This window comes from Flavobacterium sp. C3NV (assembly GCF_046825355.2).
Classification (GTDB): domain Bacteria; phylum Bacteroidota; class Bacteroidia; order Flavobacteriales; family Flavobacteriaceae; genus Flavobacterium.
Genome location: NZ_JBKQBJ020000023.1, coordinates 1 through 57,671, shown reverse-complemented (window position 1 = coordinate 57,671; position 57,671 = coordinate 1). Strand labels below are relative to the sequence as shown.

Annotated in this window: 52 protein-coding genes, 1 rRNA gene and 1 pseudogene (1 of these 54 running past the window's edge); 21 read left to right on the top strand and 33 right to left on the bottom strand. The window is 33.1% G+C overall.

The annotated features are described in order from the left end of the window. A protein-coding gene (locus ACIDC4_RS23525; RefSeq protein WP_412045420.1) for an FUSC family protein crosses the window boundary here: on the bottom strand, window positions 1–1,704 show its 5' portion. The gene continues 519 nt to the left of window position 1, outside the view; 1,704 of the gene's 2,223 nt are visible here — the first part of the coding sequence; its start codon is at window positions 1,702–1,704; the stop codon falls past the left edge of the window. 201 nt (window positions 1,705–1,905) lie between these two features. Between ACIDC4_RS23525 and def the strand changes: the two genes are divergently transcribed. From def to mazG, 3 genes are all read left to right on the top strand, one after another. Next, window positions 1,906–2,496, top strand: a complete 591-nt coding sequence (def, locus tag ACIDC4_RS23520; RefSeq protein WP_412045419.1) for a peptide deformylase — start codon at window positions 1,906–1,908, stop codon at window positions 2,494–2,496. A 66-nt stretch (window positions 2,497–2,562) separates the two neighbouring features. Beyond that, window positions 2,563–3,048, top strand: coding sequence for a DUF5606 family protein (locus ACIDC4_RS23515; protein WP_412045418.1), 486 nt, complete (start codon window positions 2,563–2,565; stop codon window positions 3,046–3,048). Between the two features lie 102 nt (window positions 3,049–3,150). Then, entirely contained in the window at window positions 3,151–3,921 is a 771-nt protein-coding gene (mazG, locus tag ACIDC4_RS23510; RefSeq protein WP_065447987.1) for a nucleoside triphosphate pyrophosphohydrolase, read from the top strand. Here the strand turns inward: mazG and ACIDC4_RS23505 are convergent, their stop codons facing one another. Then, the gene (locus tag ACIDC4_RS23505; RefSeq protein WP_065447903.1) at window positions 3,922–4,602 is read right to left on the bottom strand and encodes a Crp/Fnr family transcriptional regulator; all 681 of its coding nucleotides are present in this window, start codon (window positions 4,600–4,602) and stop codon (window positions 3,922–3,924) included. It lies immediately after the preceding gene. A gap of 205 nt (window positions 4,603–4,807) precedes the next feature. Here ACIDC4_RS23505 and ACIDC4_RS23500 point away from each other — a divergent pair, with 205 nt between their 5' ends. The 8 genes from ACIDC4_RS23500 (at window position 4,808) to ACIDC4_RS23465 (ending at window position 13,504) form a co-directional block, all read left to right on the top strand. Beyond that, window positions 4,808–7,195 carry a heavy metal translocating P-type ATPase gene (locus ACIDC4_RS23500; RefSeq protein WP_412045417.1) on the top strand — a complete coding sequence of 796 codons (2,388 nt, stop codon included), beginning with the start codon at window positions 4,808–4,810 and terminating at the stop codon, window positions 7,193–7,195. 114 nt (window positions 7,196–7,309) lie between these two features. After that, window positions 7,310–7,501 (top strand): cbb3-type cytochrome oxidase assembly protein CcoS, encoded by a 192-nt coding sequence (gene ccoS / locus ACIDC4_RS23495; protein ID WP_173972738.1) that lies wholly within the window; start codon window positions 7,310–7,312, stop codon window positions 7,499–7,501. Between the two features lie 2 nt (window positions 7,502–7,503). Further along, the gene (gene ccoN, locus ACIDC4_RS23490; RefSeq protein WP_412045416.1) at window positions 7,504–9,690 is read left to right on the top strand and encodes a cytochrome-c oxidase, cbb3-type subunit I; all 2,187 of its coding nucleotides are present in this window, start codon (window positions 7,504–7,506) and stop codon (window positions 9,688–9,690) included. Window positions 9,691–9,697: 7 nt separating this feature from the next. Further along, complete coding sequence (locus ACIDC4_RS23485; protein WP_065447907.1) at window positions 9,698–9,892, top strand: cytochrome C oxidase subunit IV; 195 nt, start codon at window positions 9,698–9,700, stop codon at window positions 9,890–9,892. Between the two features lies 1 nt (window position 9,893). Continuing rightward, window positions 9,894–10,832 (top strand): cbb3-type cytochrome c oxidase N-terminal domain-containing protein, encoded by a 939-nt coding sequence (locus tag ACIDC4_RS23480; protein ID WP_412045415.1) that lies wholly within the window; start codon window positions 9,894–9,896, stop codon window positions 10,830–10,832. An 11-nt stretch (window positions 10,833–10,843) separates the two neighbouring features. Beyond that, window positions 10,844–12,262 (top strand): cytochrome c oxidase accessory protein CcoG, encoded by a 1,419-nt coding sequence (ccoG, locus tag ACIDC4_RS23475; RefSeq protein ID WP_412045414.1) that lies wholly within the window; start codon window positions 10,844–10,846, stop codon window positions 12,260–12,262. 12 nt (window positions 12,263–12,274) lie between these two features. Further along, on the top strand, window positions 12,275–12,724 hold the full coding sequence (locus ACIDC4_RS23470) for a FixH family protein (RefSeq protein WP_412045413.1): 450 nt from the start codon (window positions 12,275–12,277) through the stop codon (window positions 12,722–12,724). A 78-nt stretch (window positions 12,725–12,802) separates the two neighbouring features. After that, window positions 12,803–13,504, top strand: a complete 702-nt coding sequence (locus ACIDC4_RS23465) for a sulfite exporter TauE/SafE family protein (RefSeq protein ID WP_412045412.1) — start codon at window positions 12,803–12,805, stop codon at window positions 13,502–13,504. Here ACIDC4_RS23465 and hemN read toward each other — a convergent pair. From hemN to prfB, 9 genes are all read right to left on the bottom strand, one after another. Continuing rightward, window positions 13,501–14,865: an oxygen-independent coproporphyrinogen III oxidase gene (gene hemN, locus ACIDC4_RS23460; RefSeq protein WP_412045411.1), complete on the bottom strand. Its 1,365-nt coding sequence runs from the start codon at window positions 14,863–14,865 to the stop codon at window positions 13,501–13,503. The two genes, ACIDC4_RS23465 and hemN, sit on opposite strands and share 4 nt — an antisense overlap. A 118-nt stretch (window positions 14,866–14,983) precedes the next feature. After that, window positions 14,984–15,460 carry a hypothetical protein gene (locus tag ACIDC4_RS23455; RefSeq protein ID WP_412045410.1) on the bottom strand — a complete coding sequence of 159 codons (477 nt, stop codon included), beginning with the start codon at window positions 15,458–15,460 and terminating at the stop codon, window positions 14,984–14,986. Between the two features lie 112 nt (window positions 15,461–15,572). Then, window positions 15,573–15,920 (bottom strand): hypothetical protein, encoded by a 348-nt coding sequence (locus tag ACIDC4_RS23450; protein ID WP_412045409.1) that lies wholly within the window; start codon window positions 15,918–15,920, stop codon window positions 15,573–15,575. A gap of 117 nt (window positions 15,921–16,037) precedes the next feature. Beyond that, window positions 16,038–16,460 (bottom strand): DoxX family protein, encoded by a 423-nt coding sequence (locus ACIDC4_RS23445; protein WP_194615519.1) that lies wholly within the window; start codon window positions 16,458–16,460, stop codon window positions 16,038–16,040. Between the two features lie 122 nt (window positions 16,461–16,582). Continuing rightward, window positions 16,583–18,211 carry an acyl-CoA carboxylase subunit beta gene (locus tag ACIDC4_RS23440; protein ID WP_412045408.1) on the bottom strand — a complete coding sequence of 543 codons (1,629 nt, stop codon included), beginning with the start codon at window positions 18,209–18,211 and terminating at the stop codon, window positions 16,583–16,585. 220 nt (window positions 18,212–18,431) lie between these two features. After that, window positions 18,432–19,430 carry a UDP-3-O-(3-hydroxymyristoyl)glucosamine N-acyltransferase gene (gene lpxD, locus ACIDC4_RS23435; protein ID WP_412045407.1) on the bottom strand — a complete coding sequence of 333 codons (999 nt, stop codon included), beginning with the start codon at window positions 19,428–19,430 and terminating at the stop codon, window positions 18,432–18,434. Window positions 19,431–20,050: 620 nt separating this feature from the next. Further along, complete coding sequence (gene msrB / locus ACIDC4_RS23430; protein WP_230037052.1) at window positions 20,051–20,497, bottom strand: peptide-methionine (R)-S-oxide reductase MsrB; 447 nt, start codon at window positions 20,495–20,497, stop codon at window positions 20,051–20,053. Window positions 20,498–20,595: 98 nt separating this feature from the next. Then, window positions 20,596–21,450: a hypothetical protein gene (locus ACIDC4_RS23425; RefSeq protein WP_412045406.1), complete on the bottom strand. Its 855-nt coding sequence runs from the start codon at window positions 21,448–21,450 to the stop codon at window positions 20,596–20,598. After that, window positions 21,451–22,549, bottom strand: a protein-coding gene (gene prfB / locus ACIDC4_RS23420) for a peptide chain release factor 2 (protein ID WP_412045405.1) whose coding sequence is annotated in 2 segments (ribosomal slippage) — window positions 21,451–22,485 and window positions 22,487–22,549 — 1,098 coding nt in all. Because the reading frame shifts where the segments join, the coding sequence is not laid out codon by codon here. It abuts the gene before it with no gap. Window positions 22,550–23,275: 726 nt separating this feature from the next. Between prfB and ACIDC4_RS23415 the strand changes: the two genes are divergently transcribed. Further along, window positions 23,276–24,295: a threonine aldolase family protein gene (locus ACIDC4_RS23415; protein ID WP_412045404.1), complete on the top strand. Its 1,020-nt coding sequence runs from the start codon at window positions 23,276–23,278 to the stop codon at window positions 24,293–24,295. A 72-nt stretch (window positions 24,296–24,367) separates the two neighbouring features. On the opposite strand, the gene adhE is transcribed toward ACIDC4_RS23415, so the two are convergent. Continuing rightward, window positions 24,368–27,067, bottom strand: a complete 2,700-nt coding sequence (gene adhE / locus ACIDC4_RS23410; RefSeq protein ID WP_412045403.1) for a bifunctional acetaldehyde-CoA/alcohol dehydrogenase — start codon at window positions 27,065–27,067, stop codon at window positions 24,368–24,370. A 551-nt stretch (window positions 27,068–27,618) separates the two neighbouring features. Continuing rightward, a pseudogene (locus tag ACIDC4_RS23405) lies at window positions 27,619–27,945 on the bottom strand (YbaB/EbfC family nucleoid-associated protein); the annotation flags it as partial. 138 nt (window positions 27,946–28,083) lie between these two features. Between ACIDC4_RS23405 and ACIDC4_RS23400 the strand changes: the two are divergent. The 4 genes from ACIDC4_RS23400 (at window position 28,084) to ACIDC4_RS23385 (ending at window position 33,876) form a co-directional block, all read left to right on the top strand. Then, a complete protein-coding gene (locus ACIDC4_RS23400; RefSeq protein ID WP_412045402.1) occupies window positions 28,084–30,144 on the top strand; it encodes a S9 family peptidase in 2,061 nt (686 codons plus the stop codon). Window positions 30,145–30,214: 70 nt separating this feature from the next. After that, entirely contained in the window at window positions 30,215–31,255 is a 1,041-nt protein-coding gene (capA, locus tag ACIDC4_RS23395; RefSeq protein WP_065447924.1) for a cysteate synthase, read from the top strand. 376 nt (window positions 31,256–31,631) lie between these two features. Continuing rightward, window positions 31,632–32,555, top strand: coding sequence for a LamG domain-containing protein (locus tag ACIDC4_RS23390; RefSeq protein WP_412045401.1), 924 nt, complete (start codon window positions 31,632–31,634; stop codon window positions 32,553–32,555). Between the two features lie 412 nt (window positions 32,556–32,967). Beyond that, entirely contained in the window at window positions 32,968–33,876 is a 909-nt protein-coding gene (locus ACIDC4_RS23385) for a LamG domain-containing protein (RefSeq protein ID WP_412045400.1), read from the top strand. Between the two features lie 108 nt (window positions 33,877–33,984). Here ACIDC4_RS23385 and ACIDC4_RS23380 read toward each other — a convergent pair whose 3' ends face one another. From ACIDC4_RS23380 to gcvT, 11 genes are all read right to left on the bottom strand, one after another. Beyond that, window positions 33,985–34,173, bottom strand: a complete 189-nt coding sequence (locus ACIDC4_RS23380) for a hypothetical protein (protein WP_412045399.1) — start codon at window positions 34,171–34,173, stop codon at window positions 33,985–33,987. Between the two features lie 448 nt (window positions 34,174–34,621). Beyond that, window positions 34,622–35,284 (bottom strand): hypothetical protein, encoded by a 663-nt coding sequence (locus ACIDC4_RS23375; protein ID WP_412045398.1) that lies wholly within the window; start codon window positions 35,282–35,284, stop codon window positions 34,622–34,624. A gap of 568 nt (window positions 35,285–35,852) precedes the next feature. Continuing rightward, the gene (locus ACIDC4_RS23370; RefSeq protein WP_412045397.1) at window positions 35,853–37,211 is read right to left on the bottom strand and encodes a T9SS type A sorting domain-containing protein; all 1,359 of its coding nucleotides are present in this window, start codon (window positions 37,209–37,211) and stop codon (window positions 35,853–35,855) included. 589 nt (window positions 37,212–37,800) lie between these two features. Beyond that, window positions 37,801–37,910: ribosomal RNA gene (gene rrf, locus ACIDC4_RS23365) — 5S ribosomal RNA — on the bottom strand. Between the two features lie 289 nt (window positions 37,911–38,199). Next, window positions 38,200–38,682, bottom strand: coding sequence for a hypothetical protein (locus ACIDC4_RS23360; RefSeq protein ID WP_412045396.1), 483 nt, complete (start codon window positions 38,680–38,682; stop codon window positions 38,200–38,202). An 86-nt stretch (window positions 38,683–38,768) separates the two neighbouring features. Continuing rightward, window positions 38,769–39,323 carry an HD domain-containing protein gene (locus tag ACIDC4_RS23355; protein ID WP_412045395.1) on the bottom strand — a complete coding sequence of 185 codons (555 nt, stop codon included), beginning with the start codon at window positions 39,321–39,323 and terminating at the stop codon, window positions 38,769–38,771. Between the two features lie 35 nt (window positions 39,324–39,358). Beyond that, window positions 39,359–39,754, bottom strand: coding sequence for a hypothetical protein (locus ACIDC4_RS23350; RefSeq protein WP_412045394.1), 396 nt, complete (start codon window positions 39,752–39,754; stop codon window positions 39,359–39,361). Window positions 39,755–39,817: 63 nt separating this feature from the next. Continuing rightward, the gene (locus tag ACIDC4_RS23345; protein WP_412045393.1) at window positions 39,818–40,324 is read right to left on the bottom strand and encodes a hypothetical protein; all 507 of its coding nucleotides are present in this window, start codon (window positions 40,322–40,324) and stop codon (window positions 39,818–39,820) included. A 356-nt stretch (window positions 40,325–40,680) separates the two neighbouring features. Beyond that, window positions 40,681–41,394: a YebC/PmpR family DNA-binding transcriptional regulator gene (locus ACIDC4_RS23340; RefSeq protein WP_029269334.1), complete on the bottom strand. Its 714-nt coding sequence runs from the start codon at window positions 41,392–41,394 to the stop codon at window positions 40,681–40,683. Window positions 41,395–41,666: 272 nt separating this feature from the next. Then, window positions 41,667–43,697, bottom strand: coding sequence for a S41 family peptidase (locus ACIDC4_RS23335; RefSeq protein WP_412045392.1), 2,031 nt, complete (start codon window positions 43,695–43,697; stop codon window positions 41,667–41,669). A 243-nt stretch (window positions 43,698–43,940) separates the two neighbouring features. Continuing rightward, a complete protein-coding gene (gene gcvT, locus ACIDC4_RS23330) occupies window positions 43,941–45,023 on the bottom strand; it encodes a glycine cleavage system aminomethyltransferase GcvT (RefSeq protein WP_230037083.1) in 1,083 nt (360 codons plus the stop codon). Window positions 45,024–45,677: 654 nt separating this feature from the next. Here gcvT and ACIDC4_RS23325 point away from each other — a divergent pair. The 3 genes from ACIDC4_RS23325 (at window position 45,678) to ACIDC4_RS23315 (ending at window position 47,978) form a co-directional block, all read left to right on the top strand. Further along, entirely contained in the window at window positions 45,678–46,526 is an 849-nt protein-coding gene (locus tag ACIDC4_RS23325; protein ID WP_412045391.1) for an NAD(P)H-hydrate dehydratase, read from the top strand. Between the two features lie 296 nt (window positions 46,527–46,822). Further along, entirely contained in the window at window positions 46,823–47,605 is a 783-nt protein-coding gene (locus ACIDC4_RS23320) for a HipA family kinase (protein ID WP_412045390.1), read from the top strand. Then, on the top strand, window positions 47,595–47,978 hold the full coding sequence (locus tag ACIDC4_RS23315; RefSeq protein ID WP_412045389.1) for a DUF3037 domain-containing protein: 384 nt from the start codon (window positions 47,595–47,597) through the stop codon (window positions 47,976–47,978). Before ACIDC4_RS23320 ends, ACIDC4_RS23315 begins: the two co-directional genes overlap by 11 nt. 315 nt (window positions 47,979–48,293) lie before the next feature. Here the strand turns inward: ACIDC4_RS23315 and ACIDC4_RS23310 are convergent, their stop codons facing one another. Beyond that, a complete protein-coding gene (locus tag ACIDC4_RS23310) occupies window positions 48,294–49,406 on the bottom strand; it encodes a pectate lyase family protein (protein WP_412045388.1) in 1,113 nt (370 codons plus the stop codon). Between the two features lie 231 nt (window positions 49,407–49,637). Here ACIDC4_RS23310 and ACIDC4_RS23305 point away from each other — a divergent pair, with 231 nt between their 5' ends. After that, the gene (locus tag ACIDC4_RS23305) at window positions 49,638–50,207 is read left to right on the top strand and encodes a Crp/Fnr family transcriptional regulator (protein WP_412045387.1); all 570 of its coding nucleotides are present in this window, start codon (window positions 49,638–49,640) and stop codon (window positions 50,205–50,207) included. Between the two features lie 179 nt (window positions 50,208–50,386). On the opposite strand, the gene ACIDC4_RS23300 is transcribed toward ACIDC4_RS23305, so the two are convergent. The 7 genes from ACIDC4_RS23300 to ACIDC4_RS23270 all read right to left on the bottom strand — a co-directional run bounded on the left by ACIDC4_RS23300 (window position 50,387) and on the right by ACIDC4_RS23270 (window position 56,355). Then, window positions 50,387–50,935 (bottom strand): HutD family protein, encoded by a 549-nt coding sequence (locus tag ACIDC4_RS23300; RefSeq protein ID WP_412045386.1) that lies wholly within the window; start codon window positions 50,933–50,935, stop codon window positions 50,387–50,389. 176 nt (window positions 50,936–51,111) lie between these two features. Beyond that, a complete protein-coding gene (locus ACIDC4_RS23295; RefSeq protein ID WP_412045385.1) occupies window positions 51,112–51,618 on the bottom strand; it encodes a GNAT family N-acetyltransferase in 507 nt (168 codons plus the stop codon). Window positions 51,619–51,665: 47 nt separating this feature from the next. Beyond that, window positions 51,666–53,198 (bottom strand): S10 family peptidase, encoded by a 1,533-nt coding sequence (locus ACIDC4_RS23290; RefSeq protein WP_412045384.1) that lies wholly within the window; start codon window positions 53,196–53,198, stop codon window positions 51,666–51,668. Between the two features lie 675 nt (window positions 53,199–53,873). Beyond that, the gene (locus ACIDC4_RS23285; protein ID WP_412045383.1) at window positions 53,874–54,452 is read right to left on the bottom strand and encodes a hypothetical protein; all 579 of its coding nucleotides are present in this window, start codon (window positions 54,450–54,452) and stop codon (window positions 53,874–53,876) included. A 4-nt stretch (window positions 54,453–54,456) separates the two neighbouring features. Continuing rightward, the gene (locus tag ACIDC4_RS23280; RefSeq protein WP_412045382.1) at window positions 54,457–54,690 is read right to left on the bottom strand and encodes a hypothetical protein; all 234 of its coding nucleotides are present in this window, start codon (window positions 54,688–54,690) and stop codon (window positions 54,457–54,459) included. A 6-nt stretch (window positions 54,691–54,696) separates the two neighbouring features. Then, entirely contained in the window at window positions 54,697–55,197 is a 501-nt protein-coding gene (locus tag ACIDC4_RS23275) for a hypothetical protein (protein WP_412045381.1), read from the bottom strand. A gap of 156 nt (window positions 55,198–55,353) precedes the next feature. After that, on the bottom strand, window positions 55,354–56,355 hold the full coding sequence (locus ACIDC4_RS23270; protein ID WP_412045380.1) for a hypothetical protein: 1,002 nt from the start codon (window positions 56,353–56,355) through the stop codon (window positions 55,354–55,356). Window positions 56,356–56,663: 308 nt separating this feature from the next. Between ACIDC4_RS23270 and ACIDC4_RS23265 the strand changes: the two genes are divergently transcribed. Continuing rightward, the gene (locus ACIDC4_RS23265) at window positions 56,664–57,062 is read left to right on the top strand and encodes a helix-turn-helix domain-containing protein (protein ID WP_412045379.1); all 399 of its coding nucleotides are present in this window, start codon (window positions 56,664–56,666) and stop codon (window positions 57,060–57,062) included. A gap of 78 nt (window positions 57,063–57,140) precedes the next feature. Here ACIDC4_RS23265 and ACIDC4_RS23260 read toward each other — a convergent pair. Beyond that, window positions 57,141–57,671, bottom strand: a 531-nt coding sequence (locus ACIDC4_RS23260; RefSeq protein ID WP_488381168.1) for a hypothetical protein, incomplete at its 5' end; no start/stop codon positions are given.

The following is a 57,671-nucleotide window of genomic DNA, read 5'->3' as shown; positions in this document are numbered from 1 at the left end:
TTTTTTATTATAAAAATCTGCAATTTCCTTAAGGTAATTTCTATTGGCTCTAATCGAATTTTCGATATGAATTGGTGTATTAATGAATTCCCAGGCCGGCCATAAAAACTGATTAGCCAAAAACGCTAAAGTCGCTCCCGCTAATGTGTCTAAAACACGAAACTGAATTACTTCTACAACATTGGGAGTTAAAATTCCGTATATAAAAACGACATACATCGTAACAAAAGTGGCGCTTATTTTATAATTGATCTGAGTAAAAGAGATACCAAGAAGCATGCATACAATAGATAATATACTAAGCGCAACGTGATTCTGTATTACAGATACGATTCCAAAAGCCAGTAAACCTCCCAGGATAGTCCCGAAGATTCTGTTATAAGAACGTTCTTTCGTTAAGCCATAACCCGGACGCATGATCACGACAATGGTTAATAAAATCCAATAGACGTTTTGAAAAGCTAAAAATTGTCCAATTGTAAATCCAATTAAAATGGTAATAGTTAATCGTACAGAATGCCTGAAAATAGAAGAAGAAAAGCTTAAATTTTCGATTAAAGTACGCAACGGATAATATTGAGGGGTTAAGAATTTCTCTAATTCTTTATCTTTGTCCTTTAATTTAAAAGATTGCATCGCAAGCGAAAAAGCACGTTGGATAATTTTGATTTTCCCAACCTGATTTTTAGCATATTTCAGCATATTGGTCAGCATCAAAACGCCTTCTGCAGCTTCTTCCTTTCCTAAGGTTTTTTCGTAGTCAAAAATGGCAAATTCAAGCGCGTCAAGTTCGTTTTTTAAATCATTTTTATCAACGTATACACTAATATTATGTACGTTTTTAGAGAGCTTCTTTAATGTAGAAGCCAGTTTGTAAGCTACATTTTGATAAGTTCTTAAAACATCGGGATGTTTGGCAAATTTTTCGTGAAGTTTGCTATGATCGAATGATGTGTATAAGGCAAGCTCCTGAATTTCTACCAAAGTAATAAAAACAAGCAGCATTTTTCGATTTTGACTTGTTGTTGCTGATGCGTTTTGATTTCCAATAAGCATTCTTCGTAAATCCTCATGAATTAAATTCAGATCGACTTGTATGGCCAATTGTTTTTCGATGATTTTCTGGCGATTGGCTTCAGGGCTCCATAAATCACCTCTTAACTTTAAATACTTTGCCGTTAGTTTTATGCCTTCGGCAATTTGCAATTCGACATATTTATAAGGTTGTACAAAATGAAAAACCAATGAAACAATCAAATACAATATACCGCCAACAAATATAAAACCTGAATATTCAAAAGCTGCCCAGCCTTCGTGTAAATGTCCAAAGGATAACGAAATAGATAATAAAGCAGAGAACGATACCAATGTAGCACGCTGCCCGTAAACAGAAATCATCGAACATAAAAAAAGTAATAATCCTAAAAAAGGATAAAACAAATAAGGATAGGGATACGCGAGATTTACTAATAAATTGACACCCGAAACTATAAAAGATGCCACAATAAGACCTTTTATTTTATGGCTTAAAGAGCTGGGAACATCACTGGGATAGGTATAGAAAGCTCCTAAAGCAATTGTAAAGCCTATTTCGAAATGACCTAGGAAATTTAAAATTAAAACAGGAACAACAGAAGCAATAGTTACTTTAGAGGCGTTTAAAAAAGAAGTACTGTTAGTAAATTTCGAGATACGATCAAACATTATGGTAAGGTTTACAAACAAAAGTACGAATTGTACGAATTAATTTGGCATAATTATGGATGAGATTTTACGAAGCTGCTAAAAAATGCGATATAATATATCTTTAGAATTATTCATTGACTATTTTTTACTATTTTTGCCAGCTGAATTATGAGAACTAAATTCAGGAGTTTTCATTAGATAAAATATAAAAAAAGACAAATGATTTTACCAATTGTAGGATATGGTGATCCTGTTTTAAGAAAAGTGGGTGAGGCAATTACGCCAGAATATCCAAACTTAAAAGAAACAATAGCAAACATGTATGAAACCATGTACAACGCTTACGGAGTAGGGCTTGCTGCCCCACAAGTGGGTATGCCAATTCGTTTGTTTGTTATTGATACGACTCCTTTTAGTGATGATGATGATTTACCTTCAGATGAGCAAAAAGATTTAAAAGGTTTCAAAAAAACTTTTATCAATGCTAAGATTGTCAAAGAAGAAGGCGAAGAATGGAGTTTTAATGAAGGTTGTTTGAGTATTCCTGATGTTCGCGAAGATGTTTATAGAAAACCAACCGTGACGATAGAATATTGCGAAGAAGATTTTGTAGTAAAAACAGAAGTTTTTGATGGTTTGATCGCAAGAGTTATTCAACATGAATACGACCATATCGAAGGAGTTTTATTTACGGATAAAATATCATCTTTGAAAAAACGTTTGATTCAAAAGAAATTAAAAAATATTACCGAAGGCAAAACGTTTCAGGAATATAGAATGAAATTTGCTGCTGCTAAAAAAGGGAGATAATTGATCTAAGAAATTAGAATCAATAAAATATAATAAATCAAATTCTTAATACTAATTTTAATAAACATGAATTTAGAGAAAATTTTAGCCATTTCTGGGAAACCAGGTTTATATGTATTGAAAGTGCAAACTCGTACAGGCTTTGTGGCAGAATCATTGACAGACGGAAAAAAAATTACTGTTAACCTGAAAAGTAACGTTAGTTTATTATCAGAGATTTCAATTTATACTTACGATGGAGAAAAACCATTGACTGAAGTAATGCAACGTATTGCTGCTAAAGAAAACAAAGGTCAGGCAATTTCTCATAAAGAAGATAATGCTACATTAGCGGCTTATTTTAAAGAAATTCTTCCTGATTATGATGAGGAAAGAGTTTATCCTTCTGATATTAAAAAAGTATTAAACTGGTACAATACACTACAAACAAAAGGTTTAGTAACTGATTTAGCTCCGGCTGCTGCTGAAGCTCCTGAGGAAACTCCGGCTGTTGAAGAAAAACCAAAAAAAGCGCCTGCTGCTAAAAAAGCAAAAGCTAAAAAAGAAGAATAGTAGTTTACTGCATTCAAATATATTAATCCTGTTAAGATGTTTTCTTGACAGGATTTTTTACTTTTACAATTACTTGTTACAATTCGAAAAAAACGTCATAAAATGAGCAAAGAACTTCAACTTAAAGCCTTCGAAAGATTATTAATTATTATGGATGAACTTCGTGAGCAATGTCCGTGGGATAAAAAGCAGACTTTGCAAACCCTGAGGCACCTTACTATCGAAGAAACGTATGAGCTTGGAGATGCTATTTTAGATAATGATCTAAACGAGGTAAAAAAAGAATTGGGCGATTTGCTATTGCATATTGTTTTTTATGCGAAAATTGGATCCGAAACCAACGATTTTGATATTGCAGATGTTTGTAATGAAATTTGCGATAAACTAATTCATCGTCATCCTCATATTTATAGTGATACTGTCGTAAAGGATGAAGAAGAAGTAAAACAAAATTGGGAAAAATTAAAGCTGAAAGAAGGCAAAAAATCAGTTCTGGAAGGTGTTCCAAGAAGTTTACCAGCCTTGGTAAAAGCAAGTCGAATTCAGGATAAAGTAAAAGGCGTGGGTTTTGATTGGGAAGAACCACACCAGGTCTGGGATAAAGTTCAGGAAGAATTAGAAGAATTGCAAGTAGAGGTAAAATCTGGAGATCAGGATAAAATTGAAGCTGAATTTGGTGATGTTTTATTCTCTATGATCAATTATGCCAGATTTCTAAATGTAAATCCTGAAGATGCTTTAGAACGCACAAATAAAAAATTTATTAAGCGTTTTCAATATCTCGAAAGTAAAGCCGGAGAGTTAGGAAAACCCTTAATGGATATGACTTTGGCAGAAATGGACGTATTTTGGAACGAAGCTAAAAAGTTATAATTACTCCGCTATCTTTTTTAATGCTTTTATGTTTTTAAGCATGATTTTTTTACCTACTAATTCAATCAGATCCAGTTTGTTAAAATCAGATAATAACCTGATACAGCTTTCTGTAGCAGTACCTATTATGCCACCCAGTTCTTCTCTTGTAAGTTGAACTTTCAAAGTTTTATCGGCATTTTCACCAAAAGAATCATGCAATTGCAATAACGTTTCGGCCAAACGTTGTTTTACGGTTTTTTGAACTAAAGCAATTTTGTCATTTTCAGATTCTTTTAAATCTTCACAAACAGATTGCATCAGGTTCATTGAGAACTGATTGTTATTATTAAAAAAGTGTAAAATTTCGGTTTTAGGAATAAAACAAACTTCCATATCTGCAACTGCTTTGGCAGATAAATTGGCAGGTTCATTACTAATCATAGAACGTTGACCCAAAAGTTCCCCTGATTGTACCAGTTTTACAATCTGATCTTTTCCGTTTGCACTTAATTTAGAAAGTTTTCCAACACCATCTTTTATACAAAAAACACCATTAGTTACTTCACCTTCTTCAAAAATGGATTCTCCTTTTTTAATTTTATAGGTTGTCTTGCTGTTAGCCAATTTTACAACTTCATCCTTATTAAGTGCTTTAAGAGAAGAAAGTTGTCGTACGATGCATTGATCACATTTATTCATGGCAAAAAATATTTATTGCAAAATTAACCAATATTAGCTTTGGTAGGTGCTATTATTCCTGAAAAAAACGCAGAAAAAATATATAATTGTTATTTTCCTGTTTTATTTCGTTAAATTTAGAATTCGACTTCACGATAACATGATAAATATCATTTTTATCGTCTCTAGTTTTTTTAACATTTGTTGTATCAAAAAAACAAATTTTATGAGTGAGCAGAGTTGTTTTCATTGTGGGTTAACCATAGCTAAAAATGAAGAAATCAATTTTGATGAAAAAAAGTTTTGTTGCAACGGATGCAAGACCGTTTACGAAATTTTTAGTCTTCATGATATGACCTGCTATTATGATTTCGAAAAATCGCCAGGTGCTACTCCGCAAGATATTAAAGGCAAATATGACTTCTTAGACAATGAAGCAATTTTGTCAAAAGTATTAGAATTTCAAGAAGGAAATACGGCAATTGTTTCACTAAATATTCCTCATATTCATTGTAGTTCTTGTATTTGGATTCTTGAAAACTTAAACAGAATTCAACCGGGAATAAGTATTTCACAAGTTAATTTTCCTGAAAAAAGAGTCCGAATTACATTCAATTCAGATCTCGTTTCCTTAAAAGCTATTGTTTATCTGCTAAGTTCTATTGGTTATGAACCTTATATTAGTTTAGAAAACTATGAAACAGGAAAAACCAATGTAGACAGAACTTTAACTTACAAATTAGGTGTTGCTTTTTTCTGTTTCGGAAATATAATGTTACTGTCTTTTCCGGAATACTTCGAGATCAAAGAATTTTGGTTAGATAATTACAAACCTTTTTTTAGAATTCTAATTTTTATTTTGGCTTTGCCAAGTTTTTTATATTCAGCAAGTGGTTATTATGTTTCGGCTTATAAAAGTATAAAATCAGGAATGCTAAACATTGATATTCCAATTGCTTTAGGGATAATTGTAATGTTTGTTCGAAGTACTTTTGATATTGTAATGAACTACGGATCAGGTTTTTTTGATAGTTTAACAGGTCTCGTTTTCTTTATGCTGCTCGGAAAAATGTTCCAGATTAAAACCTATAGCTTTTTAAGTTTCGAAAGAGATTTTAAATCCTATTTTCCAATTGCAGTTACCAGAATAAATTCAGATACATCAGAAGAAAGTGTTCCTATTTACGATGTTCAAAAAGGGAATCGATTATTGATCAGAAATCAGGAATTAATTCCGGTAGACGGTATTTTAATTAGTGAAAAAGCCGAAATCGATTATAGTTTTGTAACCGGTGAAGCTGTTCCTATTACTAAAAAATCCGGAGATAAAGTTTTTGCCGGCGGTAAACAAATAGGCAAAGTAATCGAGATGGAAGTGCTGCACTCAGTCTCACAAAGTTATCTTACCCAATTATGGAGTAATGAAATTTTCCAGAAAAATGTGTTCCAAAAACACAAAACGATTACAGATGCCATAAGCCGTTATTTTACACCTATATTATTACTAATTGCTTTTGCAGGTTTTGGATATTGGATATTTATTGATGCCAATACAGCATTTAATGTTTTTACGGCAGTTTTAATTGTTGCCTGTCCTTGTGCATTGGCTCTTACAGCTCCTTTTACTTTCGGGAATATTCTTAGAATAATGGGAAAACAAAAAATGTATCTCAAAAATGCATTGGTCATCGAACAATTAGCCAAAGTAGATACTATTGTTTTTGATAAAACCGGAACCATCACCACCAATAAGAAATCAAATATTTCATACGAAGGAAATATCCTTTCTGAAGAAGATTATATTTTGATAAAAAATGTGCTTAGAGGTTCAAATCATCCATTAAGCCGTATGCTCTATGATTTTTTATCAGAAACAAATAGGATTAAAATAGATGATTTTCAGGAAATTACCGGAAAAGGAATTTTGGCTTCAGCCAATAATAAAGCGATCAAAATTGGTTCTGCTGAATTTGTGGGAAGTCCAGGATTAGATACATCTCAAATTGAAAAAACGGCACTTCATATTAAGATTGATGATATTTATTACGGAAAATTTACTTTTCAAAATCAATATCGTGAAGGCTTAGAAAACTTGTTTTTTAATTTAAGCAAAACCTATCAGATAAAAGTGCTGTCCGGAGATAACGACGGAGAAAGGGCAAGCCTTCAATCGATTTTACCTTTAGAAACCGAATTAATTTTTAATCAGAAACCTGAGCAAAAACTTGAATTTATTAAGAAGTTACAGGAAAAAGGTCAAAATGTAATGATGGTAGGAGATGGGTTAAACGATGCAGGAGCATTGGCGCAAAGTAATGTCGGGATTTCTATTTCTGAGAATGTCAATGTTTTTTCTCCAGCTTGCGACGCTATTTTAGATGCTTCAGAGTTTTCGAGACTGGATTATTTTTTAAAATTATCTCAAAAATCAATTACGATAATTAAGATGAGTTTTGTTTTGTCGCTTCTTTATAATATCGTCGGACTCTCTTTTGCGGTTACGGGTAATTTACTTCCATTAGTAGCTGCGATTATCATGCCTTTAAGTACAATTACCATTGTAAGTTTTGTGACTTTAATGTCTAACTATTTCAGTAACAGAAATTTAAAATGATTATAAATAATTTATAAGTAATTTTTTATAAATTTAACATTAATCTGCAACTATGATAATTATCATATTTTAACAACAACTAACCTAGTAATTTTGTTAACATATATTTAAGGTATGAGTGTCATTTATCTATTAATTTCAGTAAGTATTTTCGTCGCAATTTGTTTCTTTATTGCCTTTATTGTTGCTGTAAAATCAGGACAATATGATGACGATTACACCCCTTCTGTCAGAATGCTTTTTGACGACGAAACGAAAATTACTCCCCACAATAAAAAATCAACAACAGAAGAAAAACAAGTATAATTATGGAAATGGAACAGTTTTATTACGACAACAAAATTGTAAAAAAATTCATTTACGCCACTATCCTCTTTGGGGTAGTAGGTATGTTAGTAGGGCTGACCTTAGCGGTTATGTACCTTTTTCCCAACATGACAGATGGTATTTCGTGGCTTAGCTACGGTCGTTTAAGACCTTTACATACCAATGCTGTTATTTTTGCCTTTGTTGGGAATGCATTTTTTGCGGGTATGTATTATTCGCTTCAGCGATTGCTAAAAGCCAGGATGTTTAGTGATTTTTTAAGCAATGTGCATTTTTGGGGCTGGCAGCTTATTATTGTTGCTGCAGCAATTACATTGCCTTTAGGATATACTTCATCAAAAGAATACGCTGAGTTAGAATGGCCTATTGATATTGCCATCGCCCTTATTTGGGTAGTTATGGGTATTAATATGATAGGAACAATGTTGCGTCGTAGAGAGCGTCACTTATATGTTGCTATTTGGTTTTACCTTGCCACATTTGTTACGGTTGCCGTTTTACATATTTTTAATAATATCGAAATTCCGGTATCAGCATTAAAAAGTTATTCTGTTTACGCAGGTGTTCAGGATGCGCTGGTGCAATGGTGGTACGGACATAATGCGGTTGCATTTTTCCTGACAACTCCATTTTTAGGTCTAATGTATTACTTCATTCCTAAAGTTGCAAACCGTCCGGTTTACTCTTATAGATTATCTATTATTCACTTTTGGTCTTTGATTTTTATTTATATCTGGGCAGGTCCACACCATTTATTATATTCAGCTTTACCAAACTGGGCTCAAAATTTAGGAGTTGCATTTTCTGTAATGCTTATTGCTCCGTCTTGGGGAGGTATGATCAACGGGCTTTTAACATTAAGAGGTGCCTGGGATAAAGTGCGTGAAGAACCAGTTTTAAAATTCTTTGTGGTAGCCATTACTGGTTACGGAATGGCGACTTTTGAAGGTCCGATGCTTTCTCTAAAAAATGTGAATGCTATCGCGCATTATACTGACTGGATCGTTGCTCACGTACACGTTGGTGCATTAGCCTGGAACGGATTTATGTCTTTTGGTATTATTTACTGGTTGATTCCAAGAATGACAAAAAGCGCATTGTTTTCAAAAAAATTAGCAAATTTCCATTTCTGGATCGGTACGTTAGGAATCATTTTATATACTTTACCAATGTACGTGGCAGGTTTTCAACAAGCCTCAATGTGGAAACAGTTTAATCCTGATGGTACATTAACTTATGGTAATTTCCTTGAAACAGTTACGGCAATCATGCCATTATACTGGATGAGAGCAATAGGAGGTACTTTGTATCTTGTAGGAATGCTGACATTAGTTTACAATATTATCATGACCGTAAGAGCGGGTAATACTATTGAAGATGAATTAGCACAGGCTCCTGCTTTACAAAGAATAAGCACCGGAAGATTAAAAGGTGAAAAATTCCATACCTGGTTAGAAAGAAGACCAATTCAGTTAACCATTTTAGCTACAATTGCTATTTTAATTGGTGGGATCATTCAAATTGTACCAACAATTATGGTGAAGTCGAATATTCCAACAATATCAAGTGTTAAGCCTTATACGCCACTGGAATTAGAAGGTCGTGATTTATATATAAGAGAAGGTTGTGTAGGTTGTCACTCGCAATCCGTACGTCCTTTTAGAAGTGAGGTAGAGCGTTATGGCCCACAATCAAAAGCAGGTGAGTTTGTTTATGATCATCCATTCTTATGGGGATCAAAACGTACAGGTCCGGATTTATTGAGAGTAGGAGGAAAGTACAATGACAACTGGCATTTTAATCACTTCTGGAATCCACAAAGTATTTCTGCCGGTTCTATCATGCCAGGGTACAAATGGTTATTTGACAATGAACCAATGGATGTTTCATTGACCCAAAAGAAAATGCAAGCCATGATTACGCTTGGGGTTCCTTATACAGAAGCTGATGTTGCCAATGCTCAAAAAACATTAAGAACTCAGGCTATTGCCATCGAGAAAAGCTTAGAAAACGATCCTGACTTTGTAAAAAGTTATGAAGAAAGCAAGAAAAAAGCAGCTGCAAAAGGTGAAAAATTCGTTCCGATGAATGAAAGAGAAATTGTTGCTTTGATTGCGTATATACAGAGACTTGGAACTGACATTAAAGTAAAAGAGACTTCTAAATAACAGAATTATGTTTGAACAAATAAAACACAATATGGAGACTATTTCGGGTATAGCAATTTACCCGATACTTTCTCTCTTGATATTCTTTTTCTTTTTTGTTGGATTAGGCTTATGGGTATTCTCATATAAAAAAGAAAAAATACAGGAAATGAGTGAAATACCTTTAGATGAAGGGTGTAGTATAATTTCAAAAGATATTTAAAATGAAAAAGTTTTTCCCAGTATATTTAAGAGTACCGATTATTTTCTTCATCGTATTTGCTCTAATGGAATACTTTATAGATTCAGGTGACAGACCGGCTTTTATTAAGTACCCAATGGTTGCTCTCTTTTTGATTGTTTTTCTATTTATTCTGATTGCGATCGAAATTACATTAAGTGCAGTGAACCGCATTATGTACCAATTGATGTCGCCGGAAGAAAAGGCAAAACTGGAATATGAAAATAGCCTGAGTTTAACAGAAAGCACCTGGTATAAAGATTTAATGCAGAAGCTTACTAAAACCCAACCTATAGAAAAAGAAGGTGACTTGTTGATGGATCATGACTATGATGGCATCAAAGAGTTAGATAACAATTTACCACCATGGTGGGTATATTTATTCTATATCTGCATCGTTTTTGGAGTAATTTATTTTGCCCGTTATGAGGTTTTTGGTGGAGATGATCAGGAGATGGAGCTTAAAAAAGAAATGGCTCAGGCAAAAATTGATGTCGATGAATACCTGAAAACTGCACCGGATTTAATGGATGAAAAAACGGTTGTTTTACTAACAGATCCTGAAAATCTGGCAGCAGGGAAAGAAATATTTACAACCAATTGTGCTGCATGTCACCGTGCTGATGCCGGAGGGCAAATTGGGCCAAACCTTACCGATAATCATTGGATTTTGGGAGGAGGAATTAAAAATCTTTTCCATACTATAACTAATGGAGGTCGTGACGGTAAGGGTATGATTGCCTGGAAAGGAACTTTAAAACCAAAAGAAATTCAAAAAGTTGCGAGTTACATCCTGTCCTTACAAGGAAGTAACCCAAAAGATCCAAAAGAAGCAGAAGGCGAAATTTGGGTTGATGAAACTACCCCAACAAAAGATACCACAGCAAGTACACCAAAGGATAGTACTGAAGTTAAAAAATAATTACAACAATCATGTCAAATTTGCCAGACGAAGCTTTTAGAGATACCATCGGAACTATTGATGAAGGGGGTAATCGAAAATTTATTTTCCCTAAAAAACCGTCTGGTAAATTGTATGAATATAGAAAAATAGTTAGCTACATATTGTTAGCCATCTTAATTGCAAATCCGTTTATAAAAGTAAACGGAAACCAATTCATGATGTTTAATGTTATGGAGCGACGTTTTAATATTTTTGGATTTCCGTTTTGGCCGCAGGATTTTTATCTCTTTGTAATTTCAATGCTTGTAGGTATTGTTTTTATAATTTTATTTACCGTGGTTTTTGGAAGGATTTTTTGTGGATGGATTTGTCCGCAAACTATCTTTTTAGAAATGGTTTTTCGCCGAATTGAATATTGGATTGATGGTGATCGTGGCGCTCAGTCCCGATTAGCAAGGCAGGAATGGAATGCCGAAAAAATTAGAAAGCGATTAATTAAATGGACTATCTTTTTTCTGATTTCGTTTGGTATCGCAAATATCTTTCTGGCCTACTTAGTAGGTAGCGACCAGCTTTTTTTAATGGTCGAACAAGGACCAATTGAGCAGGCAAGTAATTTTATTGCATTGCTTATTTTTACCGGAGTTTTCTATTTTGTTTTTGTTTGGTTTCGTGAACAGGTTTGTATTATTGCCTGCCCGTATGGAAGATTGCAAGGTGTACTTTTAGATGATAAATCTATTAATGTAGCTTACGATTTTGTTAGGGGAGAAAAAGAAGCCGGTCGCGCGAAATTCAATAAAAAAGAAGAGAGAGCAACTACAGGAAAAGGAGATTGTATTGATTGCCACCAATGTGTACATGTCTGCCCAATGGGAATCGACATTCGAAACGGAACTCAGTTAGAATGTACTAATTGTACTGCCTGCATTGATGAATGCGATACAATAATGGAAAGTGTAGGTTTACCAAAAGGCCTTATTCGATACGCATCTGAAGATGAAATTGTAAAAAAAGCACCTTTTAAATTTACCGCACGAATGAAAGGCTACTCAGCTGTTTTGTTCATTTTATTAAGTGTTTTTGTTGGAATGTTGTTTTTACGAACCGATGTTCAGGCTGTTGTTTTGCGTTTGCCAGGTCAGTTGTTTCAGCATAAAGGCGATATGATTAGCAATGTTTATACCTATAAAATCGTTAATAAAACGATGAAAGATTATCAGGATATTCATTTTGAATTAATTGATCAAAAAGGGAATATTAACAACGTTGGGAAACAGCATTTTAAAGTTTTAAAAGAAGGAATCTCACAAGGAACATTATTCATAGAAATTGATAAGGTTCTTTTGGAAAGCGATAAAACCAAAGTTAAAATTGGAGTTTATAACGGTACAGAATTACTCGAAACTACCACAACTAATTTTTTAGGACCACGAAGTTTTAATTAAAAATATACTATCATGAAAATAAATTGGGGAACCGGAATTGTCATAGCATTTGCATTGTTTATGAGCTTTATTTTATATTTTGTTTTCGAAGTTCAGTCGAATAGTAAATATGACAATGATTTAGTTGTAGAAGAATATTACAAACACGATTCGCATTTTCAGGATGAAATGGCCCGAATTCAAAATGCTCATGATTTGCAGCAAAGACCTTCTATTACATATACAGAGAATGGTGTGAAAATTGCTTTTCCTGCCACTTTTGAAAATGATAAAATAAAAGGAAATGTTTCGTTATACCGACCTTCAAATAAAAAATTTGATTTTGATACTCAAATAGCTTTAACCAATTCGTCTTTGCTTATTCCGCAAAAGAAATTGATTAAAGGGCGTTGGGATGTTAATATGGAATGGGAATATAAAGGGACAAAATACTTGTCGAAAGAAGTGATTTATGTAAATTGATAATTGCATTAAATTAAAAATGTTTTTAAAATTATTTTACTTCCATTAATCTGTGGTAAATAGAAAAAGCAATAATAAATGCTATACTCGGCTTTCATATTAGGTTTAATAAGTAGTTTGCATTGCATAGGAATGTGTGGTCCAATTGCTATGATGTTGCCTGTGGATCATCAAAATGAAGCAAAAAAAGTTACGCAGATTATCACATATCATTTAGGACGACTGACTGCGTATGCATCAGTCGGACTTATTTTCGGATTATTAGGGAGAGGTTTTTTCCTGGCCGGACTACAGCAAAAGATGTCTATTTTTATAGGTTTGGCGATGATTCTTGTAGTTTTGGTTCCGGAGAAGGTTTTTTCAAAGTACAATTTTTCAAAACCGGTTTATAAAATTATTTCCAGAGTAAAATCAAGTCTGGGAAATCAATTTAAAAAGAAAACGTATAAATCCCTTTTTACAATAGGATTATTAAATGGTTTTTTACCTTGCGGAATGGTGTATGTAGCCTTATTTGGTGCGATCGCCATGCAAAGTGCAGGGTTTGGAGTTTTGTACATGATTTTGTTTGGGCTGGGAACAATTCCTTTAATGACAGTGGTTGTTTATGTCCATTCATTAATAAAATTGCCTTTCAGAAATAAAATCCAAAAGGCAATTCCGTATGTAGCTGTAGTAATTGGTGTTTTATTTATCCTTAGAGGACTGGGATTAGGAATTCCTTATATATCTCCTTCCAATATGAGTTTGTTTGTACAAGGAACTCCTAATTGCCATTAAACAGTCATCGAAAACAAGTTTGTTTCCGGTGATTTTCTTTTTAGATGTAAATCGAATGCCATACATATATTTCGAACAAAAGGTCTTCCGGCTTCGGTAATGGTTATTTTGCCTTCCTCGATTATAATCAACTGATCTTTTTCTATTTCTTTTAAATCTTCTAATACGTTAGGAATTTCTTTAAAGTATAAGGATTCACTATTCCAGGAAGTTTCAAATTCGCAGGTCAGGTTTAATATGTGTTTTCTAATGATTAAGTCTTCATCACTTAAGATATGACCTTTTACAACTGGCAATTTATCTTCTTCTAATAATTGATAGTATTCTTCGATGCTTTTTGTGTTTTGAGCAAAACTGTACCAGCTGTCGCTAATAGATGAAACTCCCAAACCAATCATAAGCTGCGTTTTTGAGGCGCTGTAACCCATGAAATTTCGATGCAATTCATTATTGGCTGTTGCTTTGTATAAACTATCAGAAACCAGCGCAAAATGATCCATACCAATTTCGTGGTAACCATTTTGAGAAAGCATTTGTTTCCCTGTTTCGTATAATTTTCGTTTTTCAGCATCTTTAGGAAGATTCTCTTCATTAAATCCGCGTTGACCGTTACCTTTTATCCATGGTACGTGAGCGTAGCTGTAAAATGCCAAACGATCCGGTTTTAAAGAATTTGTTTTTTCGACAGTGTCAATTACGTTCTCAATCGTTTGAAATGGTAATCCAAAAATAATATCGTGACCTATCGATTTATAACCAATTTCTTTTGCCCAAAAAGTTACTTTTGCGACATTATGAAAAGGCTGGATTCTGTGAATTGCTTTTTGAACTTTTTCGGCATAATCCTGCACGCCAAAACTTACTCGGCGAAAACCTAAATCGTATAATTTTTTAAGTTGTTCGTATGTAGTATTGTTAGGGTGACCTTCAAAACTGAATTCGTAGTTTTCAGCTTTATCGGCTTTGGAGAGAATACCATTTATGAGAAATTCTAAATTACTTGTTGAGAAAAAGGTTGGCGTTCCTCCGCCTAAATGAATTTCTTTGATGAGTGGTTTTTGAGGTAATAAATTACAATACAAATCCCATTCTTTTAAAACAGCTTGTATGTAAGTTTCCTCTACCGAATGATTTTTTGTAATGCGTTTATTGCATCCACAAAAGGTACACATACTTTCGCAAAATGGTAAATGAATGTATAAACTAATTCCGTTTTGAGTATTACTTTCTGAAAAAGATTTCTGAAAAGACGCTATCCATTCCTGAGTAGTAAAATCACTTTCATTCCAGTATGGAACTGTTGGATAACTAGTGTATCTGGGACCTGGGACATTGTATTTTTGGGTCAGTGAGATTTTCATAAAGTCGGATTTTGTATAATTCAAAATTAGAATTTATGAACGAAGCAGAAAATGACAAATATCATGTATTTGGCAAAAAAAAGAGACTCACTAGGAGCCTCTTTTCTGAATTAAATAACTAACGTGAAATAGAATCTTGGATGGTTTTAAGCCATTTTTTTGCAAACTGATGATCTTGATAGGCGCTTATCTGTTTGATGCGGTCATCATCAAAATCATAGAATGGTATTGTAATTTTTTTAGGAGTTTCTTTATCCTGAAATTCAAAGTCAATTTTTACAATTGTATCTGATGGTCCTTCAGTAGTTAAAACCAGTTTACAGGATGAAACAGTTTTTAGATCTACATAAATAGATTCTTGCTGATTAGGATTGAAATTCATCAAAATAAATCGTCTGTTTTTCTGATCTATTGTAAGTGTTTTGTTGCTTTGAGATTCAGTTAAATCAAAATCTTCCGGATGAGTTGGACTGAATTTCTTTTTTATGTTTAAAATTTTTGATTTGCTTGCAGCACTCGTTCGTGCTGAAAAATATACAGGAATGGCTACTATGATCGCGATCACAATACCAATTATGGTTACACTTGTTTCCATTGATTTAAAAAATTGGGTAAAATTATTATGAAATATGAATCAGCTTTCAGGATAGAAAGCGGCTCACTTTTGTCAGGAAAAAGATTTTCCTTAATTAAATTTCATAAAATGCCTACCAGAAAAAATGGAAGGGGTAGAGCATTAGAAGGACTTTCTTGCTCTGAGTTGCAAATTGATTTGCAAAGTTTGATGTTGATTGAACCGCTTTATGCTGAGGAATCACCATCAATACAGCATCAAACCATTTTGTTAAGATAGATGGATTCGATTTTATGTTTGCTGCAAATTGATAACTTGCCTGCGGTTGTATAAAGGCTAATGAATCGGCGTAGTCAATTGAGAAATTAGTATCCGTTTTTTGACTTTCATTTATTTCAATAGAAGATTCGTTTGCCTGAACAGCAAAAAAAGCAATTATCAAAAGTGATATAAAAATAACGGTTTTACGAATCCAATTCATGGTGGCGAATTTAACTCATAAAATACAATTAAAGAAATTTTAAAGAATTAATTAACTTTAAAAGTAGTGTTATTATTTATCCTCAGTAGATAATTGTGCTATTGAGGATAAATGAAGTTATTGTTGCATTTTGAAATAATAATCAGCAGAGTGTTTTCCGCTTCCGTAAAACAGGAAGAAAACACAAACTAAAAGTACTACTATAGCCAAAATTAAACTTTCGGAGTGCATATGTCCCATAAAATTGATGAGAATTGCACCAAATAATATTGGCAATTGGGCTGCAATTGCCCAACGGGTTAGTAATCCGAAAAAGATCATAATACCACCAATCATATGCGCTGGTGCAATGTAATGTAAAAGAAACATTCCGCCGCCAAACTGATCAATTGGAGAAATTAAATCATGTAAATACTGAATGTTGGTTACAAATGAAATTCCTTTCATAAATAAAAATACACCCAAAACAATACGTACTAAATCAACCGGTAAATAAGTGTGCGCATTTGCCCACTTATTTAAACTTTTTACATTTTCCATGATACTACGTGATTAAAAATTACATATAAAGTTACTACTTTTTAATGAGATACTTAGTTTTAAGTGTCTGAAAGTGAGATTTTTGTATTTTTTTAACGTGTTTTGAAAAATGCAGGAATTTTTTAAACCTGAATAACGCCTAAATTAAATTGTTTTTGAATAGGAGCATGGTTTGCAGCTTCAATTCCCATAGAAATCCAGGTACGGGTATCTAAAGGATCGATGATGGCATCTGTCCATAATCTTGACGCAGCATAATAGGGAGAAGTTTGTTCGTCGTATCTCGCTTTAATTTTATTAAATAATTCAGCTTCTTTGGCTTCGTCAACGATTTCTCCTTTTGCTTTAAGCGAAGAAGCTTCGATTTGGGCTAAAACTTTTGCAGCCTGAGTTCCTCCCATAACAGCAAGTTCTGCACTTGGCCATGCAAAAATTAATCTCGGATCATAGGCTTTTCCGCACATGGCATAATTTCCTGCTCCGTAAGAATTACCAACTATTACGGTAAACTTTGGTACAACCGAATTACTAACGGCATTTACCATTTTTGCACCATCTTTTATAATACCGCCATGTTCAGATTTTGATCCCACCATAAAACCGGTAACATCCTGAACAAATACCAACGGAATTTTTTTCTGATTACAATTGGCAATAAATCGTGTAGCTTTATCAGCACTATCAGAGTAAATAACTCCGCCAAACTGCATTTCTCCTTTTTTGGTTTTAACTACTTTTCGTTGATTGGCAACAATTCCTACCGCCCATCCATCGATTCTGGCATAACCTGTAATAATGGTTTGACCATAACCATCTTTATAAGCTTCAAACTCTGAATTATCAACCAAACGATTGATGATTTCCATCATATCGTATTGTTCGTTTCGGGCTTTTGGTAAAATTCCGTAAATGTCTTTTGGTTCTAAAGCAGGTTTTTCAGATTTGATTCGGTTGTAGCCCGCTTTATCATAATCGCCTATTTTATCTACAATATTTTTTATTTTATCTAATGCGTCTTTATCGTCTTTAGCCTTATAATCAGTCACGCCCGAAATCTCGCAATGTGTTGTGGCGCCGCCTAAAGTTTCGTTATCGATCGTTTCTCCAATGGCAGCTTTTACCAAATAACTTCCGGCCAGGAAAATACTTCCGGTTTTATCTACAATCAAAGCTTCGTCGCTCATAATAGGCAAGTAAGCTCCACCGGCAACGCAACTCCCCATAACGGCAGCAATTTGGGTAATACCCATACTGCTCATTTGTGCATTGTTTCTAAAGATTCGGCCAAAATGCTCTTTGTCAGGAAAAATTTCATCCTGAAGAGGCAAATAAACCCCTGCGCTGTCGACCAGGTAAATAATAGGTAATCTGTTTTCCATGGCAATTTCCTGCGCACGAAGATTTTTCTTTCCGGTAATTGGGAACCAGGCTCCAGCTTTTACGGTAGCATCATTGGCTACAACGATACATTGTTTACCTCTTATGTAGCCTATTTTGATGACAACACCTCCTGAAGGGCATCCACCATGTTCAGCATACATTCCGTCTCCAACAAAACCTCCAATTTCAATACTTTTTGAGCCTTCGTCAAGCAAATAAGCGATACGCTCACGTGCTGTCATTTTTCCTTCGGCATGTAATTTTTCTATACGTTTTTCGCCTCCGCCCAGTTTTACTTTGGCGAATCTTTGTTTTAAGTCAGAAAGTAATAGTTTATTGTGATCTTCGTTTTTATTGAAGTTTAAATCCATGGTATATTGTGGTTTTTACAAAATAGTGTTGGCTAATTTACAAAATCAATTGAAACCCACATAATAAATATAATCTTGAGTTAAAATAAAAGTAAGTTTCCTAAGACGTAAAAATCACAGCAGATCATACATTTCTAAAATCAATTTTAAGTAACTTTTGGTTGTAAAACAAAAAAAACAGAAGCAAGCTTCTGTTTTTTATATGATGTGTGTTTGTATTTTATTTTTTTGAATCGCCAACCATTCTTTTCAAAATAGCCCATTGTTTTAATGCATCACGAGCTTCGACAGCAGGATATCCTAACATTGTTTTTCCTGCAGGAATATCACCAACGACTCCTGAACCAGCTCCAACAATAGCACCATCTCCTATAGTAGTATGATCTTTTATAGAAGCGCTTCCGCCAATAATAACACCATTTCCTAATGTTACAGAACCGGCTAAACCGCTATTTCCGGCCATAATACAAAATTTACCTAATTTACTATTATGTCCAATTTGAACTAAATTATCGATTTTACATCCGTCGCCAAGAACTGTAGAACTAAATTTTCCACGATCAACGCAAGTATTTGCTCCAATTTCAACTCCGTTACCAATAATTACATTTCCAATTTGTGGAATTTTTACTAAACCTTTTTCACTACAAGGACGAAATCCAAAACCATCAGCTCCGATTGTTGCATTTGGGTGAATGATACAATCATTACCAATATGACAACGTTCACGAACTACAGCCCCTGACCAAATGATTGTATTTTTACCAATAGTACATTCGTCTAAAATGGTAACGTTTGGATAAATAGTAACATTTGCACCAATTTCAACTTTTGGACCAATATAGCAACCAGCACCAATTCTTGCACCTTCGCCAATAATAGCTGTTTCATCAACATTAGCTGATTTATGGATATTATTACGGAATATTGGAGTAGGCGGAGCAAAAAGTGCTAAAATTTGAGACATAGCCAAATCAGCATTTTTTACCTTTATAAAAGCACGATTATTTCCTGGTTCAATTGAAATGTCTTCATTAACAACTGCAATTGAAGCTTTTGAAGCTTCCCAGAATTTTTCATATTTTTTATTTCCTATAAAAGAAATTTCAGAAGTGGTGGCTTTTTCTAATTGTTCTGTTGCTGTAATGCTTTGCGAAGTTGTGCCGTAAATTACGCCATTAATAACTTCATTAATTTCTTGAATTGAATAGGATTTCATCGAATGAATTTAATTGTTTTAGGGGTTATTTCGCACCAAATAAAATCAATTAGATTTAAATTACCTAATCTTATTTTGAAGTTTTTTATATAGTATTTTAAATAATAGTTTAAATATTACAATTTTAACAGTAATTCTATTAATTTTTTGATTGTTTTTGAATTGTCAGGCTATGATATAAACTTTATTACTGATATTTTGTAGGTTTTAAAGTGTTAGTTTTTAAAATTAAAACTAAGTGTTTTAGGTAATTATTATAAAGTTATCTTGTTTTAAATCAATTGGTTTTTAGCTTTAAATTGGCTTTGTGAGCGATTGCAAAAGCATCGTGATATTTTGTAGGTTTCGTTGGCTTTGAATTTGGAATGAGCTTTTTGTTGATTTTTATTATTTATTTAAAGAAAATAAGAAAAAATGGAAGGTTGCTTTTTATTTTTTTTGAATGTTTTTGAGTTTAATTTTTAAAAACAGCAAAATTGGTAAGTTAAATCTTAATTTAATAAAAAGTATATTTTCTTATGAAGTTAAATTGAAAGTTTTTTTAAAATTTTATTCTCGTTTTAAAATGAAATTATAAAAAAAAAGCGATTCACTTTTAAGGAATCGCTTTTTTGGAATTTTTATTCTTTTATTTTAGAAAGAGAAATAGCATTAATGCAATAACGCAAACCACTTGGTTCAGGACCATCAGGAAAAACGTGCCCCAAATGTGCATCGCAGGTATTGCAAACCACCTCAACACGAATCATTCCGTATGATTTGTCTGCATGATAAGCAATAGCATTTTCTTTTAGCGGTTGTGTAAAAGAAGGCCAGCCTGTTCCTGATTCGAATTTCTCGGTTGCATCAAAAAGTAAAGTGCCACAACATTTACATTCATAAATTCCCGGATCGAATAAACTGCAAAGTTCAGAACTAAAAGATCTTTCGGTGCCTTTTAATCGTGCCACCTGAAATTCTTCCGGCGTTAAAAGCTGTTTCCATTCTTCCGGTGTTTTCTCCACTCTTTTATCCGGAGTTGGATTTCCTTTATTCGTAAAACGAATTATATCTGCCCATTTTATCATTGTCGTAATTTTAAATTAAAAAGATTGAATAAAGTTACTATTCTTAAGATACTTAAAATGTAATAAGAATATTTACTGTTACTTATAAAAGTAAATAATTAATTATCAAATGGATAATTTTCATATCGTTTATATTCTCCGGTTTCGCAATTTATTTTAACTACATAATGTTTAAGGTTTCTGGGAACTAAGTCATCAGGAAGTGTTCCTGATTCTGTTTCTTCGCCAAATATGTAGTAACTATTTTTTGGGCCAACCTCGATTCCGTCAGTTGTGGTTGATCTAAAAACCTGATCTTTTCTTTTTTCTTTCAGGATACGATCTGCGTCTTTTATTTTTATTTTGCTTTTTTTGGCAAAACTATAATACTCGATACTATCTGATACACTAATTTTACGAATATGTTTTGATACTTCGGGATTAATCCAACCGTTTTCCCTGAAAAGTACCGGTCGCAAAAAAACTTCATTGTTAATTGTAGGATTATCAGAAAATCTACAGTCATTACTTCCAACATAGCCCGTCATTCCGTAATGTAAGTAAGCATAATGATGATAGCCCGAAATATAATAATGCAATTTGTTTTGTGTGGTGACTACAATGGTATCAGTTTTTAAAAATGTTTTATAAGGAATATTGATAGATTTATATTCATCATAACTGGTTCTTTTCTTGAACCCATTTTTAATCAATGTGTCCTGAATAAATTTTCCTTGTCTTAGTATCTGAAACTTAAGAATATTAATTTCATTCTTTTTGAATTTTGCGAACTGAATCTCAGGTCGTTCAGTAATAAGTTTGACTGTATCGCATTCTTTTGAGAACTCGACTGCATCAATCTCGGCTTGTTTTTTTCGGTGATCTGATGACCACAAGAACCAACCAATCATTATTGCTACCAGAGTAATAAAAACACCTATTATTACTAAACAACCTTTGATATATTTATTCATTTATTCTTCCTCTTTTTGCCCCATCATCATTAAAAATGCTTTTAGGAAAGGATCAATATTTCCGTTCATAACGCCATCGACATCACTGGTTTCATAGCCTGTACGAACATCTTTTACTAACTTATAAGGCTGCATTACGTAATTACGTATTTGCGAACCCCATTCGATTTTCATTTTTCCGGCTTCGATATCAGCGCGTTGTGCTTGCTGTTTCTTCAATTCGATTTCATACAATTGCGAACGTAACATTTGCATGGCACGTTGTCTGTTGTCTTGCTGAGATCGGGTTTCAGAACATTGAATCTGGATTCCGGTTGGTTTGTGTACCAATTGTACTTTGGTTTCAACCTTATTCACATTTTGTCCTCCGGCACCACTGGATCGGGAAGTTGTAATTTCGATATCGGCAGGATTAATGTCAATTTCGATACTGTCATCAACAAGCGGATAAACATATACAGATGCAAATGAAGTATGACGTTTGGCATTACTATCAAAGGGAGAGATTCGAACCAAACGATGTACGCCGTTTTCTCCTTTTAAATATCCAAAAGAATAATCGCCCTCAAACTCCAGCGTAACGGTTTTAATTCCCGCAACTTCGCCGGCCTGAAAGTTTAGTTCTTTTATTTTAAAACCATAACTTTCTCCCCACATCATATACATACGCATTAGCATTCCTGCCCAATCACAACTTTCGGTTCCGCCCGCACCAGCAGTAATTTGTACTACGGCACTCAAACTGTCTCCTTCGTCTGAAAGCATGTTTTTGAACTCGATGTTTTCGATATGAGCTTGCGTTGTATTGTAATGCTCGTCTAATTCTTCTGCAGAAAGTTCCCCCTCTTTATAAAAATCATAGGCAAGTTGCAATTCATCTGTAAGTTCGATGGCTTTGTTGTAATCTTCGATCCATTTTTTCTTGTTTCGAAGGTTTTTTACAATGACTTCGGCTTCTTTTGCATTGTTCCAAAAGTCTGGTGCGAAGGTTTTTTCTTCTTCGTTGGCAATTTCAATTAGTTTGGCATCAACGTCAAAGATACCTCCTCAACGCACCAAGGCGCTCCACAATACTTTTTATTTGTTCGGTAGTTGTCATAAATTAATAGTAGTTTTTATTGTTTCTTGAATTTTACGTGATTATTGAAGCTTATAGAAAGAACTCGTAGTAAACACGTAATTTTTATTGTACAAAAATAAGATATAGTTTTTAGATTATAACATTAATTTTAACATATAAAATAGTCTCTAAAAAGCTACCGTTTGGACATAAATACAAAAATAAACACGAATTTCACTAATTGCCACTAATTAGTTTGTGAAATTAATTTCACAAACTAAGCTGACCATTTAAATTTGTGCAAATTTGTGAAATTTGTGTTTAAAATTGAACTTATAATATTGTGTCCAGACAGTAGCTCTAAAAAGTCTTTGTGAAGTAGATAAGTTGCCGGAAGATAATTTTGCTTTCAGGAATTAATTACTAAAGAAAAAAATTAGCATTTATTTTTTGTTTGCTTTGCGCTAAAGTAATAATAATGGGCTTTTTTAAGTTTAATTTTAAGAATGAATTTATTGTATGATTATCAGTTATTTATGTGTTTAGCCTTTATTGCATATAAGCAGTAATTTTTATATCTAACAAATTGGTTTTTAAAATTATAAGCTAATTTTAGAATATTAATGTTAGTTTTATATGATTTTTGTAAATATTACGTTAATTTGGTTTAATTGTATTTACAAGTTAAATTTTAGCAAAACTTGCCAAGAATAACTATCAGTAATACGTAATTTTGCTGTACAAAAAAGATATACTTTTTAGAATATGGAGATAAATTTAATTAGCGATACTATTACCAAACCTACCAACGAAATGTTGCAGTATATGTTTAACGCTCATGTTGGCGATGATGTATACAGACAAGATCCTACAGTTATTGAGTTGGAAACCAGAGTCGCTGAGTTTTTTGGTATGGAGGCCGGACTATTTTTTCCGTCAGGAACTATGGCCAACCAAACCGCTATAAAATTACATACACAGCCCGGAGAGCAATTAATTGCTGATAAATATGCCCACGTTTATAATTATGAAGGTGGCGGAGTTTCGTTTAATAGTGGCGTTTCTTGTTGCTTATTGGATGGAAATCGAGGTATGATTACGGCAAGTCAGGTTGCAGCAGCGATTAATGATCCGGAATTTTATCATAGTCCGTTGACGAGTTTGGTTTGTGTAGAAAATACAACCAACAAAGGTGGCGGAGCTTGTTATGAACTAGATGATTTAAGAGAAATAAAAAAGGTTTGCGATGCCAATAATTTGAAATTCCATCTTGATGGAGCGAGAATTTGGAATGCATTGGTGGCCAAAAGACAAAATCCCAAAGATTTTGGTGCTATTTTCGATACTATTTCAGTTTGTTTATCAAAAGGATTAGGCGCTCCAATTGGTTCAATTTTGTTAGGAAGCAAAGCTGATATTCACAGAGCGTTGAGAATCAGGAAGATATTAGGCGGAGGAATGCGTCAGGTTGGTTATTTGGCTGCAGCCGGACTATATGCTTTGGCTAATAATATTGAAAGATTGGCAGAAGATCACAGACGTGCAAAAGAAATCGCCGCAATTTTAAGCACAAAGCCGTGGGTGTCACATATTGAACCTGTAGAAACTAATATTTTGATCTTTTCATTGGCAGAAGGTTACAGTGATCAGCTTCTGATTGAAAAATTAAAACAAAAAAATATTTTAATAAGCTCAATGGGGAGCAATAAACTAAGACTTGTAACTCATTTAGATTATAAAGAAGTGATGCATACGTATGTGATTGAAACGCTTCAGAAGTTTTAATTTTCGTATTTTTATAAAAACATAAAAACCGCCCAAAAGGCGGTTTTTTTAGTGTTTATCTAAATCTATGATTTAGATTTTTTCTCCGTAATATGCTTTACGCATAATTTCTTCCATATCTTTTACCAATGGTAAACGAGGGTTTGCCGGAGTACATTGATCTTCAAAAGCATTCATGGCAAGTGTGTTTAGTTTTGCAAGCCATTCTTTTTCATCCAGACCTTGTTCTTTAAAGCTCATTTTTATACCTACTTTTTTACCCAATTCATAACAAGCCTGAGCATAAACCTGAGGTCCGTCTTTTGGTCCTTTTGCCGGAAGGCCTAACATTTGGCAAATTTCAAAATATTTTTGATCTGCTTTATAAGTAGAATATTTTGGCCATACCGAAAGTTTTCCGGGAACTTCTCCGTTGTATTTAATCACATAAGGCAATAAAATAGCATTTGTACGACCGTGTGGTGTATGGAACATTCCGCCAATTTTATGCGCCATAGAGTGGGAAATTCCTAACATTGCATTGGCAAATGCCATACCTGCAATTGTCGAAGCATTGTGCATTTTATCGCGTGCTTCGTCGTCATTTTTACCGTCAAGATAGGTTCTTTCCAGATATTGAAATACCATTTTGATAGCCTGAAGAGCAAGTCCGTCTGTGTAATCATTTGCCACAATCGAAACATAGGCTTCTGTTGCGTGCGTAAGTACATCCATTCCTGTATCTGCAGTAACTGACGGAGGAACGGTTTTCGTTAACTCAGAGTCGATAATCGCAACAGTTGGTGTAAAAGCATAATCTGCCAAAGGATATTTTTTATTGACAGAATGATCTGAAATTACCGCAAAAGGAGTTACTTCAGAGCCTGTTCCTGAAGTTGTTGGTATACAAATCATTTTTGCTTTTTTTCCTAAGGTTGGAATCTTCACGGCACGTTTACGAATGTCCAGGAATTTTTGTTTGACATCATCAAACGAAACCTGAGGTTGTTCGTATAGCAGCCACATAACTTTTGCAGCATCCATAACAGATCCTCCGCCCAGCGCAATAATAGTATCCGGCTGAAACTCACACATGGTTTCTGCACCTGCTCTGGCCGTTTCGATGCTTGGATCTGGCTCTACATTAGAAAAAATTCTAACATCGACTTTGTTGGCACGACGGTTTAAAACGTCTATGATTTTTTGAACAAAACCAAGTTTTAGCATAATCAAATCAGTTACAATCATTACTTTGTCAAGAGATTGCATTGATTTTAAATATTGAATCGAGTTAGGCTCGAAATAGATTTTTGAAGGGACTTTGAACCATTGCATATTATTATTTCTTCTACCAATTCGCTTGATATTTATTAAATTTATTGCACCAACATTTCCTGAAACAGAGTTTTTTCCATAAGATCCGCAGCCAAGGGTAAGAGACGGAATAAATGAATTGTAAACGTCTCCGATGCCTCCAAAAGTCGAAGGCGAGTTCCAGATTACACGAATCGCTTTTACGGCAACTCCAAAATCTTTAGCTATTTTTTCGTCTTTTGTATGAATGGCTGCTGAGTGACCTAATCCGTCAAATTCTACCATTTGTTCAGATAGTTTAATACCTTCTTCTGTTGAATTTGATTTTAGAATCGCCAAAACAGGAGAAAGTTTTTCTCTGGTCAAAGGTTCATTTACGCCAACTTCTGTTACTTCAGCAGCAATAATTACCACATTTTCAGGAACAGAGAAACCAGCTTGCTCTGCGATCCATTGCGGAGATTTTCCAACAACACTTGAGTTTAGTTTTGCACCACCGCAGTTTATACCTTTTGCAGTAACGCCAAACATTAATTCTTCAAGTTTTGCTTTTTCTTTTTCATTAGCAAAATAAACATGATGGTGTTTAAAAGCAGCTTTTGTTTCTTCATAAATTTCTTTATCGATAATAGCAGCTTGTTCAGAGGCGCAGATCATTCCCCAGTCAAATGATTTTGAAAGTACGATATCGTAAACGGCTTGTTTTATATTGGCGGTTTTCTCAATATACGCAGGAACGTTTCCGGCACCAACGCCCAAAGCTGGTTTACCACAAGAATAAGCGGCGCGAACCATTGCATTTCCTCCGGTTGCCAGAATGGTGGCAATTGTAGGATGGTTCATTAAAGAATTGGTAGCTTCTACAGATGGATATTCGATCCATTGAATACAATTTTGCGGAGCTCCGGCAGCAATCGCGGCATCGCGAACTACAATTGCAGCAGCTTTAGAGCATTGTTGAGCCGACGGATGGAAACCAAATATAATTGGATTACGGGTTTTAAGAGCAATTAATGCTTTGAAAACAGTAGTAGAAGTAGGGTTGGTTGTTGGTGTAACACCACAAATTACGCCTACGGGTTCTGCAATTTCTACAATTCCTGATAATTGATCTTCGCCTATAATACCTACGGTTTTTAAGTTTTTTAAGCTATTGGTTACATTTTCGGCAGCAAACATATTTTTGGTTGCTTTGTCTTCAAAAATACCGCGGCCTGTTTCTTCAACAGCATGCAAAGCAAGTTCGCCGTGTTTGTCTACAGCAGCAACAGAGGCTTTGGCTACAATATAATCAACTTGCTCCTGATTAAGTTCCAGGAATTGTTCCAGAGCAATGGCTCCTTTTTTGGCAAGTTCTTCGACATGAGCAATAGCATCAACTTTTGGAGTTTCCTTTACGGGATCTTTTACTAATCCAGCACTTTGTTTTTCTGCTGTTTTGTTTTCGGTTCCATTTGGACTTAAAGTTTTCTCATTCATAGTAATTTGTGTTATAGTTAATATTCACTTTTAATGCAGTTTTATAGATTGTGATCACTAATTATTTTTACGACGAAAGTTTTTTTGAGTCTGATGTAGGATTAACTCTAAAAATCTATTTATAACTAATTTCTCATTCTATCTTTTTTACTCATTTTTTAATGTTTTTTGGATTGCTTAATACTTACAAATTTTTGCTTCTAAAGAAAAAAAAGGATAAGATTTTGCTTTTTATCTGTATCAAATATCAAGACATATCAATAGAATAAAGATGATATTTGTCAGTAGAAAAAAAAATCTACGCAAACGTTTTCTGTTGAAAATCATTATTTTACACTTGAAAAGTGAGGTAAAAAAGAAGGGTGGAAGAGGTGTTTTGTACTTTCGAAAAACAAAAAAAGGAGGCGCTAAATAAAATGTAAAGGCTTGACTATTTCGATTGCAACAAAGAAATTTTCAAAGAAAAAAAGGAAAGAAAAAGGCATAAAAAAAATCCGATTCATTTCGTTAAAAATGAATCGGATTTTAATTAAAAGAAATAAAAAAATCTCTTATTTGAATAAATTATCCATTCCTGGAATCATTGGCATATCCATTTTTGCAACAGCATCAAGTTCTTGTTCGTTAACGCTTGTAGCTCTTTCTATTGCTTTGTTTAGCGTTACAACTAAGTAGTCCTCTAATTGTTCTTTATCTTCAAGCAAAGAATCATCAATAGAGATCGATTTTACTTTTCTATTTGCAGTTAATGTTACCTTTAGTAATCCGTCAGCGCTTTGTTCATCAATCAAAACAGTATCCAAACGCTTCTTCGTATCTTCAATTTTTTGTTGGGTTTCTTTAAGTTTACCCATCATTCCCATTAAATCCATTTTTGTTGATTTTTTAAATTGTTTCGTACAAAATTAGTATATTGCTTTATGATATCAATAGAATATTTTATGAAAAAATTAATTTGGTTCTGTTGTCTTTGTAGTATTTTTGCTCCTTCGTATTTAAAAACTAATGCTTAATCAATGCAAAACGATATAATGGCTCCACAAGCCAAAGAAATTCCTAAATCATTAAAAAAACATAAAGAGACAAGAATTGACAATTATTTTTGGTTAAATGACCGCGAAAATTCTGAAGTTATCGATTATCTGAATCAGGAAAATTCATATTACCAGAGTATGACATCGCATACAAAAGATCTTCAGGAGAGTTTGTATGAAGAGATGAAAGGCAGAATCAAAGAAGATGATTCATCTGTTCCTTATTTTTATAATGGTTACTATTACATCACTCGTTTCGAAACAGGCCAGGATTACCCCATATTTTCAAGAAAAAAAGGAAGCCTTTCGGCAGATGAGGAAATCTTATTCAATTGCAATGAATTGGCAAAAGATCATGCTTACTTTAAACTAGGAGGTTTAAGCGTAAGCCCGAATAATAAATTTGCCAGTTTTGGAGTAGATATTGTGGGAAGAAGAATTTACACTATTCAGGTCAAAAACTTAGAAACAGGAGAGATTTTAGCAGATAAAATCGAAAATGCAACCGGAGGATCAGTTTGGGCAAATGACAACAATACGATTTTCTATACCAAACAAGATGAAGTTACTTTAAGAGCTGATAAGGTTTTTAGACATAAATTAAATACAGATTCAAAAGAAGATGTTTTGGTTTTTAATGAAACCGATGATACTTTTAATGTGTCTGTAAGCAAAGAAAAATCAAGAAAATATATTGTAATTGGTTCAGGAAGCACTTTGACGACAGAATACAGAATTTTGAATTCTGATACTCCAGATGGAGAATTTGTGGTGTTTCAGCCTCGTGTACGTGGTTTAGAATACAGTATTTCGCATTTTGAGGACTCTTTTTATATTCTAACGAATAAAGACAAGGCGACCAACTTTAAGTTGATGAAAACGCCTGAAAATAAGACAGGAAAGAAAAACTGGGTAGATCTTATTCCGCATCGTGAAGATGTTTTATTAGAAGATATCGAAATTTTCAAAAATTATTTAGTTGTTGAAGAACGCTCAAACGGATTAAACCATATTCGCATTATGCCGTGGAATGGTGATGCCGATTATTACCTTCCTTTTGGCAGCGAAACATACAATGCTTACACAACTACCAATATCGATTTTGATACAGATGTTTTACGTTATAGCTATCAATCGCTGGCTACGCCTTCATCTGTAATTGATTTTAATATGAAAACTAAAACCAAGGAAATCCTTAAGGAACAACAGGTTTTAGGCGGAAAATTTGATAAAGAAAATTATATCGAAGAGCGTATTTGGGCAACTGCCAGAGATGGTGTAAAAGTGCCTATTTCGATGATTTATCGCAAAGGATTACAGAAAAACGGTAAAAATCCGTTGTTACTTTATGCGTACGGATCTTACGGAATTACAATGGATACTTATTTCTCATCGACACGACTTTCGTTGTTAGATCGTGGTTTTGTTTACGCCATAGCACATATTAGAGGTGGAGAAGATTTAGGAAGACAATGGTACGAAGACGGAAAACTGTTAAAAAAGAAAAATACCTTTACAGATTTCATTGATTGCTCTAAATTTGTAGTTAACGAAAAATTTACATCTCCTGAACATTTATATGCTGAAGGAGGATCTGCAGGAGGACTTTTGATGGGCGTAATTATAAATGAAGCTCCGGAATTATATAACGGGGTCATTGCTCAGGTGCCTTTTGTTGACGTTATTACAACAATGTTAGACGACAGTATTCCGTTAACAACTGGAGAATACGACGAATGGGGAAACCCAAATAATAAAAAATATTACGATTATATGTTATCTTACTCACCGTATGATAATGTAAAAGCGCAAAACTATCCTAACATGTACGTTTCTACCGGATTACATGATTCGCAGGTACAATATTGGGAGCCAGCTAAATGGGTAGCGAAGTTGAGAAATCTAAAAACAAATAATAATCTTTTATTTTTAGATACCAACATGGATGCCGGACATGGCGGAGCTTCAGGACGTTTTGAGGCTTTAAGAGACTTAGCAAAGGAATTTAGTTTTTTATTAGATTTAGAAAAAATTAAAAGCTAATTAGAAATTTTTTGTTAAATTTGCAACCTATCAAGGGTATTTAAAAATACCTTCGATTAACTATTTTTTTATGAAAGAAGAAATAAACGCTTATAATAATGTTTTAGAGTTAATAGGTAATACCCCACTTATTAAACTAAATAAAATTACCGAAGAGTTAGAAGGTAATTTCTACGCAAAGGTAGAAGCTTTTAATCCAGGACATTCCTCAAAAGATAGAATAGCGTTATATATTATTGAAGAAGCTGAGAAAAAAGGAATCCTAACGCCAGGTGATACGATCATTGAGACGACATCAGGTAATACGGGCTTTAGTCTGGCAATGGTGAGTATTATAAAAGGGTATAATTGTATTTTAGCAGTAAGCTCAAAATCATCGAAAGATAAAATTGACATGTTGAGAAGTTTAGGAGCAAAGGTTTATGTTTGTCCCGCACACGTTTCAGCAGATGATGAGAGATCTTACTACAACGTAGCCAAACGTTTACACGAAGAAACAAAAGGCTCAGTATACATCAATCAGTATTTTAATCAATTGAATATTGATGCCCACTATAACACTACAGGTCCCGAAATTTGGGAACAGACAAAAGGACAAATTACACATCTTGTAGCTTGTAGCGGAACCGGAGGAACGATTTCCGGAACTGCAAAATTCCTAAAAGAGCAAAATCCAAATATTAGAATTCTAGGTGTAGATGCTTTCGGGTCGGTTTTAAAGAAGTACCACGAAACAAGAGAATTCGATAACAAAGAAATTTATCCGTATCGTATAGAAGGTTTAGGTAAAAACCTGATTCCATCTGCTACAGATTTCGACATCATCGACAAGTTCATTAAAGTAACTGATGAGGAAAGTGCTCACTCTGCCAGAGAGATCACCAGAAAAGAAGGATTATTTGTTGGATATACTTCAGGAGCAGTAATGCAGGCTATTAAACAATACGCAGAGGAAGGTGAATTTACGAAAGACAGTAATATTATTGCTATCTTCCCTGATCACGGTTCTCGCTATATGAGCAAAGTATTTAGCGATGACTGGATGAACGAGCAAGGATTCTTTGACAGTGTTAATGAAGAGGAAGTTCAAAAAATTGAATTTGTAAAGTAGTTCAACTGCTTTTTTAAAATATAAAGCTCCATTCGTAAAACCGAATGGAGCTTTTTTTTTGCATTTTTTTAAAGTATTGATCATTAGCGGCTAATACTTTTAAAATGGGCTTTATTGAAGTGTTAATGTTTTGGTTTTATTTGCGAATACCGTATTTATACGTAAGAAATTATAATTTTGTTTGAGTTTAATTTATTGTTTTAATAAAATGACTATTACTATAAATAAATACAATTGAGGCTTTTAAATCATCGATTTTGGTTATTTAAACGATTATTTAGGTTCGTTGTCGAATAAATTTCAGGTCAAATGCATAATAATATAGTTTAGCGGTGTTAAAAAGACACAATGTTTTTTAATCCCTAAATCTACTATTATGAAAAAATTACTACTCACTTTAATGTTTGTAAGTTATTTGAATGTTAATGCTCAAAATCCAATTCAGGAGTTTAATTTCAATGGAACTTTAAATAATACCGCTAATACCACTTCTTTTATTGGGGCCAACAATTTTGTTGCAGACAGAGCAGGATTGGTAAAAGGAGCGCAACGACTAACTAATAAAGCTATGGAGGCTGTTGTAGACAATCTTCCTCAGGGTAATAGTCCGAGATCAGTTAGTGTATGGGTAAAATTAAATGATATTGCTTCGGCAAATTATATATGGGGTTACGGTACGGCTTATAATGCGCAATACTGTGGCTTATTACAGCAAGGAACGACTTCTTCTAACTCAGATTTAAGTTTAGCGGGTTGGGGAGCTTCTAATGATGTAATTGTTTCTGTGCCGCTTGCCAAAGAAACATGGTACAATTATACAATAACATACGACGGAAAAGTTTCTAAAATATACCGTAACGGAGAGTTGCTCAAATCTGCAGAAGGAATTACACGTTCTACTAAAGGTAATATTTTTAGACTAGGCGAAATAAACACTACAGTGGGCATTAATGCTGATATAGACGATTTGAAGATTTACGATGTTGCTTTGACTTTAGAACAGGTTAATGCATTATACAACAGTTCTAAACCGGTTAGAATCGCTGCTATTGAACCGGCACCTACTGTAAAAACAGTAAAAAAAGACGGGGTAAAAGCAAAAACAACTCCAAAGTCTGCTTCATCGGCAATTATTGCGCCAGTGGATCTTAATGATGTACCTAAGAATGTTGAGGTATTCTCACAAGGAGAAAAGATTTATGGAAGTAGTAATAGTACAATGAGTATAAATGATCTTCCTGAGGGAACCTATTTGTTGAAAATAACGAATGCACCTTCGAAAAAGATAACTTCAAATTAAGAGCAAGATTTATTTATAGTAAATAGTTAGTTAATTTTTTTAGTCTCAGTTAATTTTTTTGGATAGTAAAAGGCCTTGTAAAGTTTTACTTTAGGAGGCTTTTTAATTATTTATTTAGTAGTAAATGATTTTTTGTAAAGATGTTTTTACAAATAAGAGCGTGTATGTCATTTAGTTTTGAATTTTATTAATTAAAATAAGAATATCGCACTTATACTCAGTAAGAGTTTGGTAGCTTTGAATAAAATTTATAGTTTTAACAAAATTTCTAAAACTATAATTGAATTTTAAATGTATTTAAAATATTAATAATAATGATTTGTGATACTGAGATTTGTTGAGTTTTTGCATTATAATATAGTTTGGTGTTTGTGAAAGAACACTTTTTTAAATCCCCTAAAATCTGTTACCTATGAAAAAATTATTACTGACATTACTGTTTGTAAGTTTTTTAAATACCAATGCCCAGAATCCGGTTCAGGAATTCAATTTCAACGGAAATTTGAACAATACCGACAATACAATCTCATTTTTAGGTACTCCCAATTTTGTAAATGACAGAATGGGCGTTGCAAAAGGAGCACAGCGCCTGACTAATAAAGTCTTGCAGGGTGTAGTGGGAGATCTTCCGCAGGATAATAAACCCAGATCAATATCTATTTGGGTAAAATTCAATGCTATTGCTTCGTCAAATTATATTTTTGGATATGGAAGCGCAGTAAATACCCAGTATTTTGGTTTATTACAACAGGCAGCATCATCAGGAAATTCAGATTTAAGTCTTGTAGGATGGGGAGATACAAATAATATTATAGTTTCAGTTCCTCTTGCAAAAGACGTTTGGTATCAATACACTGTAACCTATGATGGTGCCAAATCAAAAATATACCGTAACGGCGAATTATTAAAATCTGTTGAAGGTGTTTCGCGCTTAACAAAAGGATACATTCTAAGATTGGGTGCATTAAATGGCACAGTTGGGATTAATGCTGACGTAGACGACCTTAAAATATACAGTGTTGCAATGACAGATGAGCAGGTTATGGAATCTTATAATAGCTCAAAACCAACTACTACAGCTGTAGCTGAAAATGCTCAGTCTTCTAATGCAATAAAAAAAGCTAGTCCTGCAAAAGCTGTAGTTGCTGCAAAATCGTTTCCGTCTGTTTCGTCAAGTACAACTGAAGCAAATACTGGTTCTAAAACTGTTGAGGTTTTCTCGCAAGGAAAAAAAATAGCCGGAAGTAATGCTTCTAATATTGGAGATTTACCGGAGGGAACTTATTTGATTAAAGTGACAAATAATTCTGCTAAAAAGTAAATACAATATAAACCAATTCTTAAATCGGATTTCTAATTGTATTTTGTGTAAATCGTGATTTAAGTTTACAAATAGAAACGCCTTCTGATTTATAGAAGGCGTTTTTTATTATTTCTTTTTCTGTTGTCCGGGAGCATATGCTTTTGCACTTTTGCTTCCTGACATTTTTTTAGCTTGTCCTGGTGGGATTTTATTACCACTATTGTGAACATGAGTGCTGCAGCTAATAACACTAATAGCCACAAATAAAACTACCATAATTATCACGGCTACTTTAGTGTATCTAGATGTTTTCATAGAGATCTTTGATTTTTTGTTTTGGAACAAATATATGGGATAATATGAATTTTAAACGATCCAGAGTCTATTTAGAGTATATATAAACAATGAAAAAACAAAATAAAGAGTTTTTAGTAATTCCATTTTAAATGTTAATTACCCGATCGCTCGGATATGGCAGATTTAGACAACGATAGCACGGAAATTCTTTCCGTGCCCGCAAAGTATATCAATTTAGGAGAACTAACTTAAATTAATTTCTAAATCTGCATGATTCTCATTGAAGTAGAAAAACAATCTCTCAATTTAATAGATTTCTTTAATTATGACTTTTCTTGTGTCTTATAGCAACTGGCACGGAAAGAATTTCCGCGCTATCGTTGCGTTAATATATCTGAGCGATCGGGTTAATTTTAAGAAGACTTTATTTACTTATCATGTTATCGAATTACAAAAATTAATTAATTTAAAGTAGATTTTTATATTCACCACTATCTAAATAATTCATGACTTTAAGTAAGTTTTCATAAAACGGAATTAAATCATTACTTCCGTCTTGTATCGCATCAAATATTCTTAATTTATACATAGCAGTAAATTCATCGTATTTTTTATTATTGTTGCATAACTTCATTATTATTATGGCTTTAAAGTGAGCGTCTTTAAAGAAATAATCACTCCAATCCATCCAGTCGTATTTTTCTAATATCTTGTCGTTTACATCCTGTATCGTAGAAAATCGATTGAAATATGACAAATGATAATCGTTTATGAAAATTTGAGCTTGTTCTGTACCTTTCAAAATATTATCTATTAGAAGTTTTTTATCTTTATAAAATACAGAATAAAAAATATTTTCTTTAATATCAAGTACTTCAGTATTTAATATAGTTTTTTTGATGTTTAAATAGAATTCATTTGAATTTTCAAATTGTTTTGGATTAGTTTGATTATACAGGCAATAATCTAGTATCTTTTCAACATTCTTAAAAGTAATCCATGATGCGAAACTATCCTGATTCATAATGATAGGGTCGTAATTTCTATAATCATATCCAAAGGCATAACTTAAAGCATCAATTTTGTCGCTGGTTTCTTTGTAAAATATTCCAGTATTGTAATCTTTCATATAGTCTAAATGGGAAAAATTTAGTTTTTGAAAACCAATGTTTTCCGAAATTAGAACATCTATTTGTTTAAATATTTCCATCTTGTCTAATACGTTAATCCTTTGAAGTCTCCGTTTCCATTGCTATATATTTTTACAATAAAGCCTGTTTTTGTTACGTAACTTCCAGAACTAAATTTAATCATTTTTTTTCCTTTTACGTATGATTCAGCAGCAATTGATTTAATTATAAACCCGATCGCTCGGATATGGCAGATTTAGACAACGATAGCGCGGAAATTCTTTCAGTGCCCGCAAAGTGTATCAATTTAGAAGAACTAACTTAAATTAATTTCTAAATCTGCATGATTGTCATTGAAGTAGAAAAACAATCTCTCAATTTAATATATTTCTTTAATTATGACTTTTCTTGTGTCTTAGCAACGGGCACGGAAAGAATTTCCGCGCTATCGTTGCGTTAATATATCTGAGCGATCGGGTTGATAAAAACGCCTATTAGTACAAATTATTAAGAAAAAAACCAAACTCTTTTGGAATTTTGAGGTTTTAAATTTGAAATAATAACTTTTTATTTTTTAATAACTTTTAAGGTTCTAACCAAATTATCAGCATAAACTTTTACAAAATACGTTCCGGAAGACAAATTTGATACATCTATTGTTCCTTCATTAGCATTTAGAGATTTTACAATTACTTCTTGACCCAATAAATTATAGATTGAGACAGTAGTAATTGCTGCATCAAAAGAAAAATTTAAAATATCTTTTATTGGGTTGGGATAAATCTTCATCTCATTGGTAACCTCAAAATCATCCACTGCCAAAACACTCGTAGGACATACAATAGCTTTTGGCACATTGCTAGCATTCGATGTACCATCACCTAATAAATAACCATTTCCCCAAGCCCAAAGAGAACCATCCGTTTTTATTGCAAAAGAATGATTAACCCCCCCAGCAACATATTGCCAATTTGTAGCACTCTCTATATGTGTTGGCACATTTTTATTAATATTTGTACCATCGCCCAATTGGGTGGAATTATTTCGCCCCCAAGTCCAAAGTGAACCGTCCGTCTTTATTGCAATAGTATGCATATCTCCTACATCAACACTTTTCCAATTAGTAATACTCACAATTTGTGTTGGCACATTTCTATCAGTATTTGTGCCATCACCCAATTGACCGGTATCGTTATCCCCCCAAGCCCAAAGCGTCCCATCCGTTTTTAGGGCAATAGTATGCCCTAACCCTGTTGAAACATTCTTCCAATTAGTATCAGTTCCTATTTGTATTGGTACTAGACTACTAGTATTAGTACCATTTCCAAATCGTCCAGGATTAGCTCCCCAAGCCCAAAGTGTACCATCTGTTTTTAGGGCAATAGTATGAAAGGCTCCTGCGGCTACGCTTCCCCAATTTACACTAGTCCCAATTTGGGTTGGCACATTTTTATTAATATATGTGCCTTCTCCCAATTGACCGGAATCATTATATCCCCATGCCCAAAGTGTGCCATCCATTTTTATTGCAACAGTATGATTCCATCCTCCATCAACACTTTTCCAATTATTAGCAGTCCCAATCTGAGTTGGCACATTTCTATTCGTATTTGTACCATCACCCAATTGACCGAATCTGTTATTTCCCCATGCCCAAAGTGTACCATTTGCTTTTATGGCAATAGTATGAAAGTCTCCTGTGTCAAAGCTCCCCCAATTTCCACTGGTCCCTATTTGTGTTGGCACAATTCTTGTAGAATTTGTACCATCGCCACATTGACCATCAGCATTATTACCCCAACCCCAAAGAGTACCATCCGCTTTTATTGCAATAGTAAAATTATTACTTGCACTTATTTTCTGAAAACACTGTCCAAACATCTGCAGGCTCAAAACCATTAATAAAAGTGTAATTAATTTTTTCATATTTTTGTTTTTTTATCTGAATTTATTACTAATTCTATTTAAAAGTATTATTTAGTTCCTACAAGACATTTTATAAAAATCAAAACCTTTCAAAGAGCCTCATTTTTTTTAAAACAAGTACTTTTGTTTTTTTTTTTACACCCTTATAAAGTAGCCTATTTTTTGAAAATTATTTCCCAAATTAAATATAAACGTGAATTTTTAAGGTTTTATGGCATATCCGTTACCTTGTTTATCCAGGTATAACGCGGTTCCAATATGTCCAAAACGGCTCGACTTTACGTCATAAACAGACTGTTATTTTTTTCAAACATACAAAACATAACATACAATCCATCAAAAAACTTATTTTTTTAACCAATTATTCTTACTTTAAAAAAGCCAATGTTTTCAGGATTGATCTTTTACTCTTGATCAAAAAAAAGGTTGAATTTTCAACAACTTATTTTTTCAAATTTGAACAAAAACAAAGAAAGACGGCTCCCGATAATTATCGGGACTCCCAGATAACTGTTATATTTTACAAAACAAAAAAACCGTTTCGTTAGAAACAGGGTTTTAAAAGAATCTGAAACGAGTTCAGATTAAAGAAAGGCGACGACATACTCTCCCACATAACTGCAGTACCATCTGCGCAGGCGGGCTTAACTACTCTGTTCGGGATGGGAAGAGGTGAGCCCCGCCGCAATAACCCCGATCGCTCGGATATGGCAGATTTAGACAACTATAGAGTGGAAATTCTTTCCGTGCCCGCAAAGTATATCAATTTAGAAGAACGAAGTTAAATTAATTTCTAAATCTGCATGATTGTCATTGAAGTAGAAAAACAATCTCTCAATTTAATAGATTCTTTAATTGTGACTTTTCTTGTGTCTTATAGCAACGGGCACGGAAAGAATTTCCGCGCTATCATTGCGTTAATATATCTGAGCGATCGGGTATTCAATGTACAATATTTCCTTATGGTTATAAAATCTATGTATTTTCATTACATTATATATTTTTCTAGAATACTCTTGTTTCTTTTCTTTCTTCTTATATTAATCAATACAAATAAGCTTGGTATTATTGATAAAATTAATATTGGAGTCATCCAATAGTCGCGCATTTCATAAGAAAAAGGACTATTTACTATGTTGTCTTTTCGTCTGTAAATTATTTTATTTTTTACAGAACTGATTCTCCAAATTGGAATTTCACTTGTATTTTGATTTTCAACTGTGCTTTTAGAAATCGTAATTCCACTTTTTAATTTATCAGATTTGCAATACCCATAAAATATCCAGGAAGTCTTATTACTGCTGCTGCTCATTGGCGGTATTTTTTCGTTTACCACCAATATATCTTTATGATAATATTTTTGAGGATTAAATGAAGCAAAAAATATCTTAGTCTTTGTAAAGTCATTTAGTGCTTCAATTCCTGTAACTGCTAACCCTAAAAATAATAGTATTAGGCAAAATGTTTTCATAATTTGAGTGCGAATTTGTCTTAGTTCCGTAGCCAGGTATTATTAAATAATACAAATATTTTAATTCCTTATAGAGAAATCTCTTTTTAAAAGTGCTTTACATAATCATTGATTCTTTGTTTTAATCGATTGGCGAGATAAGTATTTCCTTCTTTTAAAGTATCGTAAATTAATAAAGACTCTTTATGGTATTCCTTTTTCTTTTCGGCCGTCCAGTAATAGGGTGGAGCGTATAGATTACAAATTCTATCGGCCATTTTTACGGACCACACTTCCTTAGGTTGTTGTTGTATTCTAAACAAGCTGTCTGTCATTTGGTCCTTTTTATTTTCTAAATTAGTGTTTTTGGTTAAAGCGCTAACTCCGTTTGCGATTTGTTCTCCAAATAACTCTTTAATCTTTTCAAATGTAGCTTCGGTATCTTCGATTGTATCATGCAATAACGCACAGGAAATGATAAAATCAGCATCTATATTTTCTTCAAAATTAAATGAATTTATAATTTCGAAAGTAACACTGCCAATATGGTTAATATATTCAATTTGTAGATTCTCTTCATCCCCGCCGTACTTCTGTCCTTGGTGAAGTTTCGAAATCAAGTACCAGGTTTTTTGCAGATTATCTATTGACCATTTTTTCATAAGTTATTTTTTTATCCAATTTTAATATTTGTAAGTTACTCAATTTCTAATACACCATAAATATGACAACCCCAATATTCCCGATATTCATCAATATCAAAAATTATCATATAACATTTATTGCATTCTTTAGGTTGAAAGAATTGATACCGATATAAAAAACTTCTTTCAGTATTATTCAGGTTTTCAAGTTTGCTAATTTGATGTTTTGCTAAAGTGTCTGTGGTTATTTGTTCGTTTTTAATTAAATCATTCAGCAAAAATGAAGTCTCAAATGATAAAATTACTTCATGTTTAATTCTACCATTTACACAATAAAAGCTAAAACTTAATTTTGAATAAAGATTTTGAATAGGAAAACTATTATCTCCTAGTTGTATTTTTTTTATAATTGAAATTTTATTCATATCATTTGATGCAGTAACTCTCACAATATCCCGGTTTTTAGATCATTTTTTGCAAGCCTTATTTTGTATAATTTTTGTTCGAAATACTTAATATGCAGAGTTTCTTTTATTTTTTAATAGAATTACCATAAAAAATAGTGATGGTACCAATGAACAAATGAAATATATTTTTAAAAGTGCATCTGTTTTTCTGTATTTTAAGAATTTATAATCTTTTAAAAAAATGTTATCATTTAATATATTTCTATAAACTTCTAAGCCTTGTTGATTTCTGTTCTTGTACTTTAAATCAAAAATTAATTTATTATAGCTATTGTCCTGATATAAAAAGTTGATTTCTTTTGAAATGTCTCGATTTAGTAATTTGCCTCTTATTGTTGTACTGTAACTTGTTGAGCCATCTTTTACCTTTGAAGTCGTGATTATTGTATCTAAAACTAAAACGTCATTTATTAAATATTTGCTTTGATGATTTATAGCTGTAATATTTTGAAAAGGTTCTTTTAAACTGAATAAATTACTAAAAATTATAAGTAAAGATATTAGTATATTAATAATAAGTAAGATGCAGAAAAATTGCTTTATTTTATTCATAGTTTAATTTTAATAACTTCAAAAAAAAGCCTCCTGAATTTGATTCTTAGAAGGCTTTTTTAAGTTTATAATTTATATGTTTTTAGCTGATAACGCTAAGAACTACAAATAAAATTACGAAAACGATAACTGCGTATCTTGTATATTTTGATGTTTGCATAGAAGTATATTTTAAATTAATTATTTGCTGAGATTAACAAATATAACAGTTTATTTTAATTAGCCTATATTCTTTTAAATTAATATCTGAGTCTATGATTTACTTTATTAAGATGATAAAAAAAGAGTAGAAATGATGCCACAAAAAAAGCCCTGAAAAATTTCAGGACTTTTTGATATTTATAAAAAAGAGAATATTACGCTTCTTGCATAGTATGATAAACGTTCATAACGTCATCATCTTCTTCAATTTTTTCGATTAGTTTTTCAACGTCAGCGATTTGAGCTTCAGTAAGTTCTTTCGTGATTTGCGGAATACGCTCAAAACCAGAAGATAAAATCTCAAGACCTCTGTTTTCTAATTCTTTTTGTAAAGCACCAAAGCTTCCAAAAGGAGCGTAGATTAAGATTCCGTCTTCGTCTTCAAAAACCTCTTCGGCACCAAAATCAATAAGTTCCAACTCTAATTCCTCAGGATCAAGATCACCTTTTGCAATTCTGAAATTACAAGTGTGGTCAAACATAAACTCAACAGAACCCTGAGTTCCCATTGTACCGTTGCATTTATTAAAATAGCTGCGAATGTTGGCTACAGTTCTATTATTGTTGTCAGAGGCAGTTTCAATCAAAATTGCAATTCCGTGAGGAGCATATCCTTCAAACAAAATCTCTTTATAGTTGGCAGTATCTTTATTACTTGCATTTTTTATCGCGCGCTCTACATTGTCCTTAGGCATGTTAGCGGCTTTTGCATTTTGTATTACAGCTCTTAATCTAGAATTGGCGTCAGGGTTAGGACCGCCTTCTTTAACAGCCATAACGATGTCTTTACCAATTCTGGTAAATGTTTTGGCCATTGCTGACCAACGTTTCATTTTTCTTCCTTTTCTAAATTCGAACGCTCTTCCCATTTCTAATTTTTAGTTTTGAGATGCAAAAATACGGTTATTCCTTTTTTTAGCAAAATCAATTGTATTCTTTTTTAAATTATGTTTTGCGAATAATTGAACCGCTAAGATCGCTAAGATGTACGCTAAGTTCGCAAAGGTTTTAAAGATTAATCTTAGATAACGTCAACAAGTTTTATCCATAATATCATTTTCAAAGTAGAAGACTTTGAAAATGTGATAAGATCTAAAATCTAAAATCTAAAATCTAAAATCTAAAATCTAAAATCTAAAATCTACTTCGCCCCATTAAACTCATTAATAACATTCACCGCTTCATTCAGGTACGGATTTGTTTTTAGATTATTAATCTGGTACTGATTTATGGTTTTATCATTAGGATAAGCGCCTAACAAAAACTGATTCACAGTGGAGTTATAAACGTCTAACGGATTATTTTCATCATTAAACGTATTGATTTCTTTCCAAAGAGAATTTACGGTCTTTTTCTGTTTAAAAACCGCATCCAAAGTCATCGGAATCTCTGCTTTTGGCGTATTAACAAGCTGATCAATTTTAAGATTTATCTTTTTTATATTATTAAAGAAATAATTATCTGCCAATCGGTTCGTACTGTTTTTTGCCAGTTTATCGATCAGAGCCCTTTTTACGTAAGGTCTGAATTTTAAAGAGGTTTGAATACTATCATTTTTTATAGCCGTTGGGAAATCGCTTTCCTTTTGATAAACACCTTCGTAAAATTCAGGCAAAACTACATCAGGTTTTACTCCTATATATTGGTGGCTTTTCCCTGTAACCCTGTAGAATTTATTAATCGTAATTTTTAGAAAGTCAGTGTTTTTAGTTTCGTCAAGCGAAAGAATAGTTTGCATAGTAGCTTTTCCAAGCGTATTGCTGCCTAACAATAGCGCACGATTATAATCTTGCATTATAGAAGAGAAAAATTCGCTTGCCGAAGCCGTATTACTATTTACCAAAATCACAATTGGACCTTTATAAATCAAACCTTTATAAGGATCATTTATGACCGATGTACCTTGTTTGTTATCTACCACAATCGAAAGCGGACCGTAATCAATAAACATTCCGGCCAGTTTTATGGCTTCTTCCATAGATCCGCCACCATTATCAATTAAATCAATTACAAGGCCTTTTATATTATCCCTTTCCAGTTTTATCACTTCGCGAGCCACATCATCAGCACAACCTTTTCGACTGTTACCATCCAAATCAGCATAAAAACTCGGGATTTTGATGTAGCCAATTTTACTGTCTTTGCCAATAATAAAACTAAAAACCGAATTATCTTCATCTTTCATTACCTGCTTTTCGATATACACATCAAAGCTTTTACCCGAATTTCGCTTTAGCGTAAGCGTAATACTTTTATTTGATTCTGATAAAATCATTGTCGAAATAGATTCTAACGAAGCACATGAAACCTGCAGCGATTCTTTTTGATTGGATATCGAAACAATCTGATCGCCTTTTTTTATTTGCCCCGTCTGATAAGCCGGGCCATTAGGGTCAAGTTCAGCTATAATAATTTCATTTTTTTCGTTTAGGCTCACAGTCATCCCCAGAGACAAATGTTCTTTTGATAACGAAGCAACAAAACTCGTTTTAGAATCATCACTAAAATAAGCCGTATGCGGATCAAAATAAGTACAAAAGTAATTGTAGAGCTTTTCTTCCTGTTTCGTATTGGTTTCTAAAAGTGTATTTATTCTACAAATTTCATTTGCAACAATCAGGTTTTTAGACTTTAATTCAATCGACTTAAAATTAGTTTTAAGAGAATCTAAATTATCACTGGATTCAGCAATTTCGTCCAGAATCTGATAACGGATTTTTTTAGACCATACTTTTTCGAGATCTTCTTTTTTAAGGTAAAAAGCAAAGGATTTTTTATAAAACCTGATGGTGTCTTTTTTAGTATAATCCATCGGTTCTTTTTGAATTTTTTCGAGAACAGTTTTCGTTCTCAAAAGTCCCTTTTTATATACAGATGTAATATCGCCTAAAAAATCACAATGATCGCTCAGGATAAGGTCATCCAGATTGGTACGATATTTATCGGCTAATTCGTCATATTCAGACTTATAAAAGATGTTTCTCGAAGGATCTAACTCATTAATTAAATTATCAAAAACAAAAACCGACAAGCTATCATCTACCAGTTTTGGTCTAATATGTTCTTCCTGAATAAGTGCATTTATTTTGTTTAGTATTTCACATGTATTGTCACTATTTTGACTAAATAGAACATTGGTAACCAGTATCAATACTAATAATATTTTTTTCATAAATCGAAAATCTTCGTTTAGACTAAAATTACACTTTATTTTTTGATAAAAAGTTACAATTTTTCTAAAATTTCTTACATCGTAACGATTTGTTCTTAGTAGGCGATTTTCAAAACACTAAAAAAAACAGCCACAAATTCGCGAATTATTTGATAGGGTTTAAATAAAAAATTATTGAATTCGTGGCAAAAAAAAAATGCGCTACTTTTAAGTAACGCATTGCTGAAATTTTTATATTAAAAACTATTTCTTATAAAACGGCAATTTTACCACTTTAGCCGGAACATCATTTTTTCGAATTCTAATAAAAACATCGCTGTCAACAGCACTGTTGTTTACCGTAACATATCCTAAACCAATACCTTTATTCATAGAAGGCGACATTGTTCCCGAAGTTACAATACCAATTACTTCGCCAGCTGCATCAACAATTTCGTAATCATGTCTTGGCACTGCACGTTCCTGCATTTCAAAAGCTACTAATTTTCTTGTAACACCAGCTTCTTTTTGTTTTTTCAAACCTTCAGAATTGGTAAAATCTTTAGTAAATTTAGTAATCCATCCCAATCCTGCTTCAAGCGGAGAAGTAGAGTCATTAATGTCATTTCCGTACAAACAGAAACCCATTTCAAGACGCAAAGTATCACGAGCCGCTAAGCCAATTGGTTTAATACCAAAAGCTGCACCAGCCTCAAAAACTTTATTCCAGATCGCTTCAGCATCTTCATTTTTGCAGTAAATTTCAAATCCACCAGAACCAGTATAACCAGTTGCAGAGATAATTACATCATTAAAACCAGCAAAATCAGCCACTTCAAAATGATAATAAGCAATCGCCGATAAATCTATAGACGATAAAGGTTGCATAGCTTCAACCGCTTTTGGCCCCTGAATCGCCAATAAAGAATAATCATCAGATAGGTTTTTCATATCAACACCCAAATCATTGTGCGATGAAATCCAGTTCCAGTCCTTGTCAATATTCGAAGCATTTACAACCAGTAAATACTCTTCCTCTTTCATTTTATACACAATCAAATCATCTACGATTCCGCCTTCATTGTTTGGCAAACAAGAATATTGCGCTCTACCAATTGTCAAAGTCGAAGCATCGTTCGAAGTTACTTTCTGAATCAAAGCCAAAGCATTTGGCCCCGTCAACAAAAATTCACCCATATGCGAAACGTCAAAAACGCCCACACCAGTACGAACCGTTTCGTGTTCAGCGTTAATTCCCTCATAAGTAATAGGCATATTATAACCCGCAAAAGGAAGCATTTTCGCTCCCAAACTCTCATGTATGTGCGTAAGCGCAGTATTTTTCATTGTGTTGTTTTATAAAATTGTGTCGCAAATTTATTCAAAAAATATATAAAAATGATAGTCTAAATTATAAATTTCGCAATAATTAGGAGCAATTCCAGCTTTTCGTTACATCCCGATAGCTATCGGGACATAAAAAAAGCAAAGTTTCTAATGTTCTAAAAAGAGCTTCCGTTGGTCGCTTTTTTAGAACAAGAAACTTTTGCTTTTTTTACTCCGGGCTTTTCACTGCAATCTGGGCTAGGAATTCCGATAAAAAGAAATACTTTCTTCTTCAATTTTTTGTGTAACTTTAATTAACTAATTTAATCCATTGGTGTAAGCGTAAAAAAAATAATTAAACACATAGAAACATAGCTTTTATGATTTTGAAAAAGTAAATTAAAAAGAAACTCGTTTCTCACACATAGTCCCGATAGCTATCGGGATGTGTTAATGCAAGTAAAACGCCTTATCTGAATTCAATCATGCTAATGTTTCTATGTGTTTAAAAAATATACTCAATGTGTTATTTATTAAATTAAGAAAGAGCGTACAGCAGCCAAATTAAAAATCCGTTTTTATCCGCGTTTTTACGAAGTAAATCCGTTTTATCCGCGTTAGAATTAACCTAAATTCATAGATAATTAAAATATTACAATAGATAAATAAGCCCAAATGAAAGATCCGCTTTTAATCACCAAAGAAGAAATTCTAAAATTCTACAAGCCCGTAAATCCTCATACACACAAAGGACTTCAGGGCCACGCAGTGATTATTGCCGGAAGTTACGGCAAAATAGGAGCGGCAGTTTTGGCATCAAAATCCTGCCTAAAATCCGGTTGCGGACTCGTAACTACTTTTACACCAAAATGTGGCTATCAAATTCTCCAAATCTCTATTCCCGAAGTGATGGTTGTCACCGATGAAAACGCTAATTTTATCACTAATATTCATTTTCCTATTCAGCCACAAGCCATTGCAATTGGACCGGGAATAGGGAAGGAGCTGGGAACACAAAAAGCCTTATTTGAATTTTTAAGAATCAACAAAACACCTTTGGTACTCGATGCCGATGCGTTAAACATCCTCGCCGAAAATCAATCCTGGTTAGCATTAGTTCCCGAAAACACAATTCTTACACCACATCCAAAAGAACTCGAACGTTTAATAGGCAAATGGAATTCAGAATCCGAAAAATTTCAAAAAACAATCGCTTTCTCCGAAAAATATAAGCTAATCATTGTCATGAAAGGCGCACCAACCTACATCATCAATAAAACTGAAATCTACGAAAACACCACCGGAAATGCAGCCTTAGCCACCGCAGGAAGCGGCGACACCCTAACCGGAATCATAACAAGTTTTGTAGCGCAAGGTTACGAACCCAGATATGCTGTAAAACTGGGCGTTTATCTTCATGGCCTAACAGCCGATATTGCTTTGCCACAAACAGGATATCAATCTTTTATAGCATCAGATATTATTGAAAATCTTGGTAAAGCATTTTTGAGCTTGGAAACTTAAAAAATTAACCGCAAACGATGCTAAGATTTACGCAAGGTTCGCAAAGATTTTTTGTTGTAGCTTGTTGCATTCAGCTTGTCAGGCTGAGCGAAGTCGAAGCCCACGTTCCAATTGGCAAGTCCTTCGACTTCGCTCAGGATGACATAAAATGAGAATAAATCTGCAAAATCTGCGTGAACAAGAAAAAAATCTAAAATCTACCTTCTACAATCTAAAATCAAAAAAACGTAAGTTTGTAATATCAAAGATTAGAAACTTAGCAACTCAGTTTCTTAGCATCTTTGAATCTTAAAAAAATGAAAAACAATTTCGATCTTAGAACGGTAAACGTTACCCGATATATAACGCCTTTGCGCGAAGGCGGTTCTTTACCCGCTTTGGCAGAAGCCGATGACGATTTTAAATACGTCCTAAAATTCAGCGGAGCCGGTCACGGCGTAAAAGCCCTAATAGCCGAACTAGTAGGCGGACAAATCGCAAAAGCCCTTAAATTACAATTACCCGAATTGGTTTTCGCTAATCTCGACGAAGCCTTTGGCAGAAACGAAGGCGACGAAGAAATTCAGGATTTACTGCAAGGAAGCCAGGGATTAAATTTGGCACTTCATTTTTTATCTGGTGCTATTACATTCGATCCTGTTGTAACAACTGTAGATGCTAAATTAGCTTCGCAAATTGTTTGGTTAGATGCCTATATTACCAATGTCGATCGTACGTTTAGAAACACCAATATGTTGATTTGGCATAAAGAATTATGGCTTATTGATCACGGTGCATGTTTGTATTTTCACCATTCCTGGAATAATTGGGAACAACACGCCAAAAGTCCGTTTGCATTGATAAAAGACCATGTTTTATTGCCACAAGCCTCACTTTTAAAAGAAGTCGACGCCGAATATAAAGCACTTTTAACACCCGAAATTCTGGTAGATATTGTAAATACAATTCCAGAAGAGTGGCTGCAATGGGAAGACACAGACGAAACTCCCGAAGCTTTGCGAAATGTATATTTACAGTTTTTGCAAACCAGATTAAATAATTCCGAAATCTTTGTAAATCAGGCTCAAAATGCAAGATAGTCACTTATATGAGTATGCCGTAATTCGTGTTGTGCCAAGAGTAGAACGCGAAGAATTCCTGAATATCGGAATCATTTTGTTTTGTAAAAGAGCCAAATTTATAAAAGTATTGCACCACATAAACGATGCTAAAATTGAAGCCTTATCAAACGATTTTGATATCGAACAATTGCATTGTAACATAATAGCATTAGAAAAAATAGTAAACGGAACCAAAGACAGCGGCCCAATAGGAGCGATGGATATTCCGGAACGTTTTCGTTGGTTAACCGCTATTCGTAGTTCAGCGATTCAAACTTCCAGACCGCATTCAGGATTATCTCAGGATTTAGAAAAAACGATTCAAAGATTGTTTGAAGAGTTAGTTCTTTAGAGGAAGGTTCTAAGATGCTGAGGGGCTAAGGTTCTAAGGTTTTCTGTAGAGACGCACAGCAGTGCGTCTAACTGTCGTTAAAAAAAATCTCGCAAAGACACAAAGTCGCAAAGAATATAAAACTTTGCGACTTTGTGACTTGGCGAGATAAAAAAGATAAAGCTTAGCGAACCTTGCGTAAAACCCTTGCGTTCTTTGCGGTTAAACTTTACAGTTAAATTTAACGCAAAATAAAAAAAACATCCTCTGCAAGAATGTAAACTTACAGAGGATGAAAAACTAAACTAACTCATATTTTTTTCTGCTCGTCATCAATTAGAACGATCCGCAGATGTTTCCGCCTAAAGTAGCTCCTGCATTTGCAGAAACATCAGCTTTCACAGCCGTTTTATCCAGTTTTACGATCGAATAAGGAGGAGTGAAAGCGGTTTTGCTTCCTGCTTGATTTCCAGATGTATTGGTAAAAACGTTATCAACTGCTGTAACAGCTGTATAACCTGTCATCAAATCAATAGGAGTTTTTACACCTTCAAAAACGTTGGCTTCAACACGAATATCTGCTTCAAAACCGGCAGCGATACATTTATTGCTTACGGTACTGTTGAAGAAACTGTTTACGATATGTACTTTTCCAAAACGAACTCTTGGCATTCTTTCTTTACAACCCGGAGCCCACCAGCAACGAGCGAAAGTAATTCTTAATTTTCCACGATCTCCTGTAGCACCATCGCTTGAACCAATTAAGTTAGAATATCTGTGATCATCAGATCCTCCTGAACCTCCGGCTTTTGGTGGTTTCAGGTAATGAAATTTAGAATAAGTAACCGAAATATAATCTGATTTGTTTTTAATGTCAAAGTTTCCGTCAACACCATCTCTAAATTCGCAGTGATCTACCCATACGTTTGTACATTCGTCAAGAATAGCATTATCCCAACCGTCAGTATCGTAAGCGCCAGGTCCTTCAAAAATAAGATTTCTGATAATGATGTTCTTACATCTTTTGATGTTGATAATACCAGATGCATCTTTAGTTTGATTAGTCGAAACTAATTTTGCACCATTAGCACCATAAATAGTTTTACCCGTTTGATCCTGAAATGACAATCTTGTTGTAACAGTAATAGTACCGCTAACTTTGATCACTTTTACAGAACTGTTTTCAATTGCAGATTTCAATTGAGCATACGTAGTAACATTTGTTTCAGCAGCAGTTCCTCCACCAGTTGTACCTCCGTTTTGAGAAGCCCATCCCGGAACCTGCGCACAGTTTCCAATTTTTGAAGTAAAACTACCAGAATTAGGGGTAGTTGTTTCAATACTAGCGTTTTCGTCAGTGGCAGACGATGCAATTTCTTCGGTGTTACAGGCTGTAAAACCTAAAATCAGTGTAAGTAAGAACACTGACATTGTTGATTTAATTTTCATAATAATAAATTTGGGGGTTTATATAATTTAACAGTGCAAAACTGACTATAAATATTTGCTAAAAAGTTGAACAAGTTCAATATTTTGAAAATAAATCGGTTAAAAGTGTTTTTTTAACAGTTGTTAATTTACAAAAATGCATAAAAAGGGTACTTTTACGTAATCGATTACATTATTTTTCATTCATTCACCTACTTACGCCCCTGAGTAAGAATAAAAGTAAAAAACCACATGTATAAAAACCTACGATTAAGTATTGAACGCAAAATTCCGTTAACAGATCAAGAATGGAATTTTATTGTTGAAAAAGCCGAGTTCATAAAACTCAAGAAGAATGAATTTTTACAGATTCAGAACTCAAACAGTTCCTATGAAGGCTTTATTTTAAAAGGAGCTTTCAAAACCTACATTTTGAATGATAATGGCACCGAAAGTGTCATTTTCTTTTCGTTCGAAAACGAATGGATGTGTGACCTCGAAAGTTTCTACCATCAAAAGCCTACAACCTACAACATTAAGGCGATAGAAGACAGCGAGATCTTGGTCATTAGCAAAACAAACAAAGCAATTTTATTTGAGCAAGTACCCAAGCTAATCCAGTTTCACATCATTATGGTCGAAAAAGCCAATATTGCGATACAGCAAAGACTGATTGATGTCTTAAACAAAACCTCGAAACAGAGGTATCTGGAGTTTATTGAGAAACATCCGCAAAAAGCAGATAAAATCAATAACAGAAATTTGTCTTCTTATCTTGGTGTCTCGCACGAGTTTTTATCGAAGATTAAAAAGAGGTGCTAAGGTTCTGAGATGCTGAGTTTCTAAGACTTTTAAAAAAAAAATCTCGCAAAGTCACAGAGTCGCAAAGAATATAAAAACTTTGCGACTCTGCGTCTTTGCGAGATTAAAAAAAACTTAGCGAACATTGCGTAATCCTTAGCGATCTTTGCGGTTAAACCTGAAACCTGAAGCATTCCAAATTAAAAATCCAATATTCCGATAAGGCATTCATTAGAAGAATGAATCATTATATTTTCCTTTTCTGGATTTTCAACGATTAATAAATCATGAGGATCTAAATAGTATGACTTCTCATTAATTGTAATAACTGTTGTATCTAAAGAAAATAAAAGTATTATTTGAGCATTACAATTCTGATTACCATTTGCTATTTTCAGTTTATGATGGCTTATTTTTTCAGAAACCATCCAATTAAAATCAGCACCTTTTGTATAAGAAGTCACTTCATCATCCGAATTAAATTCCATGATTTTATATTTCTCATATATTTTTTTCTCTTTGTTTACCTCAATATCCAGGGAGTTATCAAGCATAACCAAATAGCGATGATAGCCCTTAAATTTGGTAAATTCTGACGGTACTTTCTCTATTGAAGCACTGCTTATTCTGAATGCAAAATCTCTATCGGCATAACTTGTCGTTTCCGGATAGATCGTATATTCATAGGTCAATCCGCCACTCCAAATAGAGGCTTTGCTGTCTTTTTTAGGCAAAAAGCTTATTTTCATTTATTGAATATTTTATATGACTTCAAGTTTCCAGATGGATTTTAACCTTGCTTTTAAATGAACTTATATCACTTATATGGTGAAAAAACTTTGCGCCTTTGCGAGATTATAAAAGTCAAGCAATAAAAAGCTTAGCGAACTTAGCGTAAACCCTTGCGATCTTAGCGGTTAAATTCTCAAAGGCTTTTCTCTAAATAGATAAACTCCAAAGGCTTATCAGAAATGTTAATATGAATATCGCTTGAAGGGAAAGGTTCTCTTTTGCCCGTATCCTCATAACCATGACGTTTGTACCAGGCAATAAGTTCTGCACGAACCGAAACAACCGTCATACTAAGAGTAGACAATCCTAAAGATTTAGCATGATTTTCGGCTTCAGCCAACATCTTTTTCCCGATTCCGCTATTTTGTAATTCAGGAGAAACCGTCAACATTCCCACATACAATTGATGTTCTTTCTCAACCAACAAAACCGACCCAATAATTTGATCGTTCTCAGTAAATTTCAAAAATGTATTTTTAGGATCTAAAAAAAATGTTGTTAATTCTTCTTCGTTGGTTCTTTTTCCTTCTAATAAATGTGCTTCTGTAGTCCAGCCTTTTTTAGAAGTTTCTCCTCTGTATGCTGAGTTGATTAATATGTTTAATGACGGAATATCTTGTAATGTTGCTTTTGTAATCATGAATTATAGTGGTTGTAATTTAGCTTCTTTAAAATTAGAAATTAGCTTTAATATTTTGCAGGTTCGCCGGCTTTAGGCAACGATTGTTTTATGAATGTTCTGATGTCTTCATTTGCCGCTTCTAAGTCAGCTTTTCTCAAATACATCATATGACCGCTTCTGTAACCTTTCCATGACATTCGATCGGTTAGTTTTCCGCTTGTATCCATTTGCCATAAATTGTATTTAGAATTAAAATAGTCACAAGCACCATCATAATATCCCGATTGTACCATTACATGTAAATATGGATTTTGAGCCATGGCTTGTCTCAGGTTTTCCCCTGTTTTATCATTAGATCTGTCCCAAGGATATACAGAACCAAACATATTGTATTTAAAGTCTGTTTTGTAATTAAGATTATTACGAACATACATATTGATGGCAGGTGTAAAAGAATGCAGCCAGGACGTAAGTTCAGCATTAAAATCCGGACTTTCGCCAGAATCCTTACGGTCAATTCCTTTGTATCTTGAATCAAGTCTTCCTATTGTATAACCTTTATCTCTTAAGAGTTCTTTCCAAAAATAATCGTACGGAACGTCTAAATTATTTTGCAGGATCACTTTCTCAGAAATACCAGAATAATGAGCCATTTTAGTAGCAATTTCTTTTCTTTTTTGTTCTTCCAATGATCCTCCTTTGCTTAATGCAGGAAGAAGCTCGTTAATGGTAAAATCTTCGACCTCTGGTAACATAGCAGTTAAATCTTTGTTTTGAAGGTCAGGGCTAAGCATTTTGTGATACCATGCAGTAGCTGCAAAATAGGGTAGTTTAAGGGCAGCATTAGAAACTACGCCACGGGTTATCCCTAAATCTGTAGGAGATACCAAAATCACTCCGTTTAGATACATCCATTGATTGTTTTGTAATTGAAGCGCTAATCCCGAAACACGGGTTGTACCATAACTTTCTCCGATCAGGTATTTAGGTGACGCCCAACGATTAGAACGGGTTACAAAACCATTGATCCAATCGGCTAAGTATTTAATGTCGGCATTTACACCGAAGAACTTTGTAGTAGGGATTTCTTTGCTTGTAGGTCTTGAATAAGCTGTGTTAACAGGATTTACAAAAACGATATCAGCAACATCTAAAATAGAATAAGGATTTTCCTTTATTCCGTAAGGCTGTACAGGATATCCTTCATCATCAATATTTAATAAACTTGGTCCCGTGTAAGCAATCTCCATCCAAACCGAAGCAGAACCCGGACCACCATTAAATGAAATAACTAAAGGACGTGAATCCTTATCCTTTACATCAGAACGCTCATAATACGTATAGAATAATCCCGCAATTGCTTTTCCGTCTTCGTCCCATACAGGCATCGTCCCGGTTGTTGCTTTATAAGGAACTTTTTGTCCTTTTATTGTGGTGGTGTGATTTGTGATAACCTGAGAATCCGGATTGAAAGTAAGGTTAGCAGCAGAACTTTCTTCTTTTGCGACCGGCGGTTTATCGGCAGCTTTTGGTTTTGATTCCTGAGCATATGAAGTAAAAAATCCAAGTAAAAGGAATGAAATTAAAGTTTTTTTCATAGAAGTATTGGTATGTTATTATTTGGTATTTTGATGTTCTAAACAGTTGAACAGAATTAGAGTTTTTAAAGATATAAAAAAATAGTAAGTGATGATTTTAGTCTTCAACACGACCTGGATATTTTATGAAAGTGTTTAGTAAGGAAGTCTCTGATTTCTATTGAATAACCTTCTGTTTTGTTTAGAGAAAAAAAACAATATTGAAGATTTTGATTGTATTTATTAGAATATCTATTGTATAATCGCTAGTGCGGGCGCCTCGCTTGTGCTAATTGACTTTGACTGGAAAATTAATTATTACAAAACTCATTCAATTTTTTAATTAGATACTTTTGATTTTTTATTAAGTAAATAACAATAAGTAAAATGAGCTGCTAAAACTAAAGTCATTCCAATGTTCCAATAGATATGAAAGTAATCAAAGTAGTTGTAAAAGTCACAGTAATTTTGAATAGTTTCTTCCGGTAAACGAAAATAAAGAGGAAAGACAATTAAAAAAAGTGATAGAAATATTGACACAATTATTAAACGACCATATTTAATTTTAAAGTGATCCGCAATGCCATAACATAGCATTTGAATAATTAATATTATAAGGAAAAACTTCTCCATAGTTTAAATTTTATTGGCAAAGCAAGTGCATTCTCTATTAAATAAAGTAATTAAAAAGAAGGTTTAATTAATGTAGAAATACGCTGTATTTTCTAAAATTTTATTTTCTTTAGTTTGAAAAAGCACATTTTCGCTTATTTTTTCTTTATCAATGTAAATTTTTCCCTGTTTAAATTGACCAGATATGTTTATTTTTCCAAACTTCTTATTATCGAGGAATATGATACTGTCATTTATTTTGTAATTTCCATAATGATGAGTTCGTCCTCCCCAGCTTCCACTTTTAATGATATATTTTCCATCTTCTTTTAAGTCAATAATTAATCCATTTCCGCTGGCGTGAATGTATGTTTTAGAATTTTCTAAATTTTCATAATAAAGATAAAGCCCTAAAGTAAAAAGGATAATGAAAGAAGCTAAAAAAGTTGGAAGTAAATTATAAATGTTTTTATGCTTTTTGAAAATTTTAAAATTTTCAGGAATTACATTTGATAATAATATAATTTCTAAAACACCTAAAATAATGTAGAAAAAAGGAGCAAAGAGATTATCTGCCTGATATGATCTGTAAAGGATAAAAATAAATAATCCTCCCACAATAGTGAGTTGAATTATTCTTTTAGTCTGTTTTTTTTCTACCATTAGATTATTTGCTTCTTTGAGATTCAAACCAAATTAATTGATTTTTAATTCTTTCGATAATATCTAAATCATGGTCACTGTGAATATCTCTCAAATTATAATTGGGATTTCGAGGATCAGTAGTTTCCTGAAATTGATTAACACTTAAATTAAAAAGAGCTTGCCCAAATCTTAAACTTGGATTTTTTTCTAAATATTCTTCTAATAAATCAAGTATGATCCTATGTTCTTTTTTCATTTAAAATTAATTTTCTAAATTCTCAAAAAATTGTATTGGGTCAGCAATAAATTTCATTGCATTTGAACTTTTCAAACTCTCCATAATATATTGCATTTGAGGTTTAAAGATTTCTCCTTTTAAATCAATCAAAACAAATTGATTTTTTTTACAGAGATTTAAAATTGCGTGAAGAACAGTAGTAATATTGGATGCTTTTCGTAAGTCAATTCGAAACTGAAATTCTTCAATTTTGGTTGTATCATCACTTAAACAAATGCAGGCATCATTATCTTCATCGCTACTTCCGTTTCCTTTCCAATTCAAATAAGTTTCATTGCCCCAGTTTGCTTTTGGAATAATTTGATCAAGTTCAGAAATAATCGAAGGAATGTCACCTTCAAAATTTTTCCAAAAAGAATTTGTCTCCGGTAAAAATTCTGTTTTATTATTTTTAAAAATGCATTGATAATTATTATCGATGGATTTTTCAGGAACTACGATTAGAAGGTATTGCCAAATTGCCATTTTTATTTTTTAGAATTGATTTCTGTAAATAAGTGATAAACCTCTCTTTAATAAGGTTAATTTTAAAAATATAAAAATACTAAATAGTCAATAAGTCTTTAGTTTTTAATAATAAAAAAAGCTACAATTTAGAGTTGTAGCTTTTTGTTTCATCAGTTATTCGTATGAATATAAAGTTTTTGTGACAATAGGTTTTGCCTCAGGATAAAGAATATTGGTTTGTGTACGTTTTGATTCGGTTAAATAGCCATCTGCATCATAAACATATTCATAATCATATTTAATTTCATATTCTGTTTCGCCTCCGGATACAGCTTTCTCTTTCCAGTCTATTATATGCATCCAATTATAAATATAACATCTAAAAATAGGTTCACTAGAATAAATACCTGCTTTTGTGTAATCTACAGTAAGGTCATAAGTTATAGTACTGATTTTATCCTTGTACTCGTATTCTTGATTAGGAGCGCCTTCTATAAGTGTGGCAAAATTTTTCTGAGTCTGAACAATATCGACATGTACTTTATTACCAACATAACTGTATAAATAGGTAATAGATTGCGGATTAGTAACTTCAACAATAGAATAATCACCATTAGATTCCAAATGATTAATTTCTTGAATATAGGTACCATTTTCTACTTCTTTGATATCTCTGCCAATTTCGTCATAAAAAATATCAGTTACTGTTCCGTTCGGTGCTGTCACTTTCGAAATAAAACCGCCGCTATTAATTTCAGCTACAATATTAGCATAGTATGTACTGGTTACCTGATTGGTAGCATTGAAATTAAACTTGGTAATATTTTTGTAAAACTCGTTATTGTTAAATCTGTCTACAGAATGCAAACGTCCATTAGAATCGTATGTATAGCGATTGTCAGTAATATTGCTGCGAACTTCATTTCCTTGTAGATCTTTTGTAATTCTAAAACTGAATTCTTTTACAAGACGTTTGCCAGTAGTTTCAGCCGATTTTCCGGTACTTTTTCCTGCTTTGCTTTTTGGAATCAATTGTATCGCTGGTTTAAAAATTTCCTGATTGGGTAATCTAGGATCAGCTGCCTCTGGTTCTGCTGTTGTGTTTTCCTCACTTGCACAACTAATAAATAATAGTGTTGTAAAAGCAAGAAATGTTTTTAAAATAGTTTTCTTCATTTTTAGTTTTGGGTTTAGTTATTTGGATGTTTTAATAACCATATTGGTTGTGTAAAGGTCTATTTTATTTTTATCTTTTTTTTACGGCTTCACGTAAAATTTTAATGATTTTTTTTGGATAAGTTTTTAGTATTAAGTGTATTCTATAGTTTAAAACTAATATAAAATGGATTTGGCGTAATCTTTAATTTTTTTGGCTAAAGCCGAATTTGTCAATTGATATAAATTATGAAAAGAGTATCTTACAAAAACGACTTGTTTTTTACCTAAATTTATTTTCGTTTAAGAATTTTAAATATCTTTGAATTATGAGTACAGCAATAAAACCAAAACATATCGGCAGAAATATAAGCCGTATCAGAGAGCTTAAAGATATGAAACAGGAAGCACTGGCACAGGCTATAGGAACAAATCAGCAGGCCATTTCGGCTATTGAAAACAGCGAAACTGTAGATGAACAAAAACTAATTGAGATTGCAAAAGCTCTTGGAGTTTCTGTTGAAGCAATTAAAAACTTTTCGGAAGAAGCAGTTTTTAATATTATTGGAAATACTTTTCAAGATCACGGTAGTATTCCTATTATTACAACGGGTGATTACAATTGTACTTTTAATCCTTTAGATAAAGTAGTTGAACTTTACGAACGTTTGGTGCAAGCTGAAAAAGATAAAGTTGAATATTTAGAGAAATTATTGAACGGGAAATAATGTTTTTATTACATAAGAATAAAAAAAGAGATCATAATTATGATCTCTTTTTTGTTTGTGTTCATTAACGGAAGATACTCACTCTAGCGGGGGATTAAATAATTTGGTTAAAATTTTTTGTATTATACTAGAATCAACTTGGGTTGTTTTAAAAAACATATTATCTGATAGGTTTTCAGTACCTACAATTATTGGATTTGGCGCTTGATGATTTTCATTAAATACAATTGTGGCAGTCATTTCTTCAAAATTAGAAGGATATCCTTTATGAAATGTATTTAGTTCAATTTTATATAATTCGTTTTGTTTAATAATTTCTTTATTAGATTTTATCAGATTTAAAAAAGAATCTGTTTTTTTTAAAATTCGGTTATCATTTAAATATTCACCTTTGTATATGTAATGTTTTTCGTAATCTTCACTATAATCTATTTTTTCAGAATATACTTCATTGACGATTTGACCTTTTATTACAAAACTATTGATTTCATAATAATGTGTGTGTATGTCTAATTCTGTGGCTATCTTGTGAAACTCTGAATCCCAAATATGTAATCTAATAATTTCATCAGAATTTTTAGAAACATATAATTTACAATATATAAAACC

Bases quoted from the DNA above. Each gene is read 5' to 3' on its own strand.
- hemN (WP_412045411.1), bottom strand. From the start codon at position 14,865: ATGAAAATCTCACTGACCCAAAAATACAATGTCCCAGGTCCCAGATAC.
- ccoG (WP_412045414.1), top strand. From the start codon at position 10,844: ATGTCAAATTTGCCAGACGAAGCTTTTAGAGATACCATCGGAACTATT.
- ACIDC4_RS23360 (WP_412045396.1), bottom strand. From the start codon at position 38,682: ATGAAAACATTTTGCCTAATACTATTATTTTTAGGGTTAGCAGTTACA.
- ACIDC4_RS23325 (WP_412045391.1), top strand. From the start codon at position 45,678: ATGAAAGATCCGCTTTTAATCACCAAAGAAGAAATTCTAAAATTCTAC.
- ACIDC4_RS23295 (WP_412045385.1), bottom strand. From the start codon at position 51,618: ATGATTACAAAAGCAACATTACAAGATATTCCGTCATTAAACATATTA.
- ACIDC4_RS23440 (WP_412045408.1), bottom strand. From the start codon at position 18,211: ATGGATTTAAACTTCAATAAAAACGAAGATCACAATAAACTATTACTT.
- ACIDC4_RS23375 (WP_412045398.1), bottom strand. From the start codon at position 35,284: ATGAAAGATTACAATACTGGAATATTTTACAAAGAAACCAGCGACAAA.
- ACIDC4_RS23290 (WP_412045384.1), bottom strand. From the start codon at position 53,198: ATGAAAAAAACTTTAATTTCATTCCTTTTACTTGGATTTTTTACTTCA.
- ACIDC4_RS23285 (WP_412045383.1), bottom strand. From the start codon at position 54,452: ATGGTAGAAAAAAAACAGACTAAAAGAATAATTCAACTCACTATTGTG.
- ACIDC4_RS23370 (WP_412045397.1), bottom strand. From the start codon at position 37,211: ATGAAAAAATTAATTACACTTTTATTAATGGTTTTGAGCCTGCAGATG.
- ACIDC4_RS23305 (WP_412045387.1), top strand. From the start codon at position 49,638: ATGTATAAAAACCTACGATTAAGTATTGAACGCAAAATTCCGTTAACA.
- ACIDC4_RS23415 (WP_412045404.1), top strand. From the start codon at position 23,276: ATGGAGATAAATTTAATTAGCGATACTATTACCAAACCTACCAACGAA.
- ACIDC4_RS23335 (WP_412045392.1), bottom strand. From the start codon at position 43,697: ATGAAAAAAATATTATTAGTATTGATACTGGTTACCAATGTTCTATTT.
- adhE (WP_412045403.1), bottom strand. From the start codon at position 27,067: ATGAATGAGAAAACTTTAAGTCCAAATGGAACCGAAAACAAAACAGCA.
- ACIDC4_RS23390 (WP_412045401.1), top strand. From the start codon at position 31,632: ATGAAAAAATTACTACTCACTTTAATGTTTGTAAGTTATTTGAATGTT.
- ACIDC4_RS23380 (WP_412045399.1), bottom strand. From the start codon at position 34,173: ATGAAAACATCTAGATACACTAAAGTAGCCGTGATAATTATGGTAGTT.
- ccoS (WP_173972738.1), top strand. From the start codon at position 7,310: ATGAGTGTCATTTATCTATTAATTTCAGTAAGTATTTTCGTCGCAATT.
- ACIDC4_RS23480 (WP_412045415.1), top strand. From the start codon at position 9,894: ATGAAAAAGTTTTTCCCAGTATATTTAAGAGTACCGATTATTTTCTTC.
- ACIDC4_RS23345 (WP_412045393.1), bottom strand. From the start codon at position 40,324: ATGAATAAAATAAAGCAATTTTTCTGCATCTTACTTATTATTAATATA.
- ACIDC4_RS23505 (WP_065447903.1), bottom strand. From the start codon at position 4,602: ATGAATAAATGTGATCAATGCATCGTACGACAACTTTCTTCTCTTAAA.
- def (WP_412045419.1), top strand. From the start codon at position 1,906: ATGATTTTACCAATTGTAGGATATGGTGATCCTGTTTTAAGAAAAGTG.
- ACIDC4_RS23300 (WP_412045386.1), bottom strand. From the start codon at position 50,935: ATGAAAATAAGCTTTTTGCCTAAAAAAGACAGCAAAGCCTCTATTTGG.
- msrB (WP_230037052.1), bottom strand. From the start codon at position 20,497: ATGATAAAATGGGCAGATATAATTCGTTTTACGAATAAAGGAAATCCA.
- ACIDC4_RS23320 (WP_412045390.1), top strand. From the start codon at position 46,823: ATGAAAAACAATTTCGATCTTAGAACGGTAAACGTTACCCGATATATA.
- ACIDC4_RS23355 (WP_412045395.1), bottom strand. From the start codon at position 39,323: ATGAAAAAATGGTCAATAGATAATCTGCAAAAAACCTGGTACTTGATT.
- ACIDC4_RS23310 (WP_412045388.1), bottom strand. From the start codon at position 49,406: ATGAAAATTAAATCAACAATGTCAGTGTTCTTACTTACACTGATTTTA.
- ccoN (WP_412045416.1), top strand. From the start codon at position 7,504: ATGGAAATGGAACAGTTTTATTACGACAACAAAATTGTAAAAAAATTC.
- capA (WP_065447924.1), top strand. From the start codon at position 30,215: ATGAAAGAAGAAATAAACGCTTATAATAATGTTTTAGAGTTAATAGGT.
- ACIDC4_RS23450 (WP_412045409.1), bottom strand. From the start codon at position 15,920: ATGAATTGGATTCGTAAAACCGTTATTTTTATATCACTTTTGATAATT.
- ACIDC4_RS23275 (WP_412045381.1), bottom strand. From the start codon at position 55,197: ATGGCAATTTGGCAATACCTTCTAATCGTAGTTCCTGAAAAATCCATC.
- mazG (WP_065447987.1), top strand. From the start codon at position 3,151: ATGAGCAAAGAACTTCAACTTAAAGCCTTCGAAAGATTATTAATTATT.
- gcvT (WP_230037083.1), bottom strand. From the start codon at position 45,023: ATGAAAAATACTGCGCTTACGCACATACATGAGAGTTTGGGAGCGAAA.
- lpxD (WP_412045407.1), bottom strand. From the start codon at position 19,430: ATGAAATCCTATTCAATTCAAGAAATTAATGAAGTTATTAATGGCGTA.
- ACIDC4_RS23270 (WP_412045380.1), bottom strand. From the start codon at position 56,355: ATGAAGAAAACTATTTTAAAAACATTTCTTGCTTTTACAACACTATTA.
- ACIDC4_RS23485 (WP_065447907.1), top strand. From the start codon at position 9,698: ATGTTTGAACAAATAAAACACAATATGGAGACTATTTCGGGTATAGCA.
- ACIDC4_RS23280 (WP_412045382.1), bottom strand. From the start codon at position 54,690: ATGAAAAAAGAACATAGGATCATACTTGATTTATTAGAAGAATATTTA.
- ACIDC4_RS23425 (WP_412045406.1), bottom strand. From the start codon at position 21,450: ATGAATAAATATATCAAAGGTTGTTTAGTAATAATAGGTGTTTTTATT.
- ACIDC4_RS23400 (WP_412045402.1), top strand. From the start codon at position 28,084: ATGCAAAACGATATAATGGCTCCACAAGCCAAAGAAATTCCTAAATCA.
- ACIDC4_RS23500 (WP_412045417.1), top strand. From the start codon at position 4,808: ATGAGTGAGCAGAGTTGTTTTCATTGTGGGTTAACCATAGCTAAAAAT.
- ACIDC4_RS23445 (WP_194615519.1), bottom strand. From the start codon at position 16,460: ATGGAAAATGTAAAAAGTTTAAATAAGTGGGCAAATGCGCACACTTAT.
- ACIDC4_RS23455 (WP_412045410.1), bottom strand. From the start codon at position 15,460: ATGGAAACAAGTGTAACCATAATTGGTATTGTGATCGCGATCATAGTA.
- ACIDC4_RS23465 (WP_412045412.1), top strand. From the start codon at position 12,803: ATGCTATACTCGGCTTTCATATTAGGTTTAATAAGTAGTTTGCATTGC.
- ACIDC4_RS23470 (WP_412045413.1), top strand. From the start codon at position 12,275: ATGAAAATAAATTGGGGAACCGGAATTGTCATAGCATTTGCATTGTTT.
- ACIDC4_RS23265 (WP_412045379.1), top strand. From the start codon at position 56,664: ATGAGTACAGCAATAAAACCAAAACATATCGGCAGAAATATAAGCCGT.
- ACIDC4_RS23340 (WP_029269334.1), bottom strand. From the start codon at position 41,394: ATGGGAAGAGCGTTCGAATTTAGAAAAGGAAGAAAAATGAAACGTTGG.
- ACIDC4_RS23385 (WP_412045400.1), top strand. From the start codon at position 32,968: ATGAAAAAATTATTACTGACATTACTGTTTGTAAGTTTTTTAAATACC.
- ACIDC4_RS23515 (WP_412045418.1), top strand. From the start codon at position 2,563: ATGAATTTAGAGAAAATTTTAGCCATTTCTGGGAAACCAGGTTTATAT.
- ACIDC4_RS23315 (WP_412045389.1), top strand. From the start codon at position 47,595: ATGCAAGATAGTCACTTATATGAGTATGCCGTAATTCGTGTTGTGCCA.